The following is a 56388-nucleotide window of genomic DNA, read 5'->3' on the forward strand; positions in this document are numbered from 1 at the left end:
AGCACTGCACTCAGGTGACTGCGCGTTCCTAGATTGGCCAGCCGGTCCTCAGCAGACCCCATAAAGCAGCGGCCAAGCCCCGACTGCGAACAGAAGCAAGCACTCGGCGAGGGACTAAGCTCACAAGGGATTGACTCAAGGCCCGTTACAGAAGCAGCGGCCAAGCCCCGACTGCGAACAGAAGCAAGCACTCGGCGAGGGACTAAGCTCACAAGGGATTGACTCAAGGCCCGTTACAGAAGGCTTTCACTGGCTACCGCGATGTAAAAAGCGGATCACAACGTCGTGCCGTTGCCCGGACGAGCAGCCAAAGGCTGTGCCTGTCCAGTAGGCCGCACCTGGACTCGCCAAGGACACCGGGGCGTCAGCAGCCTGTTGTCTACGGCGTGTGTACATTTAGGATTTACCGGCGTCCGGAATGACAATGGTTGTATTCCTCATTCAGGAAGCTCAGGCCGTGCTCAAAGGTGGCGCATCAACGGATGACCTATGTTAGAAGGTGAGATAGGACATCCGGGAACAGTTCTCACGTTTCGTCCGGAGGACCAATGGACGCTGCTATACTCATGACCGTAGATCATTGTTATCAATCGATCGCCGGGCGCCTGCCGGTTTAATCCACACCCTCAGGCCATGTGCAGCGCCCTACATAAAGTTCGTCCACTCCGGGCGGATTTCTGGATATATTTGAGATAGCGATTTCGATTTGGTGCGAGCGACGGGGATCGAACCCGTATACCTTGCGGTGAGGGATTTTAAGTCCCTTGCGTCTACCAGTTTCGCCACGCTCGCGCAGGCATTCTCCTTCAACGACTGAGGCGATTCAGTCAAGAGCGAGACGGCTCCTCATGTTTGCGCTGGACGCGCTGCAATACGGACCGGATTCAAAAGGCAACCGGCAACCACGCCGACGGATGCGCCGACAATCTTGACCGCGGCGTCGTGGAAGCGCGCATGGCGCGTCGGCGACAGGCATTGCAGATACTCAACTGCCAAGGCGCCGGCGGCCAGGAGAAGCGCGACCGCGATCCAATGCCGCGGATAGGCGAGCGCGAACATGAAGCCGGCCAACGAATAAGCCAGAGCGCGGTCGAGATTGACTGACGTGACCGTATGCGGGCGCAACCCGATCGGCGACAGGGTGACGAAAATAATGGCCGCGAAAAGCAGCCAGGCAATCGGTCTTGCAAATTTGCTTGAGATCATCCGGGCGATGTAGCCGCATTGCGAGCGAATTGATAGCGCACAATCGCGTTATTGCGCGAACGGCGGCAGCCGATACAAAAGATGACTTCGCAAGTGGACAATATTGGCGGATATGGGCTTTTTCCCGTTGCGCGCTTATGCCATAGCGGTGGTCGGTAACAGCAATGGACGAACGATTGTGACCAGGCAGGATGTCGAGAGCGCCGAAGCGGCCATGCGCAGCCTATTTCCAGCAACGCCACTGCAGCTGAACGAGCACCTGTCGGCGCGCTATGGCGCCGACATCTGGCTGAAGCGCGAAGACCTTTCACCCGTGCGTTCCTACAAGATTCGCGGCGCCTTCAATTTCTTCCGCAAGGCGATCGCCGAGGGTGCTGGCGGCAAGACCTTCGTCTGCGCCTCGGCCGGCAATCATGCCCAGGGCTTTGCCTTCGTCTGCCGCTATTTCGGCGTGCATGGCGTTGTCTTCATGCCGGTGACAACGCCGCAGCAGAAGATCGACAAGACGCGCATCTTTGGCGCGGAGTTCATCACCATCAAGCTGACGGGCGACTTCTTCGATCAATGCTACAAGGCCGCCCGCGATCACGTCGAGGCGATCGACGGCGTCATGGTGCCGCCGTTCGACCATCCGGATATCATCGAAGGCCAGGCGACGGTTGCCGCGGAAATCCTGCAGCAACTGCCCGAAGGGACCACACCTGATATGGTCGTCATGCCGGTCGGTGGCGGCGGACTGGCGGCTGGCATCACTAGTTATCTCGATGATTTTGTGCCAAAATCCGGCTTCATCTTCACGGAGCCGGCCGGCGCGCCGAGCCTGAAGCGAAGCATCGAAGCAAGGCAGGTGGTGACGCTCGCCAAGGTTGACAATTTCGTCGACGGTGCGGCCGTTGCGCGGATCGGGGATCTGAACTTCGCCGCCCTGGAAGGCTTTCCCACCGAGCAGGTCATGCTGATGCCGGAAAACGCCATTTGCGTGACCATCGGCGAGATGCTGAACGTCGAGGGAGTCGTCCTCGAACCGGCGGGAGCACTATCGCTGACCGCAATTGCCGCGATGGATCCGGAAGTGCTGAGAGGCAAGACCGTCATCGCCGTTGTCTCCGGGGGCAACTTCGATTTCGAACGCCTTCCCGATGTCAAGGAGCGCGCAATGCGCTATGCCGGATTGAAGAAGTACTTCATCCTGCGGATGCCTCAGCGACCCGGCGCCTTGCGCGACTTTCTGAACCTGCTTGGCCCCGACGACGACATCGCCCGTTTCGAGTATCTCAAGAAGACGGCTCGCAATTTCGGCTCGGTGTTGATCGGTATTGAGACCAAGGCGCCCGAGAATTTCGCGCAGCTCATCGCGAACTTCGAGAATGCGGCCATCGGCTTCGAGGACATCACCGAAAACGAGATCCTCGCAAACCTCATCATTTAACTTTTCCGGCACGCGCTGCCATGATAAGGCGAAATATGGCTTCGATCTTCTCCAGTATTTTCTCAATGTTTTCAGGCGGCGGCAAATCGCCTGAAGCGCCGGCTGGCGTCTCTTCCGAGCCGCAGCTCTATGGGGACTGCTCGATCTATGCCGAGCCGCAAAAGGAAGGCGGCCAGTACCGCCTTGCCGGCCGGATCGAGAAAACTGTCGGGGGCGAGGTCCTCGTACGCAATTTCATTCGCGCCGACATGTTCGGATCTTGGGATGATGCGATCGAGTGCACGGTGCGCAAGGCGCAGCAGATCATCGACCAGAACGGGCCGTCATTGTTCAACGACGGCGCGAAAGTTCGCCAGGTCTGATCCGCTTTCCTCGGAATCGGTAGGACGATACTGATACTCACGCAATCTTAAAGCATTACGAGGAATCTTGGTGTCCGCAGCCTTGCAGGACAGCCACGTGCCTTACGACAAACACAGACCATCGCTCATGTTCGCCGCCATTAAGGTGTGGTGGACTGCCTCTGGATGCGCGCTGGCTGGTGAGAGGGGCAGCTGATGGAAGCCTTTAACCTGCTGCTGTTTGCCATTGCCGCCGTTGGCTATTTCACGCTCATGGTGACGTTACTGCACTTCCGCCAGCGCCTCGGCCTGGGCATGTTTCTCACTGCCCTCGGTGTCATGCACTTCATGGAAACCTACCTGGCGGCAGTCTTTTATGTCGCGCTACCGTTCGGCATTGCGTCGCCTGGTTCGTCGGTATTCTTCACTGGCAAGCTGATGATGATTCTCATGCTTTATCGGCAAGAGGACGCTGCTACCGTTCGCCAACCGATCTACGGCCTGTTTGTCGGCAATATCCTGACGGTCGCCGTAGCATGGCTGCTGCAACTGCATACGCCGATCGAGCTCCCTCGGGGCGATGGCGCGAACTTCGATTTCCTCAAGGAAATGGGATGGCTCATGGTTTGGGGGACGACGCTCCTCTATCTCGATTCCATCGGCATTATCCTGCTGTACGAGCGCCTCGGCCGCTTCCTGAAGCACTGGATCATCGTGCGCTTTATGATCTGCGGCTTCGTCATCCTCACATTCGATCAGATCGGGTTCTTCGGTGCGCTCCACTACTTCCTCGAGATTCCTGCCTCTGCCTTCTGGGACGGATGGAAGGCCAAGATGTTTGCCGTCTGCATCTATGCGTTGCTCTTCGCCGTCTACGAAGTTTGGATACGGCGCGAAGGCATTCCCGCGAGCGTGCGGCCGATCAGTGATGTCTTCAGTGACCTGACCTTCCGGGAGCGTTACAACGATCTGCTTGATCGTACCGGCAGGGACGTGCTGACGGGGGTCTACGATCGCGCGCGAATGGAGATGGAAGCGCCGGTCATGGTTCGCGAAGCACTGCGGCAGGGACACTCCGCCACGGTCATCATTCTGGACGCGGACCATTTCAAGGAGGTCAACGACCGCTTCGGGCATCTGCAGGGAGATGAGGTGTTGAAGGCGATCACGCTTCGCCTCGGCAGCATTTTGCGATCGGCCGACCGTGTCTTCCGTTTTGGCGGCGAGGAATTCGTCGCGGTCTGCCCGGCAACCGACCATGCCGAGGGAATGGGGCTGGCCGAACGCTTGCGCTGGACGATCGCGAATAGCGTCAAGACGCCGGATGGCGAGCCCGTGACCATCAGTATCGGCGTGGCGACAGCCGATACCGACGGCGTGAGCTTCACAACGGTTCTTTCGGCCGCCGACCAGAGGCTCTACCAGGCGAAGAAAAGCGGTCGCAATTGCGTGGTCGGCAAGCCCGGGCTCGAGAAGATCGATTAGCCGATCACGATGCGCGGAATATTTTGGCGCCGGACGGGGCGCTCGTCGCGCCGCCATCGACCACAATTTCAATCCCTGTGACGTTGGTCGAATCGCTTGACGCGAAATAGAGCGCGGCCTTGGCAATTTCCTCCGCTTCGCTCATTCGGCCGAGCGGGCTCATTGCGCCCAGCCGGGCTTCAAGCGCCGACATTGCATCCGCCGTCGACGCCACCGGTTGCCAGATCGGTGTCTTGGTGCCGCCTGGCGTGACCTGGTTGACGCGGATGCCGCGCGGCGCAAGCTCGGAAGCCATATTGCGGGTCATGGCACGTACCGCACCCTTCGTCGCTGCATAGGCTGAATAGCCGGGCGCACCAAGCACCGCATGAACCGAGCCGTTTAGGATGACCGAGCTGCCGTCGTTCAGATGCGGCAATGCCGACTGGACCGTAAAGAAGACGGAGGTCAGGTTCGTGCTGATGATCGTGTTAAATTGCTCCAGCGACGTTCCACCAAGGGGAGTCGCACCGCCAATCCCGGCATTTGCAAAGAGCACGTCAAATTTGCCGAACTTGGCGGCGGCTTCCGCAAAGGCCCGCTCCGTGGCCGCGACGTCCGTTACATCAAGTCTCAGCGCAAGCACGTTGCTGCCGAACGCCTTCTCGGCGGCGGCGAGGGTCTYGGTATTCCGGCCGGTGATGATCACCTTCGCCCCTTCGTCGAGGAAGACCTTGGCAGTTGCAAGACCGATGCCGCTATTTCCGCCCGTGATGAGGGCGACCTTGTTCTGCAGACGCATTGCATGACTCCTCTTGGAAAATTGCGCCATCTGGATTAGGATATACATCCAGAAGGATTATGATCGTAATCTAAATCTGTCAACCGGTGTGGGGAGAGATTTTTATGGGCCACTCACAGCAGGACAAGCGCAAGACACACGAGCGGATCGTCGAAATTGCATCGAAGCGTCTGCGTGAGAAGGGGCTGGATGGCGTCGGCGTCGCGGATCTGATGAAGGAGGCGGGGCTGACCGTCGGTGGCTTCTACAAGCATTTTGCGTCCCGAGACGAACTGGTGGCAGAGGCAATGCAATCGGCCTTCGGCGCCTGGTCGGCGAAGGTTCGGTCGGAGGGGCGGACTCCAGAGGACATTCCGTTGCAGGAGTATGCGGCGATCTACCTGAGCGGAAAACACCGGGACGATACAGCCGGCGGGTGTCCGTTTGCGGCCCTGACGGCCGATCTGGCCCGCAGTGGCGAGAGGTGCCGATCGCTTGCGACTGATCAGCTGAAGACGAGCGTAAACAGCATGCAGGCGCGCATTGACGCCACCGATGAGGCAGAGGCTCGCCGCAAGGCGATCATCATGTCCTGTCTCATGAGTGGAGCGCTTGGCCTTGCACGGATATCCAACGATGAAGCCTTTGGCGGCGAGATCCTCGACACTGTGAAGGCCTTCGTGAACGAGTTCGGCACAAAATGAAAACGGCCGGTGAGAACCGGCCGTTTCAACATCGATTTCGACACCGATTAGGCGGCGAGGGCGATTTCCTCAGCGCGGGCCTTGGCAGCGCCAATTGCCTTCTCGGCAGCTTCCGGGCCAAAGGCGAGGCCTTCGACGTAGATCGTTTCGACGTCGGTGATACCGAGGAAGCCGAGGACCGACTTCAGGTACGGTACAGCGTGGTTCATGCCTGCCGCCGGGCCCTGCGAATAGACGCCACCGGAAGCAAGAACGACGTAGACCTTCTTGCCGGTGGCAAGGCCAACCGGGCCGCTTTCGGTGTACTTGAAGGTAAGGCCGGCGCGGGCGACGTTGTCGATCCAAGTCTTCAGCGACGAGTAGATGTTGAAGTTGATGAGACCCGTACCGATGACAACCGTATCGGCTGCGAGCAGTTCGGCGACGAGTTCGTCCGACGTCTTCACGGCGGCGGCTTCCTCAACGGTGCGATCATCGGCAGGCTTGCGGATGGCTGCGGTGAAGAGATCATCGATGTGCGGCAGCGGATTTACACCTAGGTCGCGACGAACGACGGCGCTGCCCGGCTGCTGAGCCTTGATCTTTTCGGCAAGGTCAGCGGCGATCGTGGTCGAAAGAGAGTCTACACGCGGGCTGGAAGTCAAAAGCAGAATGGAAGACATGATTGAATTTCCTCTCGAATTTGCGTTCGCGGCCGTTCTTGGGAGCTTCGAGCCGCTGTTTCGAAGCAGAAAATAGGACTGGCCGACTATCGAAAAAACTGTGATAATGTCGATCAAAATCATCGATAGATTGGATGGAAGATGCTTCCGAACCCCACACTCGACCAGTTGCAAGTGTTCCTTACCGTTGCGGAAATGGGCAGCTTTTCGGCTGCTTCGCGCACGCTAAATCGCGCTCAATCGGTCATAAGCTACACGATCGCCAACCTCGAGGCGCAGCTGGAGGTGCCCCTTTTCGAGCGTTCGGGTGCGAGGCAACCGAAGCTGACGGAGGCGGGCAGGGCACTCCTCGAAGACGCACGGCGACTCGTCTCGGATCTCGAGGTGATGCGCGCCCGCGTAAAGGGGCTGAAGGAAGGGTTGGAGGCCGAGGTCTCCGTCGCGATCAGTGTCATGGTGCCGTCAAAGGCGATGGTTGAGGTCCTGCGCGAGTTTCGCAACGAGTTCCCGTCCGTCGGGCTCAATCTGGCGGTCGGTGAACTCGGCGTGGTGATGGATCTCGTCTCAAACGGCAAGGCGACGATCGGGATCGGCGGTGCCATCCTGCAGCAGCATGATTCGCTTGTGACCGAGCGCATCGGCCATTCCTTCATGGTGCCGGTTGCGTCGAGCGCTCATCCTTTGGCGCGGTTGGGCCGGCCGTTGACGCTGGCCGATGTCCGCGACGAGACGCAGCTTGTTGTCACCGACCCTTCCGGATTGACCAAAGGTCGCGACTTCAATGTGCTTTCCTACAAGACGTGGCGCGTTAGCGATATCGCGACGAAGCACTCTCTTATTCGCGGGGGTCTCGGCTGGGGTGGTCTTCCGGCGTCGCTTATTCGAGACGAGTTGAGAAGCGGAGCGCTTGTACACCTGGATCTCCAGGCCTACGAGCAAGGCGAGTATCCAATTTATGCGATGCGACGAATCTCAACCCCGCCCGGACCGGCTGCCACCTGGATGGTTGACGCCTTTCGATCCAGGCTTTCGCAATGCCCAAGCCATGCCGACTTCACCGCCGAGGTGGCGGAGTATGCAGCGCGCGACCTTTCCCTAGCGGCGGAATAGGCGAGGCGCAAGGGCCTCCCCGGGAGCTGAACGCCTAGAGAACCAGACGGAATTTGGCGAATCCATCGGTGCCTTCACCTGCGTCCTCGATCTTCACGCTTTTCACGTCCGCGAGGAACTGCTTGGCCTTCGGACCGCTCTGGAAGACGGCCGTCGTTCCCGGCAACGGTTTGAAGGTCCAGTTGCCGTCGGCCGACGGATTGATCGTGCGCTCTTCGTGGACGAAGCGGACGATAACGTCACGATTGGTGTCCGGCGCCTGGAAGACGACCTTGTCGGCGGCGATTTCCGGGAACTTGCCGCCGCCGCCGGCGCGGTAGTTGTTGGTGACGACGACAAATTTCTGCTTGAGATCAATAGGCTTGCCGTCGAACTGCAGATTCTGGATGCGGTTCGCATCGGCATTGATCAACTTGCCGTCATCATCGAACCTGCGCGGTTGCGACAGGTCTATCTGGTAGGTGACGCCATCGATCACATCGAAGTTGTAGGATGGGAAGGCACTGTTCAGCAGGTCCGTGTCCTTCGATCCCGGTTTCACCTCGTTGAACATGGCGGCTGACATTTCCAGCCAGTTCTTCACCTGTTCGCCAGTGATGGCGACCGCCTGAACCGTGTTGGGGTACAGGTAGAGATCAGCGACGTTCTTGATCGCGATATCGCCGGCGGGCACGTCGGTATAGTAGTCCGCGCCGCCGCGACCGCCGGCCTTGAACGGCGCTGCGGCCGACAGCACGGGCAGGTCCTTGTATTCGGTGTCGGCAAGCATCTGCTTGATGTACCAGGTCTGTGCCTGGCTAACGATCTGGACGGATGGGTCGTCGGCAACGAGCGCGAAATAGGAATAGAGCGGGGCCGATGTCCTGCCGACCGGAGTGCGCACGTAGGCAAGGGTGGCCTCATGCTCAGCCTTCGCAGCTTCGATGACGTCCTTTTTGTCGGCGACGTCGGCGATGACTTTCTTCTTATCGTCGCGGTGGTAGATCGGCCGCGCTTCCGAGGTGAAGTCGACAATTCTCCAACCTTTGCCGTCCTTTTCCAGCAGGAGGTCAATGAGGCCGAGATGGGAGCCCCAGAAGCCCGCCATCACAGCAGGCTTGCCATGCAACGTGCCTTTCACCGGATCGGCATTCTGGATGCCATCCCAGGTCTTGGGACCGGGGAAGACGAGGTGCTGATGCCCGGTAAAGATCGCGTCGATTCCATCGACCGCGGCAAGATGCAGCGATGCGTTCTCCATCTTCTCGGAGGGGGCCGCGCCGTCGATGCCGGAATGAGAGAGCGCGATCACGATATCCGCGCCTTCCTGCTTCATGACCGGCACCCAGGCCTTGGCCGCCTCGACGATGTCGCGCGTCTGCGCCTTGCCTTCGAGGTTCTTGATATCCCACAGCATGATTTGCGGCGGCACAAAACCGATGAAGCCGATCTTGATAGGGGTCTCGCTGCCGGCGCCGTCCTTGATTGTCTTCTCGACGATGAGATAGGGCTTGAAAAACAGCTCGTCCTTGGTCGGATCGGACACGAGCTGGCCTTTGGTCAGGTTTGCGCAGACGAACGGGAAATTTGCCCCGTTCAGCACCTTGAACATGAAATCGAGGCCGTAGTTGAATTCATGGTTCCCGAGCGTGCCGACCGTGTAGCCGAGCGTGTTCATCGCCTTGATGACGGGATGTAGGTCACCGTCCTTCATCCCGCGTTGGTAGGCCATGTAGTCGCCCATCGGGTTGCCCTGCAGCACGTCGCCATTGTCGATCAGCAGCGAGTTGGCAGCTTCGGCCCGGATGTTATCGATGATCGTCGCGGTGCGCGCCAGGCCCATCGTGTCGTTCGGCTTGTCGGAATAGTAGTCGTAGGGAAAGACGTTGACGTGAATGTCGGTCGTTTCCATCAGGCGAAGATGCGCCTGATTGGCGGCTGCGTGCGCGCTGAAGGGATGAAGAAGGATGAGCGCTGACGTGGCGGCCAGGCCGCCAAGCAACGAGCGGCGGGTCACTGGTGGCAGATCCAGAATGGAAGACATGAAAACTCCTTCGAAAATCACGCGTCGCCCGGCCCATGGCGAGACTAGGGTGATTTGCGAAGGAGTAAACCCTGAAAATGACAGGGAATTATCGCGAGAGGACTGGCTTTACTTCCTTGTGGAAGAACCGGAAGTATGAGGCCACCTGCGCACGGGCATTGGAGTTCGGGTCGAACTGAATTCCGAGGCGGCCATTATGGCTCCAGCGGATGATGCCGTGAAGCGTGCCGAGGTCTTCGGCGATGATTTGCACGCGGCTGCCGGCCGCGGCGTGGATCGGCGACCGGATCTCGACGGCAACGCCGGTAACCGACATATCGAGGATGCGAGCATCAACTTCTTTGGTGAGATAGCGGACCTTGCCGAATACACGGCAGGACCGCCGCTCGGCCTTTCGGGCAATGATATTCAGATTACGCTGCATGTTACGCTCCACCAGAACATGTAGGTGAAATCTACTGGAGGAACATTAAGAATGCTCTAATTGATCGATCTAGAATTGCGGAGAGCCCCGCTGCAAACGTGTTCTGCGCGCAACGACGTGTTCGCGCCACACGGTGAAAATGCCTGCCGCCACGACGATGGCGGAGCCAACGATCATCGTGAGGCTCAGCTTCTCGCTGTAGATCACCACGCCGATGATCGATGCATAGACGAGTTGCAGATATGTCAGCGGCTGCACGGCGGCAGCATCCAGCATATCGTAGGCCCGGATGAGAAAATAATGACTCGAGATGCTGGTCAGACAGACAAGCGTCATCCAGCCCCAGTCCCACCCCGACATCCAGGTCCAATAGAAAGGTCCGACAAGCGTCATGGCGATGCCGCCGACGACACCCGTGTAGAAGAAGCTCGTCATCGCCGAGTCGTCCCGACTGACAAGCCGCGTAGCGATGACGTAAAATGCAAACAGGAAGCATGAGAAGACAGCAAGCAGCAGCTTGACGTCGAAAAACTCGCCTTCCGGCTTCAGGATCAACAGCACCCCGACCAGACCCGCACCAATTGCCGTCCAGCGGCGCCAGCCCACCCGTTCGCCAAGGATCGGCATCGAGAGCAGCGCAATCAGAATCGGGGTTGCGGAAAAGATTGCCTGCGAGTGGGCTAGGCCGATCAGGGCGAAGCAATTGATGACAAGGACAACCTGAGAGGCCAGCAAAACGCCCCTGAAGACCTGCAGGAGCGGCCTCTTTGTCTTAGCCGTCTGCTTGAGGCCACCCCTCATCTTGCAAGCAAGCGCAATGGTGAATGCGGCAAAGGCCCAGTAGCGGATCATGGTGATGAAGACGGGCGGATAGGCGGAGGCCAGGTGCTTCGAGATGCCGTCCTGCAGCGAGAAGATGGTGATCGCCAGCAGGACGAAAATATATCCTTGGGTTTTGGATTTCATGCGTACGGGGTCTTATTGTGGGGGGATCAGGCAGAGGACGACGAAGCCGCTGCTCCGATTCTGCGACATTCTGCCGATTTCAGCTCTCTGTCAAAGCCCGACATTTGGCCTGTCGATGACTTCACGCAGGGCGAAGCTGGAGTTGATCTTTACGACATGCGGGAGTGCTGAGAGCCAGTCGCGATGGATGCGCTCGTAGTCCTCGAGGTCGCGCGCGGCGACACGGAGAATGTAATCGTATTCGCCCGACATCAGATAACAAACCAAGACGTTCGGACAGCGTTTCACCGCGGCTTCGAATTCGGAGAGCGTCTTCGCAAATTGGCCCGACAGGGAGATGTGCACGATCGCGATCATCTTGTAGTCGAGCGCCTTGTGAGAGACGTGGGCGTGGTAGCCGCGGATGACGCCTCGCTTCTCCAGTATATCAAGCCGCCGAGAGCAAGCCGATGGCGACAGTCCAACCTTGGCTGCAAGGTCGGCATTGGTAATGCGGGCGTCGGACTGAAGCGTCTTCAGAATCGCAAGATCGATGGCGTCGGGTTCTGACATTCGAAGAACTTTCGATTGTTTGCTCTAATTCGCAATATTCTTCGAAAATCACCCGCTGCGCAAACCTTCTTTGCAAGGACATTTCGCGGGTGTGGTGATTGGATTTCCCGGTCAAAAACACTCCGCGAAGCGGACATAATGAGAGAGGAACGCTCAATGCGTGTCGGTTGCCCGAAGGAAATCAAGAATCATGAATATCGTGTCGGACTGACACCTGCATCCGTTCGTGAATATGTCGCCCATGGCCACGAGGTCTGGGTTGAGACCAAGGCGGGCGCCGGCATCGGTGCTGATGACGCGGCCTATGCGGCCGCTGGCGCAAAGATTGCCGCCTCGGCCAAGGAAATCTTCGAGAAGTGCGATATGATCGTCAAGGTCAAGGAGCCGCAACCCTCCGAGTGGGCGCAGCTTCGCGATGGCCAGATTCTCTACACCTATCTTCACCTCGCGCCCGACCCGGAACAGACCAAGGGTCTCCTTGCGTCCGGCGTCACCGCTGTTGCCTATGAGACGGTAACGGACGATCGGGGCGGTCTGCCCCTCCTTGCGCCGATGTCCGAGGTGGCCGGACGCCTGTCTATACAGGCTGGTGCGACCGCCCTGCAGAAGGCCAATGGCGGGCTGGGTATCTTGCTCGGCGGCGTTCCCGGCGTGCTGCCGGCGAAGGTCGCTATTATTGGTGGCGGCGTCGTCGGCCTGCATGCCGCCAGGATGGCCGCGGGCCTCGGCGCCGATGTCAGCATCCTCGACAAGTCACTGCCCCGTCTCCGCCAGCTTGACGATATCTTCGGCGGTCGCGTCCATACGCGCTATTCCAGCATTCAGGCTCTGGAAGAAGAAGTTTTCGCGGCGGACCTCGTCATTGGGGCCGTGCTCATTCCGGGCGCCGCCGCGCCGAAGCTTGTGACCCGCGAAATGCTGTCGGGGATGAAGCGAGGCTCTGTCATCGTCGACGTTGCCATCGACCAGGGCGGCTGCTTCGAGACGTCGCATGCAACGACCCATTCCGAACCGACCTACGTTGTCGATGACGTGGTGCACTACTGCGTCGCCAACATGCCAGGCGCCGTGCCGGTCACCTCGGCACATGCCTTGAACAATGCAACGCTGGTTTACGGTCTGGCGCTGGCCGATCGCGGCCTGCGTGCGATTGCGGAAGATCGTCACCTCAGGAACGGTCTCAATATCCACAAGGGACGCGTCACCAATAAGCCGGTGGCCGAAGCGCTGGGCTACGAAGCCTATGCTCCGGAAAGCGTACTAACCGTAGCGTAATTCCCATCACGTTACGTGAGGCAGGCTGGTCGCATTCTCCTGCGACCAGCCTTTTTCCATCATCTGTCTATACGGCATTGATAGCAGTTGTTGCGTGCCGACCGCACATGCACGTAGGCAATCTCCGGCCGCTCGAGGAGCTGGGTGGCATAGGAGCGGATATCGGGTGTCAGAGTTACCGCGCCTGTGCCGTACACGATCCGGTTATCGGCATTGTAACCGCGCACGATGAAATCCGGGCTGGTCAGAACCGGCGGCAGGACCTCTTCTGCGGCATAGCGCTCGCAGGGCTCCTTGTGAAGAAAGACCGGACCGGTCTCCGCATAGGGCTGAAGCTCCGGAAACGGCCGGTAGGCGAAGACCAGCAATTCCTCGCCGGCATCGATATTCTTCAGGCAATGACGGCAGGGATGGCCAGGCCCGTCGGAAACCATCGTCTCGGGCAAGAAACCGTAGGCGTCTGTACCGCCGTTCCAGAGATTCTCGGCGTCGGCGGTGGGCATGGCGGAAAAGCGGATGTCGGTCATGGCGGATCTCCTTGCTGATTGCCAAGAGATGCGCCTTTATCGGGGTCGAAACCACCCGATTCCTGCCAGAGCCCTCGAGGGCTCCAGCTCCTGGCCGACTCACCAGTCCTTCTTGCTCAACTCCAGAAGTTCCTTGTCGCTGAGCGGCCGGACGATGCCCGAACCGGTGGAGACCGGTGAAAAGCCGAACATCTGGTAGAGCTGCAAAGCGCGCGGGTGATCAAGATCGTTGGTCGTCGTCGTCACCCGCTTCGGATTGAGCGTCCAGATTGCGTAGAGCGCCTGCAGCAGGAACCACTTTCCGATCCCCAGGCCAAGCGCATGCTCGAACAGCCCGAAGTGGCTGAGCTCGATCGTGTCCTCATCCTCGACGAAGTACTCGTAGAAGCCAGCAGGCGCGCCGTTGACGTAGAGCACGCTGATATTGTTGCGTTTGTCGTGCAGCGACCTGGCCAAATCCTCGTCAAGCATCCGCAGCCGGTCCACCCACTGCCACCTAGCACCGACCTGACGGTAGAGATAGCGATAGAATGGCAGCGGAATGTCGGGAGCTCGCATGATCGCCGTCTGGATGTTGATCGGCACCGGAAGGCTTGCCTTCGGCGGTGCCGTCATTTCCAGGCGCGTAATATGGGCTTTTAGGGAAGAGGGGGGCTTCACCATCGTGTCAGGCTTTGACCGGTTCCGGCGGACCGGTGACAACAGGCGTGTCGTCCCGGCCACCCCATTCGCTCCAGGAACCGTCGTAGAGCTTGTTGTCGGTATGGCCGAGGGATTCCAGCGCCAGCGTGATGATGGCCGCGGTGATGCCCGAACCGCAGGACGTGACCACGGGCTTCGACAGGTCTACGCCCGCCTCCTCGATCGTCTGCTTGAGTTCCGGCAGGGATTTGAAGCGGCCCTGGGTGGCGAAGACACCCGATGGCAGGTTTCGCGCGCCCGGCATGTGACCGGAGCGCATGCCAGCGCGCGGCTCAGGCTCGACCGCTGCAAAGCGGCCCGCGCTCCTGGCATCCGCTATCTGCAGCGCGCCGCTTGCAACGATATCCCGCATGGCGTCGAGATTGACGACCCGCGAGGCGTCATAGGTGGGCTTGAAAACCTTTGGCTCGTGGCGCGGAACGGTGGCCTCAAGCGGCCGACCCTCCGCTTTCCATCCGTCCAGTCCACCATCGAGTACGTACACATTCCGTGCGCCCATCACGCGAAACAGCCACCACACACGCGGCGATGCGAACATCCCGATGCCATCATAGACGACAATATGATCGTTTTCCCCGATGCCGAGCTTGCCGACTTCGGTTGCGAAAAACTCTGGCGAGGGGATCGTGTGCGGCAGCAGTACGGAATGATCCGCGATCTTGTCCTGATCGAAGCGGATGGCGCCCGGGATATGGCCGGCGGCGTATTCGGCGTCGGCATCGCGCTTCTGCGCCGGCAGATAGAAGGACGCATCCAGGACGCGTAAATCCGGCTTGCCCAATTCCGCCTGCAGCAAATCGGCCGAAACGACGAAACGGCTCTTTTCTTCGCTCATTCTACTCTCCCTGGGGCTTCAGGCTTCGTCGCCGGGAGCGCCGAAGCGAATACGGAAGCGACGGTTTTCCTTGCCCTTCTTTTCGATCTTGGCAATATGAATCTGACCGACTTCCTGAGTTTCGGACACATGTGTGCCGCCGCAGGGCTGGCTGTCAATCGCAGAGTTTTCGCCGATGCAGACAAGGCTGACCCGACCGAGCCCGATCGGCGGACGGACGTTCTTAGATTTGACGATACCAGGGTTGGCAGCAAGCTCCTCGTCGGTGATCCACTGCAGGTAGACCGGATAGTTCTGCCGCACCAGTTCCATGAGTTTTTCGGTGACGTCGTCCTTGTCGATCGTCTCGGTCATATCGAAGTCGACACGGCTCTCATCCTCGCCGACAGCTGCACCCGTGATCGGATAGGAGCAGACGACGGAGAGCAGGTGACAGGCGGTGTGCATCCGCATAAGCTTGTAGCGGCGCGGCCAGTCGACATGCAGTACCAGCTTCTCGCCGACGGCCGGCTGTTCCTGGCCCTCGAGCGGCACATGCACGACGATGTCCTTGGTCGCTCCATGCTTCGTCTGCCCAAGCGTGATCTTGCTGCCATCGGCGCGCTCGAGGAATCCCGTATCGCCCGGCTGGCCTCCCGATGTCGCATAGAAGCAGGTTTGATCCAGCTCAATGCCCCTGTCGTCGTGAACGGCGGTTACCACCGCCTCGCATGTCGAAAGATAGAAATCGTCACGATAGAGGGCATTGACGGGCATGGGGTCTCACGCTGCTGGTTCGTATGGGATCTGTATGTCTTGCGTCTTGGCGAGCCACGCCGGAACCGGCAGGCCCTTCGACGTCAGGAAATCGGGGTTGAAAAGCTTGGACTGGTAGCGGTTGCCGTAGTCGGCGAGGATTGTCACGATGGTATGGCCGGGACCGAGCTCCTTGGCAAGGCGTACTGCGCCGGCGATGTTGATTGCCGTCGATCCGCCCAGGCACAAGCCTTCATGCTCGACGAGATCGAAGACGTAGGGTAGGGCTTCCGCATCCGAAATGCTACAGGCGAAATCGGGCGTGAAGCCTTCCAGGTTCGCTGTGATCCGTCCCTGACCGATCCCTTCAGTGATCGAGGAACCCGACGCTTTCAATTCGCGGTTCTTGTAGAATTCGTAGAGCGCGGCTCCGTCGGGGTCGGCCAGGCCGATCTTGATGTCCTTGTTGAATGCCTTGAGGCCGGCGGCCACACCCGCAAGCGTCCCGCCAGAGCCGACGGAGCAGATAAAGCCGTCGACTTTGCCGTTGGTATCGTTCCAGATCTCGCTGGCCGTCGTTTCGATGTGCGCCTGCCGGTTGGCGACGTTGTCGAACTGGTTCGCCCAGATCGCGCCGTTGGGATCCGTCTTCGCCAGCTGTTCGGCAAGCCTTCCTGAGACCTTCACATAATTGTTCGGGTTCTTGTAGGGAACGGCGGGCACCTCGACGAGTTCGGCGCCGAGCAACTTCAGCGCATCCTTCTTTTCCTGGCTCTGCGTCTCCGGGATGACGATTACGGTCCGGTAGCCGAGCGCCTTTGCAACGACCGTCAGGCCGATGCCGGTATTGCCGGCGGTCCCCTCGACAATGACGCCGCCCGGCCGCAGCAGGCCCTTCTTCTCTGCGTCGCGAATGATGTAGAGCGCCGCGCGATCCTTGACCGACTGGCCGGGATTGAGGAATTCCGCCTTGCCGAGAATAGTGCAGCCGGTCGCTTCCGACGCACCCTTGAGCTTGATCAACGGGGTGTTGCCGATTGCCTCTAGAACGGAGGGATGGACGGTCATGGACTCTGCCTCTTTTGAACGCTTAGTTTAGGAACGGTCTTTTCCCTTCACAAGGCTAGGTTGGCAAGAAATGCTATTCCATCCCTTTGAGCGCAGCGACAAAATTAGACTTCGCCGCCGTCCAGGCACTCGAGCCAGAGCCGTTCGCCGGCCTTGTGATCCGGAGATTGACTTTCAGCGTAGGGATGACGACAAAGCAGTCTCCAGAAGCAAAAACAACCGAAACCGTCATGGTTCATGAGCATATCGACACGGTCGATGCGTTGATGGCGCATTACGTCGCCGGATCCCTTCCTGAGCCGGCACGCGTGCTGGTCGAATCGCATCTTGAAATGAAGCCCGATCATCGCTTGCTGGTGAGAGATCTGGAATCCCTTGCTGGGGAGGCCCTCGAGGAGACACCCGAAGCTGCAATGGGCGATCGCGACGTGCGCCTCGCCGCGGTCTTCGCCTCTGCGCTGCCAGCTGAAAGGCCAGCCGATCTGCCGACAAAACAGGGGTTCTTCCCGAAGGCGATTCGCAACCTGGTCGGCTATGATGTGGATACGGTCCCCTGGAAGACGAAGCTTCCCGGCTTCAAGGAGTACTCGACCGATATCGATGGATGCGAAGTCAGCCTGATGTGGATCAAGGCTGGCCGGGCTTTGCCTGCACACACCCACAAGGGCATGGAGCTCACCTTGATCCTGGACGGCGCGTTCAACGACCGTCGCGGCCATTTCGGGCCTGGCGACATCTCAGTAGCGGACGAGAGCGTCGACCACCGACCTGTTGCCGAAAAAGATCGTCCCTGCATCGCGTTTTCGGTTTTTGACGCGCCGATCAAGCTCACCGGCTCCTTCCCCCAGTTCATCCGAGACCTGATCGGCTGAAAGCAGCCACAATGGCGTGATATTCCCTTGAAACCGGGAGATGGCGAGGAACTCCCGGACCTGTTTTGACGTTTGGAAAACAGCCCGGAGGAGATGTGCCATGCCAGATTTCGTCGCCCGTCCCGAACATGGAATAGCCTGGATATCGGGCGCGAGTTCCGGAATCGGGCGAGCGTTGGCATTGAAGCTCGCCGGAGACGGATACAAGGTCGCCGTCACCGCTCGCGACCACGAGAAGCTTGCGGAATTGCAGGCCGAAGCTGCGGACCTACCCGGCAGCATCATCGTGCTCGACGGCGATGTCACCAACGCCGAAGACATGGAGCACGTGCTTGCGTCAATCGAATATGAACATGGCGCACTTGCGCTGGCGGTTTTCAATGCGGGGGTCTATTTCCCGGTCCACGCGGAAGAACTGAATCTCAGCGATTTCGAGCAGAGCTTCGCGGTCAATCTGCAGGGTGTCGTGAATTGCCTCATCCCGGCCGTGCGGCACATGAAGGCCAAAGGGCAGGGGCAGATCGCCGTCGTTTCATCGGTATCAGGCTATGGCGGCCTGCCGACAAGCGCGGCCTACGGTGCGACCAAAGCCGCCTTGATCAACATGGCCGAGAGCTTGAAATTCGATCTCGACAAGATGGGCATCCGCATTCAGCTCATCAATCCGGGCTTCGTCGATACGCCTGCGATTAAGAAGAACAAATTCTCGATGCCCTCGCTGGTCTCGGTCGAGGAGGCCGCCGAACAGATTTCGGCAGGACTCAAGTCTCAACGCTTCGAGATTACCTTCCCGAAGCGCTTCACCTACATGATGAAGCTCGTCAATCTTCTTCCCTACGGGCTCTATTTCTGGCTGGTCAATCGCTCGACGGGATGGCGGGAGCGACCGCTTGAAAAGCACGCCCGTCCGGCGATGCCGCATCCTGCGGAGTGATGTTCAGTTTCCAGGCAAGGACGAGGCGGATGACGGCCAGACAGGAGGTCATCTGCCTAAAAGGGCCGCCATCCGCTCTCGTCAGCTCCGCGAATAGACGTCCTGGCGAACGTCTATGTTCTAGTGCGGAAGTCTGCTCACAATCGAAATAACTCGAACTCCCAACGGCCGTTTGAAGCGCTCATCAAAACCAAATAGGCGAATGCGCTCCAATGTCGACCAAAAACGCTCGCGCCTTTCCGCAGGAGGCGCAGTCTAACCAGAAACAAAAGTCTCTGACCAGTGACAATTCAGCTTCTGGGAGCGGTATTGCCACCGTGGCTTCCTCCGCCGAGCGGGTCGGCTACGGCGCAGGCATTGGTTGCAACGCTCGTGAGAGCCCATGGCGAGGGACGCCTGGAAGAGCGGCTCGCGTTTCTTGCCAAGCCCAAGCTGCTTATCATCGACGAGCTTGGCTATCTTCCGTTCGACCCCAACGCCGCCCATCTGTTCTTCCAGCTCGTGTCCAGGCGCTACGAGCGGGGTGCAATGCTCATCACGTCCAACCGCAGTGTCGGAGAATGGGGAACAGTGTTCGGCGATCCCGTGGTGGCAACCGCTATCCTCGATCGATTGCTGCACCATAGCCACGTGATAACAATCCGTGGTGACAGCTATAGACTGCGAGAGAAACGTCGTAGTGGACTCCTACAGAAGCCCGCAACGACACTCGGCATGGAGAGCAACTAGCAATCCTTGGCGGACCAGATTTGTGTGTCGCCAGAGGACCAGTTCACGATGACGCTTGATACGTGGGGCATCGCAGCTTTTACAGTTCTGCTCGAGACGGTCTCCCTGAACCCGGTCGGCAGCRAAAGTTTCATTAGAAAGTTTCCGGCTCCTTCATCCGACTCCAGGGGGCCATCATGCTCCACGCCCCACGATCCCACCCAAATATTTGGGCGGTCCGTTGGGATCGATGCAAATGTATTCCCGACATAAGCGAATCCGATTGAATACGGGCGACCGGTTTCCGACCAATCGTCAATATCCATCGTTGGGATGTGGAAATCCTGCAATATGTTCATTGCACGGTGGTCATCGCCTGCGGAAACACGAAATCAAAACTCCCCTCCACCAACGCTGGATGGGTCGCCATCATTGAGAATGCGCATCTGGGAGAATTGCACCGTCACCCTCCGCCCGAGCGTCGCGAAATTGCTTCGTCAGCACGTCCCAGTTTCCGCCGGGATCGACGACCATGATCGTGAAATGAAAGGCGTTTCCGGGCACCAATGACTCCAATGTGACGTGATGCGTTCTGCCAGAACTGGGAGTGATTTTTATCCTACCGACCGGGTCTGGGAGGACTGGGATTCCGCTGTCAAAACTTGGCGGCTCCATGGTTGCTCCAAACGGTTGTCTCGATGTGTGTACATGGAAGGTGCCCCCTGATCCGTTCTCACCGTCGGTTATGAGATCGGTTGTTTTCGGCGCGCCTGGCACCGCTGACCTCCCAGGGGAATGCATCTGTCCGCTTCGCTACTACGACGCCAGTTCCGAAGTCTATTGCTGATTCCATGCTGCAGATCCCCCAGTTTCAATACACCGATCTCGCAACGCCGTTTGAGGGCGCGCATTGGATTCAAGAATGCGGAAATTGAAGAGGGCCGGGCCTGGCGGTCACGATAATCGAGACAAGCGCAAATGCTATTATAGCGCGCATTTGGGTGGGAGAATTGTGAAAGATCGGACCGGACACACAAGCACTAGCCCGGCGGTTAGGGAGCCGGCGCCGGGCCTAACGCGGACCTGGATGTTGGGCGATGCATAGTCCCACAGCGTGTTGGAAGCGCTGCGTGAGGGAAACCGCTAGGCGAGGAAAAATTCCCGGCCTATGGTCGAACGCTGAGCAGCGGACGCAAATTTTCTGATTCCACCACAGCGTGGCGTGGACGTCGTAGAAGATTATCCACAGGAACCAATCGGCCAAACGCGATTTCAAAAGTGGGGAGGGAAAGTGGGAAAAAAACGCCTGCTTTTGGAATATCAACAAAAGCAGGCGTTTATCTCTGAAACTGGCTCCCCGGGCCGGATTCGAACCGGCGACCTGTCGATTAACAGTCGAATGCTCTACCGCTGAGCTACCAGGGATCACCGCTCGCCGCGGTGTGAGTGGCCTAATACAAATGCTTGCCCGATTTGCCAAGCGGTTTTTTCAAAAAAATGACATCCGCTTGTATTCGTTCTGTATAACCCCATCTCCTGTGGATGACTGAAGCACATGATACCACTGGAAAACCGGCCGCCAAGCGATTTGGCATCGACCACACCACGGGCCGTCTCATTCTGGGGTCCGTAAGTTTCCCATTTCCGCGGTCGCGCCTTGCCCGGATGTCGATCGGCGTTGTGCTGATCCTGGGCGGCTTTTTGGGATTCCTGCCCGTGCTCGGCTTCTGGATGCTTCCGCTGGGGTTCCTTATTCTATCGCACGACCTGCCTCTCGTCCGGCGGATGCGGCGGCGATTGTCCGTCTGGTGGAAGAAGGGGAGGAAACCCGCCCCTTGATCAGCTGAACAGGCCTGCAGCCCAGTAGAAGAATGCGGAAATGAGTGCCGCTGCCGGAAGCGTAATGACCCAGGCGACGACGATGTTGCCCGCCAGGCCCCAGCGGACGGCTGAAAGGCGCCGTGCCGCGCCAACGCCGATGATGGCGCCGGTGATCGTGTGCGTCGTGGAAACAGGGATGCCGAGCCACGTGGCCGCAAAGAGCGTCAGCGCGCCGCCGGTCTCCGCGCAGAATCCCTGCATCGGGTTAAGGCGGGTTATCTTCGATCCCATCGTGTGAACGATCCGCCAGCCGCCGAAGAGCGTTCCCATAGCCATGGCTGTCTGACAGGACAGGACCACCCAGAGCGGTACGTGGAAGGTTCCGCCGAGATAACCCTGCGAATAGAGGAGCACCGCTATGATGCCCATTGTCTTCTGCGCATCATTGCCGCCATGGCCCAGCGAGTAGAGAGAGGCGGAAACGAACTGCATGAGGCGGAACGTCCGATCGACGGCGAACGGCGTTTGCCGAACGAAGATCCAGGAAACGGCAAGAACGAGGAAGAGCGCCAGGATGAAGCCGATCAGCGGCGACATGACGATCGCGCCGGCTGTTTTTAGCAATCCGCCCCATACGATCGAGCTGAAGCCGACCTTTGCGAGGCCAGCGCCTACCAGCCCGCCGACCAGCGCATGGGAGGAACTGGAAGGGATACCGAAGATCCAGGTGACGATATTCCAGATGATTGCGCCCATCAGCGCCGAGAAGATCACCAGCGGCGTCACGATGTTGGGATCGATGATGCCCGTCCCCAAGGTCTCAGCCACGTGCAGGCCGAAGAACAGGAACGCGATGAAATTGAAGAAAGCGGCCCAGACGACCGCGTGGTGCGGCCTGAGCACACGCGTCGAAACGATCGTCGCGATCGAGTTCGCGGTATCGTGCAGGCCGTTCAGAAAGTCGAAGAAGAGAGCGACCGCGATGAGAGCCGCCAGCAATGGAAAGGCGAGGGTGGCGTCCATCTAGACGTTCTCGATCACGATGCCGCTGATTTCATTGGCAACGTCCTCGAAGCGATCGACGACCTTCTCGAGTTCGCCGTAGATTTCGCTGCCAATGATATAGGCCATCGCATTCGACGCGCCATGCCGTACGAAGAGTCCCTTCAAACCATTGTCGTGCAGTTCGTCGGAGCGTCCCTCGACGCGGGTGACTTCCTCGGTGATCGCCATCAGGCGCGGGGCATTGGCGTTGATGCGGCTGAGCAGGGGGACCGCCTCGGCTATGAGGTGTGCTGCCTGGACGATCGCCGCTCCCATTTCCTGCATGCGCGGATCGAATTCGGTTTGCTCGAAGAGACGGATCGTCTTGACTGTCTTATGCATCATGTCGATCGCATCATCCATCGACTGGATCAGATCCTTGATATCAACACGGTCGAAAGGCGTGATGAAGCTCCGGCGGACCGCAAGCAGCACCTCGCGCGTGATGTTGTCGGCATCGTTTTCGAGCGCGACGATCCGGTCGCAATGGTGTTCGATATCCTTGCCTGCAAGCAATTCGTTGAGCGCTTCCGCCGCGCCGACGATTGTTCGGGAGTGCTGTGCAAAGAGATCAAAGAACTGATCCTCGCGAGGAAGAAGTTTACGAAACCAGCTGAGCATTCCATCCATCCATAGCTATTTTTGAAGGTCGTCATAAAATAGCGGGACTTGCAATAAAAGTGTCACAATTGCACCAGCCGCGATTCTTTTCGCCCGGAGATGGAAGGCGTAAGGCGGAACTTGGAAGCTTTTTGGACGTTATTATCCTGAGCGTTCTTCACGCGAAGTGCGTACGAAATTAGAAGGTGCCGGAATGAAAAAACTTGCGGTATTGATGTTGGCAATTGCGACGAGCCTCGCTGGCGTCGGTCCGTCTTTTGCCGAAAACTCAGGCGATGAGCATTCGGCTCAGAGTCGCGGTGGGTTTGGAGATTCCGGCGTCAGAAACAGCCGCGGCTTCGACCGCTGCAACATCTATCGTTGTGGCGGCTACCGCCATGGCCATTACGGGAATCGCGACTACGGAAATCGGTACTACGGAAATCGCTATTATCGCGACGGCTACTACCGCAACGATTACAACGATGCTGGCGCGCTGATCGGCGGTCTTGCTGCCGGCGCACTCATCGGCGGTCTGATCGCTTCGCAGCCGCAGGCCAGACCGGTGGGCAATTCACACGTCGACTGGTGTTACAGCCGCTACCGGTCCTATCGGGCCTATGACAACACCTATCAGCCTTATTACGGTCCGCGGCGGCAGTGCTATTCGCCGTACTAGTGGTTGACTACGGAACCGGCGGCATGACGATCCAAAATACCGCCGGTTTTTCAACTACCCCCTTGCACTCGATTTCTATTCATTCTAAATGCCCGCCAACGCTTCGGTCATGAAGCGTCGTGAGGCCTCGTGGCGGAGTGGTGACGCAGAGGACTGCAAATCCTTGTACCCCGGTTCAATTCCGGGCGAGGCCTCCAAACCTTCCCATACATTCTGCAGTCATTGATTTTGCGGCTGTGTTTCCCACAGTGCCGCGGTGTTGTGGTCGCGTCTTCAGGCCGCCATTCGGTCGACAACAGCGGCGAATTCAACGTGCTGGTTCCATCCGACGAAACTTCGAGCCTAACCTCGGCAACCGCCTACTCCAATCGGATTAGGACCTAGGTCCGTCTAGGATAGCCCCTGCTACGGGGCTATTGTGTCTCTTGCAAGTCTGCGGAGGACGGTGGGGCTTTGAGGCACCGGACCCACTTGCTGAACAGGTCCATTGCCCGTGGCAGACTCGGCGGGGGTATGTTCACTGTCCCGAAATGCTGGAGGGGCTAGCCAAGTAGGCTGGCCCTCCCGGCTTCTGGGTTGCCGCCTCGACGTAAGAGCCTTCAGTGTCGACAGCACTCTCTTTGTTGCGTCCGTTCCCGCGCCGCCAAGTTCACCTGCTTTGGCAATTGCTCCATCGGCATAGTGAGAATCCACACAACACTAGCGCTGGCGCATGTCTTCCATACCCAAATCGTCGGATTGCCGAATTTTCGATAGGCCCTAAGCTTTGTGTTGAGTTGTTAGGAGCGCCTCCCATGCCGGCGACCCAAATGCCGCAATTGATCTTTGCCCTGAGCGTGGCGCGGGAAATGGCGAAGCGCGAGCGGCACGCCGACGTGCTGGTGATACTGATCGACGAGGCCCTGAAGGAGGCAAAGGAAGAAGCGCTGCGCTACGGCATTCTCGTCGACATAGAAGAGGAAACGGAACTGCAATAGGCCCGCCGGGGCGGCCCCGGCCGCGGCTATCAAGGGCCCCGGCCGGGTTGTCGACCGGGGAGGGGCTGGGGAGGCTCCGAGGTCGGCGCCGATACGCTACAGCTCCCGTTTGACGACCGCTATTGGTGCTTAGAGCTATGTTTCGTCGTTTGTTCTTGCCTAAAAAGAACTTTGCAGTGGCGGTCCATTTGTCACCCAGCGAAAACGCCGCCGTTGGCGTTCAGTTCACTCGCTGCAGTGACGGCACTGGCGACACGCCCGACGTCGCGACATTCGGAGCGCCGACACGCACAAAGGGAATCAGGAGAATGATCGCGAGCAGCACGCAGATGAAAAGGCTGCCCAGCAAGATTGGTTTGATTGCCATGTCCCGTCCGTCGAATCCCAAGGAAACGACACTATTGGGGCAGAACCTGACAACGGCCTGAAGGCAGGCAGTCAGCTCGTTTCACGATCGAAAAGACCGCAGCAAAAGATGCCGACCAGTGTTGCGATGATGAAGAAGTCGAACAACGAGAGATATTCGATGATATTAGGCATGGCCTACTCCTCCTCTGTTCCTCCGGTTGCAATAATATCACGGCGCCCGCGTTTGTTCCATGAAGGATTGCGGTCGGGTCACTTCCGCGACACTCGTACTGGAATTCTTGGCGCAGGCATTCGCGAAGCCTTGAAAGGCCGGTGTGCTGAGATTAAGAGACGTGCAGACAAAGCCGCTTCTACGGGCGAGAGGACATGATGAATTTCGAATCAGCACGCGCAAACATGGTCGACAACCAGCTTCGCACGACGGACGTCACCTCGCATTCAGTGCTGACGGCCTTCCTCACGGTGCCGCGCGAGGCTTTCGTTCCTGAGAAGGCCAAGCCGCTCGCCTATATCGATCGTGATGTTGAAATCTGTCCTGCAGCGGCCGGCAAGCCGGCGCGCTACCTCATGCAGCCGTCGCCGCTTGCAAAGCTGCTCCAGCTTGCGGCTGTCACGAAGGATGACGTCGTCCTCGAGATCGGCGCTGGCAGTGGCTATGTATCGGCTCTTTTCTCGCAGCTTGCCGGTACGGTGATCGCCGTTGAAGAGGAGGAAACGCTGGCGGCGGAAGCCAAGACCAACCTTGCCGCCTACACAAATGTGTCGGTCGTCACGGGGCCGCTCAATGCGGGCAACGCGTCAGGCGCTCCCTATGATCTCATTTTCGTCAGCGGCTCGGTCGAGGAGGTTCCTTCCTCCTTGCTGTCGCAGCTTCGTGATGGTGGCCGTCTGGTCACCGTACAGGGCTACGGCGGTTCGGCGCGTGCGAAGGTTTTCGTGAGCGAGCGCGGCACAATTTCCGAAAACGTCTATTTCAACGCCTCCGTGAAGCCGCTTCCCGGCTTTGCCAAGGCGCGTGAATTCGTATTCTGAGCCAAAGCTCCGATGACCGATTCTCGACGGGCGCCTCTGGCGCCCGTTTTCTTTCCCGCCATGGAATCGGAGCGCCAGGCAGCGTGGCAGAAAAGCTGTGCATGGCATCATTCATTTGATTCGCGATGATTTTTTTAGATCCTCGGCTATCCTAAGGTATGGGTGATTCGGATGCCCACTCCACGCAATCCGGTCGTTTTTCGGAGTAACGGGGATAGATATGGCTCAGCCAAGCGTAGCGCGTGAACCGTCCATGGAAGAGATTCTGGCGTCGATCCGCCAGATCATCGAGAGCAATGACCCCGGTGCGGGCAGGGCACTCTCCGCGTCACTGCCGGCGGTTTATGGTGCTGACGAGGACGATCGCGACTCGGACATTCATTTGACGGTGGACGAGACCTACGCTGGCGTGGAATTCCCTGAAACGGTCGCTGAGCCCGATCCGCGTTTTGTCGCTGCCAACTCGGCAGGCTCGGCTCCCGTGCCGGAGGCACAGCCGCGCGCCATGTCTCTTGCCGATGTCGCTGCGCGCGTCCGTGCCGCCTCGGAGAGGAACGCTGCGCAGTTGCAGCGCGAAGTGCCGCCGGCATTTCGGCCGCCGGAAGCAAGAGCCACCGAGATGAGGACCGAAACGCCGGACGCTGTCGGCGAGGCACCGCTGTCCCCGCGCCCTACGGAAGCCGTTACCGCACCCCTTTCAGTTCCCGCGGCGAAAATTGTTGCTGTTCGCCCGCCGGTAGAGGTTCCATTCGAGCTACCTCCGGTCGTTGCCATGGAGCCGCGACCAGCTGTCGTTCCCGCGGCCGAGGTAGCAGTTGCCGCTGTCGCCGAGGCTGCGAAAGAAACAATGCCAAGCGTTGTTGAGCACGAGCAGCAGCCAGCGCTGCTCTCGCACGACGCCGGACTGCAGATCGCCCGTTCCTTTGAGGAGCTTGCCGCCGCAATCGATGGTGCCGAGCGCCGGTCGCTTGATGAGATCGCCGAAGACATGCTGCGCCCCATGCTGCGCGAATGGCTGGACGACAATCTGCCGACGCTGGTCGAACGTCTCGTGCGCGAAGAGATCGAACGCGTGGCGCGTGGCCCGCGCCGCTGATCGGAAACGCCTTTGCTCAAAAGCCGCTCCCGTCTCCGGGGCGGCTTTTTTATTGACTTGCCCGTAGCCATCCTATTTACAACCCGCATCTAAGAACCTCCAGATTTTGGTCCCCAAATGCTCGACAAGACCTACGATTCCGCTGCCGTTGAACCGAAAATCGCTGCGAAATGGGATGAGGCGGACGCCTTCCGCGCGGGCGCCAACGCCAAGCCGGGCGCCGAGACTTTTACCATCGTCATCCCGCCGCCGAACGTGACCGGCTCGCTGCACATGGGGCACGCGCTGAACAACACGCTGCAGGACATCATGGTCCGCTTCGAGCGCATGCGTGGCAAGGATGTGCTCTGGCAGCCGGGCATGGACCATGCTGGTATCGCCACCCAGATGGTTGTCGAGCGCAAGCTGATGGAACAGCAGCTGCCAGGTCGCCGCGACATGGGGCGCGAAGCCTTCATCGATAAGGTCTGGGAGTGGAAGGCGGAATCGGGCGGCCTTATCTTCAACCAGTTGAAGCGCCTCGGCGCCTCCTGCGATTGGTCGCGTGAGCGCTTCACGATGGACGAGGGGCTTTCGGCCGCCGTTCTTGAAGTCTTTGTAACGCTTTACAAGGAAGGCCTAATCTATCGGGGCAAGCGCCTTGTCAACTGGGATCCGAAACTCCTGACGGCGATCTCCGACATCGAGGTGGAGCAGCACGAGGTCAACGGAAATCTCTGGTACTTCCGCTATCCGTTGGAGCCCGGCGTCACCTATCAGCATCCCATCGCCTTCGATGACGACGGCAAGGCAACGGAATGGGAAACGCGTGACTATATCGTCGTCGCGACCACTCGCCCGGAAACGATGCTTGGCGACACGGGCGTCGCGGTGAACCCGAAGGATGAGCGCTACAAGCCGCTCGTCGGCAAGCATGTCATCCTGCCGATCGTTGGTCGGCGAATTCCGATTGTCGCCGATGATTATCCGGACCCGACGGCCGGAACCGGCGCTGTCAAGATGACGCCGGCACATGATTTCAACGACTTCGATGTTGGCAAGCGTGCCGGTCTGCGCGTCGTCAACGTGCTCACTGCCGACGCGCGGATCACGCTCAAGGATAATGAGGATTTCCTGGAGGGGATTCCGGATGCCGCCGCATTGCACGGCGCCTGGGACGAACTTGAGGGCAAGGATCGTTTCGAGGCCCGCAAGATCATCGTTCGTATCTTTGAAGAAGGCGGCCTGCTCGACAAGGTCGAGCCGCACAAACACATGGTTCCCCACGGTGACCGTGGTGGCGTCCCGATCGAGCCGCGCCTGACGGAGCAATGGTACGTCGACGCCAAGACGCTCGCGGCACCGGCGATCGCCTCGGTCCGTGAAGGCCGGACCAAGCTCGTTCCGCGCAGTTGGGACAAGACGTATTACGAGTGGATGGAGAACATCCAGCCGTGGTGCGTTTCCCGTCAGCTCTGGTGGGGCCATCAGATCCCGGCCTGGTACGGTCCGGATGGTCAGGTCTTCGTTGAAAAGACCGAAGAAGAAGCGCTGCAGGCGGCGATCCAGCACTATCTCTCGCACGAAGGCCCGATGAAGGCCTACGTCGAAGACCTGCTCGAGAACTTCAAGCCCGGCGAAATCCTGACGCGCGATGAAGACGTTCTCGACACCTGGTTCTCCTCCGCGCTGTGGCCGTTCTCGACGCTCGGCTGGCCGGAACAGACGCCGGAGCTGGACCGCTACTATCCGACCAACGTTCTGGTCACCGGCTTCGACATCATCTTCTTCTGGGTTGCCCGCATGATGATGATGGGCCTGCATTTCATGAAGGATGATGATGGCGTTCCGGTCGAACCGTTCCACACGGTTTATGTCCACGCGCTGGTCCGCGACAAGAACGGCCAGAAGATGTCGAAGTCCAAGGGCAACGTCATCGATCCGCTGGAACTGATCGATGAATACGGCGCCGACGCGCTACGCTTCACGCTGGCGATCATGGCAGCCCAGGGTCGTGACGTGAAGCTCGATCCAGCCCGCATTGCCGGCTACCGCAACTTCGGCACAAAGCTTTGGAATGCAACGCGGTTTGCCGAGATGAATGGCGCCAAGAGCGATCCGCATTTCGTGCCAGAAGCAGCTGAACTGACGATCAACCGCTGGATCCTGACGGAGCTTGCCCGTACGGAACGTGACGTAACGGAAGCCCTGGAATCCTACCGCTTCAACGATGCAGCAGGGGCGCTCTATCGCTTCGTCTGGAATCAGGTCTGCGACTGGTATCTCGAGCTGCTGAAGCCAGTCTTCAACGGCACGGACGAGGGTGCTAAGAAGGAAGCGCAGGCCTGCGCGGCCTACATCCTGGAAGAAATTTACAAGCTCCTGCATCCCTTCATGCCGTTCATGACGGAAGAACTCTGGGCGCATACCGCAGGCGAGGGCATCGAACGCGACACGCTGGTTTGCCATGCCGAATGGCCGGCGCCGTCCTACGCCGACGATGCCGCGGCCGATGAGATCAACTGGCTGATCGATCTGGTTTCCGGCATTCGCTCGGTTCGCGCCGAAATGAACGTTCCGCCGTCTGCCGTTGCTCCGTTGGTCGTTGTCGACGCCAACAGCCTGACGCGCGAGCGGCTCGTTCGGCACGACGCCGCGATCAAGCGCCTTGCCCGGGTCGACGCCATCTCGCTGGGCAGCGAGGCGCCGAAGGGAGCCGCGCAGATCATCGTTGCCGAGGCAACTGTCTGCCTGCCGCTCGGCACCCTGATCGACCTTGCCGCGGAGAAAGCTCGCCTCGAGAAGGCGATCGCCAAGGCCGACGGTGAGATCGCCCGCATCAACGGCAAACTCTCGAACGAGAAGTTCGTCGCGAATGCCAATCCTGAGGTGGTCGCCGCTGAACGTGATCGCCTCGAGGAATTGCAAGGCCAGATCGCCAGCCTGCGGGTTGCACTATCGCGTGTGTCTGAGGCGGCGTAAAATCAACGCTTGGTAGTAATATATTCTAAGGCGTCCGATTGCGAATCGGGCGCCTTTTTTCAGGCTCGGTCGAGATTGATGGATTTCAAGGCCAGGCTTGYCGGGATCGCTGACGGGAATCCTTGATTTCACACGTTTTCTTGAGCCGTTTGGCGAAAAATATGACTGTTGTTTCTCTGTTACAGGGCGGCGTTATCGTGGAATGGTCGACCTCAATTGCGTGGGTAGTTTTACCTTTCGTGGAATTTTCTTCTAAATTGTTGGAATATTGACGTGCCCGTCAAATTTTTACGTAAAGCATCTGTTGGTGCAGTTTCTAATCACGCCCGATCACAAAGTTGCCATTTATCGGCATCGTCGGCACAGTCCCGCCATTGCAATTGCCCGAGTGGGGGAGACACCTTGGCATCTCGTATGATTTCGGCCAGCATTGTGTCGCTGGTTCTATTTTCAACGCTGGCGCAGCCGTCCTTCGCGGGCGGTCTTGACCGCAGCGGCTATAATATCGATCTGCTGTTTGATCAGTCGCGGTTTTCAGCGCAGTCGGCCGTGATCTACGTCATGCCGCAGCGCGAATTGAAGAATGTGAGGGACACTGATCCTTCCATTCGGCCCGGCGGCGGAAACCTGAACAATCGGTCCCACTCGGCGGACGACACAGAGAATTATGCAGTCCCCTACATCGGTTTCAAGGCCGGGTATGAAGATGTGGACTGCCTCTTCGACTACTCCGAGCCATTTGGCGCACACACGAATCCCGGCATCAATTGGGCAGGTGCCAACAACAACATCGAAACGAAGATCAAGACGCATAACTATGCCACGACGTGCTCGTACAAGTTTGATGTGGGCCCTGGCCAGCTTCGCTTGATTGGCGGCGCCTTCTATCAGGAAGTGGAAGGCTTCAAGGAGCGCCTAGTTAGCACGGTTCCAATCGCATTCGGCACCGGAACGGGCGTAGGTCGGTTGGACCTTGAAGACAATGCTTGGGGATGGCGGACTGGCATCGCATATGAAATTCCAGAATACGCGATGCGCGCGAGCTTGGTCTATAACAGCCGTGTGAAGTATGACAGCCTGAGTGGTACGGTTGACCTGACGCAGGTCCGGGCGCCAGTCGCACCGCTGAATGCCGCGCCCTATGGCGCAGTCACGAATGTCTTCGGCGAGGCGGAAGCTCCCGACTCACTGGAGCTAAAGCTTCAGAGTGGTATTGCGCCAGATTGGCTGGCATTTGGTTCTGTGAAATGGACCAACTGGAGTGTCCTCCAGTCGATCTCACTCTGCCCTACATACACGAAGGGCAGGGCTTGCACCGCCACGAGCGGAACTCAGCTCACGTCTCTTGATCTGCTCTATCAAGATGGCTGGACCATTACCGGCGGCATTGGTCACAAGTTCAATGAGCAGTGGACCGGCGCTGTCAGCCTGACTTGGGACCGCGGTACGAGCCACGGCTATGGCTCTCAGACGGACAGCTGGACGGTTGGGGTCGGCGCTGCTTATAACCCGACCGACAACATTGAATGGCGCCTTGCCGGTGCCCTCGGCGTTCTGACGAGCGGTTCCTCCGGAGTGCTGGTGGAGAATGGTGTTCCCTACGGAACCGACGTCTCTTACGACTTCGGCAATGATCTCGTGGCCGCTGTCTCGACCAGCATCAAGGTGAAATTCTAGGTTTCAAAGATGAACCGCAGATCAGCCCGGCAAAACTGCCGGGCTTTTCTTTGTGTACGGGTCGTTAAGCATGCCGATTCCGTGTCTCGTTTTGTGACGATTCAGCAACAGTTTTTTACCAGCATTTGCGTAAGATGATGCCAAGCTGAAATTGTCCATTTCCCGCCACAAACTAGGCGCAGCGCTATATGCGGGCGAGGGAATGACAGGCGTAAGGTGCGCGTAAAAGAGTACGATGAGCGAATTCCTAGCGGATACAGTCAGGGTGGGTGAGGCCCACGGCAACGATGCCGCGGCTAGCGCCATTTCCCTTTTCCCGCAAGGCTATTCCGTCTCAGAACTTCGCTCTGACGTTGCGCTTCCGAACCTCTCTTTCTCCTCGCATTCAGACCGATCGGTGTCGTCGGAATCGGCTTCCGGTAACAACGACACAGGTTTGGTCACAATTGGTGATTACCTTTTTCTCGACAGCGGAAAGGCGCAGAGCCGGGCCGCGGGAGTGAGGCGAATGGCATCGCGGGGGAGCCGCGCCGGGCAGCGGGTGGACAGTGTCGATGCACTTGGAATTGAAGCTCTCGCAGGAGGGCGGAAGGCTGGATGCGACGCGGGCAAAGGGGCCTTTGAGCCCACCGCGGGATCGCTCGCCGGGAGGAATGCATCCGCGGATCGAAAGTCCGCATGGGTGGAAGCGAAAGAAACCGAGTGAAATGCTGACGTCCGAGTTCAGACCTTTCAGAATGATGCTCATGGGGATTTCCATTGCCTGTTGCGCGGCAATTGTCTCCCCAGCGGGTGCATTCGACATAAAGTCGGGTGTATCGAAGGAGTCTGGCCCGTTCGACCTCTTCAAGTTCGGTTTCAAAGCCTACAAGAACGGCCAGAAGGAAGAGGCGGTCGAAGCCTATAAATACGCGGCGGAAAAGGGACACACGGGCTCACGCTGGGCGCTCGCCAACATGTATGCCGACGGCGATGGCGTCGCGCAGGATGATTTCGAAGCTTTCAAGATCTACAGCGAGATTGCGCAGCAGGGCGTCGAGCCTGGCTCTGAAGATACAGGCTTCTTCGTCAACGCCCTTCTGTCGCTTGCCAACTATTACAAGCACGGAATTCCCGGTAGCCCTGTAAAGACCGATCTCAACCAGGCGCGTCAACTCTACTTCCAGGTCGCGTCTACCTTCGGGGTGCCCGAGGCGCAGTTCCAGCTGGCACAGATGATGCTGGCGGGCGAAGGCGGCAGCACCAGCTCGCAGCAGGCAAAGAAGTGGCTCAACCAGGCCCGCAAGAGCGGCCATCCCGGTGCCATGGCCGTCTTCGGCAATATCCTCTTCCAGGAAGGGCAGGCAGCCAACGGGCTCGCGCTAATGACCGCGGCGCTCGACCGCTGCAAGCCCACGGACTGCGGTTGGATGGAGACCCTGCAGGAGCAGGCTTTCTCCGTCGCAACGGAAAGCGATCGCCGCTCGGCCGTGGCGCTTTCTCACAAGATCGCTGTCAACGGCGCCGATTAAAGCGCGCTGAGCGCTGTCGCCAATCTGAACGAAAAAGCTCAGGCCGCGAAATCGAAGTATGCTACGACTGGCACGTGGTCTGACGGCTTCTCCCAGGCACGAACGTGCTTTTCGATCGCTGATGATGTCATGCGATCGGCAGCCTCAGGCGAAAGCAACAGGTGGTCGATGCGAATGCCGTTGTTCTTCTGCCAGGCACCCGCCTGATAATCCCAGAACGAGTAGAGTTGAACGGCATCGGTCGTCGCGCGCACGGCATCCGTCAGTCCAAGGCCTCCTAGTTTGCGGAATGCCTGGCGCGTCTGCGGCAGGAACAACGCGTCGTTCTCCCAGGCGTTCGGGTCGAAGCAGTCATGCGGCTCCGGGATGACGTTGTAGTCCCCTGCGAGGATCAGGATTTCCTCGTAGGCCAGACGGTCGGCCGCGAATGAGCGCAGCCGTTCCATCCAGGCGAGCTTGTAGCTGTATTTCTCGGTTTCAACAGGATTGCCGTTCGGCAGGTACAGGCAGCACACGCGGGCGACGCGGTTGCCCGGCAGCGAAAAGACGGCTTCCAGGAAGCGAGCCTGCTCATCGAGCGGATCGCCCGGCAGCCCGCGGCTCACTTCGTCAGGTTTGGTCTTGGAAAGGATCGCGACGCCATTGAAGCCCTTCTGGCCGTGTGTCTCGACATGATAGCCCATCGCTTCGATTTCGAGCCTCGGGAAGCCCTCGTCGATCGTCTTGATTTCCTGCAGGCAGACGATATCGGGGTCGGAGTCCTTCAGCCATTGCGTAAGATTGTCGATGCGCGCCTTGACGCCATTGATGTTCCAGGTCGCGATCTTCATGGGGTGTCCTATTCCGCTTCGTCGGCTTCTTGTATCGCGCTCTTTCGATCGCGGACAAGACGATAAAACCGGCCGCAAGGGAATCTTTCGGCCGGTTCGATGTGGATACCAGGGAAAGGGATTAGATCGAGAAGCTTGTGCCGCAGCCGCAACTTGCAACTGCGTTCGGGTTCTTGATCTGGAAGGATTGGCCAAGGAGATTGTCGACGAAGTCAATCTCGGATCCGGCCATGTAGACCAACGAGAGGCTGTCGATCAGCACCTTGGCGTCGTTCTTTTCGACGATCGTGTCGTCGTCCTGCGGGTCATCTGCAAGGTCGAACTTGTAGGAAAAGCCTGAGCAGCCGCCGCCTTCTACGGAAACGCGCAGGGCGCTCTTCCCGGGTTCGGTGCCGACGATCGCCGCGATTCGTTTTGCCGCGGCATCGGAAAGGGTTACACTTGTGTCCGTCATGTTTGCTCCTGCCGGGGTCAAGATCCGGAGAGAATATCTGTTAGCCGCTCGTTTCAAGCGGCTGATTTCATAGCCACTTGCGCTCTATACCACGAAAGCGCCAGTTCGAGCAAAGTGACTGCCAAAGCATCACTTTGCCGTTTATGCTCTTATAGGTATGAAGAGTGCAGGGCGGCGTCAATGGGCGGGCTGCCGCATATAAGTAATGGTGACGAATGACGATCGACAGGCATGCTTTGGGTTATGGCGACAGCGAGAGGGCCGTCTATGCAGCGGACCCTTGGAAGACTCGCGGCAGGCTTTATCCCGAGGATTTCAGCCCGACACGGTCGGATTTTCAGCGTGACCGGGATCGTATTGTTCACACGACCGCATTTCGCCGGCTGAAGCACAAGACGCAGGTCTTCATCGCCCAGGACGGCGATCATTATCGCACCCGTTTGACGCACACGATCGAGGTCGCGCAAGTTGCCCGCGCGCTGGCCCGGGCATTGAAGCTGGACGAAGATCTCGCTGAGGGCGTGGCGCTCGTCCATGATTTCGGCCACACGCCCTTCGGTCACACCGGCGAAGATGCGCTGCACGAGGTTCTGCTGCCCTACGGCGGGTTCGATCACAACGCCCAATCGCTGCGCATCGTCACTAAGCTGGAGCGCCGCTATGCCGATTTCGATGGCATCAATCTGACATGGGAAAGCCTTGAAGGGCTGGTCAAGCACAACGGCCCGCTTCTGACGAAGGACGGTGCCGGCACGCGCGGGCCAGTTCCACAGCCGATCCTGGATTATTGCGAAATCCACGACCTGGAACTGGATACCTATGCCAGCCTTGAGGCACAGGTGGCCGCCATCGCTGACGATATTGCCTACAACACGCATGACATCGACGACGGGCTTCGCTCCGGCTACCTGAGCTTTGAGATGCTGGAGGAGATCCCGTTTCTGGCCGGTCTGATGGCCGAGGTACGGGAACGCTATCCGAACCTTGAGCCCAGCCGCTTTACCCACGAGATCATGCGCCGCCAGATCACGCGGATGGTCGAAGACGTCATTTCCGTTGCCCAACGGGGTCTTGCGGAGATCAAGCCGAAAAGCGCAACGGATGTTCGCCTGGCCAATCGGGTAATCGCGACATTCTCCGACGAGATGTCCGAGACTGACCGGCAGATCAAGGCGATGCTGTTCAAGCGCATCTACCGGCACCCCGAGATCATGCGTATTCGTGCCGGTGCTGCGCAGATCGTGACCGATCTCTTCGCGGCCTATATGGCCAATCCAAAGGAGATGCAGAGCCACTATTGGGTGGATCACATCGCAGGGCTTGCCGAAGCGGCGAGGGCGCGCCATGTCGGCGACTATCTGGCGGGGATGACCGACACCTACGCGATCAGTGCCCACAGGCGATTGTTTGACCACACTCCAGATTTGCGATAGGCAGCGGTCGCCCGGCTAGGACCGGACAAATGCCTTGTGGCAAAGCCTATGCATGGAAGAGTGCGATGAACCTTTTTACCGATTTCGACGCCCGGATTAAAACCGCCCTTGAACAGATCGATCTTGTCAAGGAGAAGCGATCCGAGGTGGATTTCGGCCGCATCGCGATCGAACCGCCACGCGACCCGAGCCACGGCGATGTTGCAACCAACGCCGCGATGGTGCTCGCAAAGCCGCTCGGCACCAATCCGCGCGCCTTGGCTGAGATCATCACGGAGAAGTTGAAGGAAGACGCCGACGTCGCTGACGTCTCGGTAGCTGGACCCGGCTTCATCAACCTCAGGCTCTCCGTCGGTTACTGGCAGCGCCTGCTTGCCTCGATGATTGAGGCCGGTACAGACTACGGCCGCTCGACGATTGGCGCTGGCAAGCGGGTCAACGTCGAGTATGTGTCGGCAAACCCGACTGGTCCTATGCATGTCGGCCATTGCCGCGGCGCCGTTGTCGGCGACGCCCTAGCCAACCTGCTTTCTTTTGCCGGCTTTGATGTCGTCAAGGAGTACTACATCAACGATGCCGGCTCGCAGATCGACGTGCTGGCGCGCTCCGTGTTCCTGCGTTACCGCGAAGCGCTCGGCGAGAAGATCGGAGAGATTCCGCCCGGCCTTTATCCTGGCGACTATCTCATCCCGGTCGGTCAGTCGCTCGCGAATGATTACGGCGTCAAGCTGCACAACATGCCGGAAGAGCAGTGGATGCCGCTCGTCAAGGATCGCACCATTGATGCGATGATGGCGATGATCCGCGATGATCTGGATGCTCTGAACGTGCATCACGACGTCTTCTTCTCGGAGCGCACGCTGCATGCCAATGGCGCCGCCGCGATCCGCACGGCGATCAACGACCTGACTTTCAAGGGACACGTCTACAAGGGCACACTGCCGCCGCCGAAGGGCCAGTTGCCCGAGGATTGGGAAGATCGCGAGCAGACGCTGTTTCGCTCGACGGAAGTCGGCGACGACATGGATCGCCCGCTGATCAAGTCGGACGGTTCCTACACCTATTTTGCTGCCGACGTTGCTTACTTCAAGAACAAATTCGACCGCGATTTCAACGAGATGATCTATGTTCTCGGTGCTGATCACGGCGGCTACGTCAAGCGCCTGGAAGCGGTCGCTCGCGGCGTTTCCGAAGGTAAGGCAAAGCTGACCGTCCTTCTTTGCCAGCTCGTGAAGCTGTTCCGCAATGGCGAGCCGGTCAAGATGTCGAAGCGCTCGGGCGACTTCGTCACGCTCCGCGACGTCGTCGAGGAGGTCGGTCGCGATTCGGTTCGTTTCATGATGCTCTACCGGAAGAGTTCGGAACCGCTGGACTTCGATTTCGCCAAAGTAACGGAGCAATCGAAGGATAATCCGGTGTTCTACGTGCAGTATGCACATGCGCGCTGCATGTCTGTTTTCCGGCAGGCGAAGGAGGCGTTTCCTGACCTCGACGTGACCCCGGCCAACCTTGCTAATGCTGTTGCGGGCATCTCGGATCCCGCGGAATTGCAGCTGGTTGCGAAGGCCGCGGAGTTTCCACGCTTGGTCGAGTCTGCGGCGCAGTCACAGGAGCCTCACCGCGTCGTATTTTACCTCTATGATCTGGCGAGTTCTTTCCATGCGCACTGGAATAAAGGTAAGGATCAAGTAGACTTACGATTTATTAACGATAAGAACCGAGAATCGAGTATAGCCAGATTAGGGCTGGTGTACGCCGTTGCGTCGGTTTTGAAGTCGGGACTTGCCATTGCGGGTACCGCTGCGCCGGATGAGATGCGGTAGCGTCACCATTTACCCACAATGCTCTGGCATAAACCTTAGCAGTTGCGAGTGGGATGAGTATGGCAGACAAACAGCGGGCGTATGACACGCGTAAGAATACGGACCTCTTTGCTGACGATGATCCTTTGGCGGAACTTGCCCGCATCGTCGGCTTCGAGCCGCGGGTAGCAGCAAATACCGTCGAAGATGCCCCCCGACAGGAGCCGGCCTTCAATCTCGAGGATGAATTGTTGCGCGAATTCGAGCGCTACGATGCGCCTCAGTCTGAGGCTTCCTTCGATCTGCCCGAACCCCCTTTCGAGCAACCAGCTGCCTTTGAGGCTCTTGTCGAAGCCGATCTTTCGCCGGTCGCCCAGGCCGAGCCGGAATTTGCTGTCGAGCCTGAAGTCGCGAGCGAGCCGGTGGCCCATCAGTCTTTGGACGCGGCTTCCAACCTCACCCCTGCCGCTTGGGCGTCGAATGCCGTCCGTGAGGGCGAGCAGATTTCAGGTGGCGCACGGGATCTGATCGAAGAACTCGAGATGTCAATCGGCGCGTCGCCGGCTCCCGCTCCTTCGGTGGCCCCCGCCAAGGCGCCCCAGTGGTCTGCGGCCAGCATTCGGTTGCCGATCGCCAACTTTCATCCGGCACGTCGCGATGAGCCTTCACCCGCGCCGATTATTCCTGTTGTAGCGCCGGAGCCAGTCGCCGCTGCGTCGGAGAGCGCTGCTGTTTTCGAAGTGCCCGTTGCCGCAGGCTTTCCTGCTGAAATCGACCGGCACGAAGAAGCCGAGGCGGTTTACGATGCGTCTGAGGTGCCTCAAGGGGCGCCGTTCGCTGAACCTATCATCGATCACAGCGCCTTCGATCTGGCTGCTGCAGCGAAGGATGACGGTGCCCTTCAGGCCGATGCCGCGCTGACCGAAGCCGCGCCGACGGAGAGCGACGATATTGCCTTCGATATCGACGAACTCCTCGCCGACGTATCGCATTACCCTGTTCCTGAGCGTCAGAACACGCCTGCGGCCGATGTCGCAGAGATTCCGCACTCGCCGGAGCCCCCCCGCGTAGTGGCGTCGTTGCCGAAGCCGGTCGAGCCGCCTCTGGCCGCTCCCACGGCCAAGGCCGAACCGGAAGGTGACGATCCTTTCGCTGGACATGACTTTGAACTCGATCTTGAAGGTATCGAGCTGGAGCTTGCCGACTTTGACTTTGCTGAGCCCGTGAAGGTGCAACCGCAAGCGGTCGAGCCGGCGCGAGTTCAGGCACAGCATGTCGAGGTGGTCAGACCTCAGCCGGTTGCCCCGGTGCCCGCTTTCCAGCCGGCGCCCGCTCCGGTCGTTGCTGCCGCCCCGATCCACCAGGCCACGGCCGAGGCAGCGTTCGTCGTGAAGGCGCCTGTTACACCCGCATTCACGGCCGATGCCGGAGACGATCTCCCGTTCGATCCCTCGATGATCTCGGATGCGGAATATCATCCGGAAGCCGTCGAAGAGATGCACGTGCCCGTGCTGCCGCCTATTGAGCAGCCGGAGCCGGTCGTAGCGACCTCCGATTTCGATTTCGACGTCGACGCCGAGATCGCCAACCTTCTTGCACCCGCAAATCCGGTGGAAATGCCCGCGAAACCGGTCGTCGAGGAATGGCGGACCCTTGCGCCCGTCTCAGTCGCGCCGACTGCAACACCGGCAGCGTCCGTCGCCAAGCAGGCACCATTGCAGGGCTTGGACGAGTTCGAGCGCGCTTTGGAAGAAGACTTCCGCCGGAGCGTCAACGAGCCGGTACAGCGCCGCGAGAACGTTTCTCAGGTACAGATCCAGTCGGCGAGTGAAGCCGAGGACATGAGCCGCGCACGCTCGATGAAGCGTATGCTGGCTGCCGCTGCGGCAATCGTCGTGTTCGGCGGTGTCGCCTATGCAGGTTACACGTTCCTGGCCCGCGATGGTGGCCTCGGCATCGCCTCCGGCGAGCCGCGCGTGATCACGGCGGACAACGAGCCGGTTAAGGTCGTACCGGAAAACCCCGGTGGCAAGACCGTGCCGAACCAGGACAAGGCTGTTTACGACAGCGTTGGTGGGGCCGCTGCTGAGGCGCCGAAGCAGAAGGCGCTTGTATCCAGTGACGAGCAGCCGGTGGACGTCGTGCAGCGCACGCTGACACCGGAAACGCTGCCTGAGGACAACGACAGCGATATCGCGACGCCGCCCATGGCGACACCTGTCGGAGACACCGAGGATCCGCGCCTGCTGCCGAGCGAGGATACGGCCGCTGCCGACGAGGCAGACAATGCCAATCAGGCTCCATCGGTTTCCGCCCGCAAGGTCCGCACCATGATCGTCCGACCGGACGGCACTCTGGTTGCCCGCGACGAGCCGGCCCCTCAAGCGGCCCCGACGCTGCCGAAGGCAACGGCGGTTCAGACGCAGAAGATCACGGCTGGCTCAAAGCCGGCTGGCGGCACAGCTGCTAATTTCCCGGCGTCGGGACAGGTTGCTGCCGCTGACATCCGTTCGACTCCGGTTGAAGCAACCAAGCCGACGGCGGCTCAGGCTCCCTCTGAAAACGCGCTGGCCAAGGCGGCTGCCGCCACTCCGGCGAATGTCGATCCGCCGGTTCGCGCCGTGAAGAGCTCGACGGTGAGCGACACTGCACCGGCTCCCGCAGCGCGCCCCGTGACCGATGCGGCGAAGGCACCGGTTGAAGCGCCGGCAGCCCAGAAGCCGAAGGACGTTGCCGCTGTTTCGCCGGCTGCGACCCAGGCTCAGCCGACTGCATCAGCTAGCGGTTATGGCGTCCAGATCGCATCGCTTCCCTCCGAGGAAGAGGCGAAGAAGACCTTCGCTAGCCTTTCGAAGAAGTTCGCGAGCGTGCTTGCCGGTCGCAGCTACGAGATCCGCAAGGCGGATATTGCGGGCAAGGGCACGTTCTACCGCCTTCGTATCCCGGCAGGCTCCAAGGACGAAGCCGCGGCCATTTGCGAAAAGTACCGTGCTGCAGGCGGTAGCTGCCTTATCTCGAAGTAAGTTTCTGCAAGCATTCAATGAAAGCGGCGGGCCTCTGGTCCGCGGCGGGCCTCTGGTCCGCCGCTTTTTTTGTGAATGCCGATTGACGCGGCTCGTAATTCCGCAAGGCACCTCTATGATTCGGGTATGACCGAATCAAAAGCAATGATCCTTGGCTGTAGCGGCCTATCCCTCACTTCCGATGAAAAGGCGTTTTTCAACGCCGAGCGCCCCTGGGGCTTCATTCTGTTCGGGCGCAATATTTCCGAGCCGCAACAGATCAGTGACCTCGTCGCGGAAATGCGAGTCGCCGTCGGTTGGCACGCGCCGGTCCTGATCGACCAGGAAGGTGGACGCGTCCAGCGTATCCGGCCGCCAATCTTCCAGCATTATCCGTCGGGGCAACAGCTTGGTGATATCTATCGGCAGGACAGTGAAAAGGGCCTGCGAGCCGCATGGCTGATGTCGCGGCTGCACGCCTTCGATCTTTCGGGCCTCGGGATCAACGTTGATTGCCTGCCGGTTCTGGATGTGCCGGTGGAAGGCAGCAGCAACGTGATCGGCAATCGCGCCTATGGCGGTGATCCAGCAACTGTGACGGCCATGGGGCGTGCCGCTGCCGATGGTTTGAAGGCGGGTGGCCTTCTACCTGTGATGAAGCACATGCCTGGCCACGGGCGCGGCTTTGGGGATTCACATCACGAACTGCCGGTTGTCACCGTCTCGCGCACGGAACTCGAGGCGCACGATTTCCCGCCGTTCATTGCCATGAAGAACGAATTGATGGCGATGACGTGTCATGTTGTCTTTGCGGCCATCGACTCGGAGCGTCCGGCAACGACCTCACGCAAGGTCATTGACGGCGTCATCCGCGACCATATCGGCTTCAAAGGACTGTTGCTTTCCGATGATACGTCGATGAACGCGCTTGCTGGTACGATCGGTGAGCGCGCCGCCAACATCATCGGCGGTGGATGTGATATCGTGTTGCATTGCAATGGCCACATGGACGAAATGCAGCAGGTGGTCGCAAACGTACCGGTCTTGCAAGGCCAGTCGCTTTTGCGGGCAGAAGCGGTGCTGAATGGCTTCCCGACAGCTGACAAGGCCGACGAGGCCTCGCTTCGGGCCGAATTCGATGCGATGTTTGCAACGGTCTGATTGCGAAAGGAACAGGGCAGGGTGACGACGACCAAGGGCACGGAACGGCCACAGACGGCGGCTACGCCGATGGACAAGCTGTGGCAGGAGAGCGGTGCTGAGCGCGCGACCTCCGATCCGGCCCTGCTGATCGACGTTGCCGGCTTCGAAGGTCCCCTCGACCTCTTGCTCTATCTCGCCCGCAATCAGAAGGTCGATCTGTCCCGCATCTCCGTTCTTGCGCTGGCGGAGCAATATCTGCAGTTCATCGAAAGCGCGCGGCGGATACGGATAGAGCTTGCTGCCGACTATCTCGTGATGGCCGCTTGGCTTGCCTACCTGAAATCGCGTCTGCTGATCCCGCAGCAGGCCAAGGACGACGGGCCCTCCGGCGAGGAGATGGCGGCGACGCTCGCCTTCCGCCTGAAACGCCTCGAAGCGATGCGCGAGGCCGCGAGCGGTCTTGTCAATCGCAACCGCCTCGGACGGGATATCTTCGCTCGCGGCGCCCCAGAGCACATCCCGGACAGGCATCAGTCCGCATATGATGCAAGCCTCTATGATCTGCTGACGGCCTACGCGTCGCTCAGGCAGCGTCAGGCCGTGACGCAGGTCACCATCGCGCGCCGCAACGTCTGGTCGCTGACGGACGCCCGCGAGCTTCTGACCCGCATTTTCGGCGAGGTCAGCGAGTGGACTGCACTCGAATCCTATCTGTTGCGTTACATGTCGTCTCCGGAAGACAGGGTCACGGCGATTGCCAGTGCGTTCGCGGCTTCGCTGGAGCTGGTCCGCGAAGGCAAACTCGAAATCCGGCAGGATGGAGCCTTCCGGCCCCTCTACATGCGGCGGGGCCCCAAGCATGCGACGCTGCAGGTCGTCGAACAGGAGCGACCGGCGTGACCGATCTGGAAGACGAACACATCGATAGCGCAATGGTGGAAGATTCAGACGACGAGGTTCGTGCGGAGACCGAGGCAGAGCGCATCGCCGAGGCACTGGTCTTTGCGTCCGCCCAGCCCGTTTCCGAAAGCTTCATCGCAGATCGCTTGCCTCGCACGTTCAACGTCCGCGCCATCATGTTGCGCCTGAAGGAGCAATATGCCCATCGCGGCGTCAACCTCGTCCAGGTAGACGATGCGTGGGCGTTTCGAACGGCCGCTGATCTCTCTTTCGTCATCCGGCGCGACGAGAACGAAACGAAGAAGCTCTCGCGCGCGGCCCTGGAAGTATTGGCGATCATTGCCTATCATCAGCCGGTGACACGCGCCGAAATCGAGGACATCAGGGGCGTGCAGACCTCTCGCGGCACAATCGACGTGCTGATGGAGGCGGGTTGGGTTCGGTTTCGCGGCCGCAGGCGCACGCCGGGCCGGCCTGTCACCCTCGGCACCACCCGCGATTTCCTCGATCACTTCGGCCTGGAAGAACTCCGCGACCTGCCGGGGCTTGAAGAGTTGAAGGGGGCAGGGCTGCTCTCCGGTCGCATACCGGCCAATTTCAATGTACCATCGCCTATGATGAGCGACGAGTTGACCGAGGACGAAGATCCAATAACGCAACTCGATCTTGAGGAACTCGGCCTGCTTGCACCGGGCGGCGGGTCCGAAGACTAATCGGATTTGTCTTGGTTCCGCCACGCATCGCGAAAACAATGCCGATCATAGTTTTTCGGATGTGTATTCTCTTGTCACAGAGGGCGATCCCGTGACATTAAGCGACAATCCAAGGGGAACTTTGATGTTGGAATTGGTGTAGGAAGCTCTTACATCTGGAAACATCGCAACAGGGAGTTAGCGTAATGGGTTCTTTTAGCATGTGGCACTGGCTGATCGTTCTGGTCATCGTGCTTTTGTTGTTCGGTCGCGGCAAGATTCCGGAGCTGATGGGTGATGTCGCCAAGGGTATCAAGAGCTTCAAGAAGGGCATGAACGACGAAGACGCGCCTGAGTCCACGACTGCCAAGACCGTCGATCACAAGGCCGACGAGACGAAGTAATCCACTTCCGGGCAACGTAGCCCCCACGTTTCCCGTTCAGGAGCCTTGAATGTTCGATATTGGCTGGACCGAGCTGCTTGTCATCGCGGTCGTATTGATCGTGGTGGTTGGTCCCAAGGACTTGCCGCCGATGCTTCGTGCGTTCGGCAAGATGACGCAGCGCGCTCGTAAGGTCGCCGGTGAGTTTCGTGCCCAGTTCGACGAGGCCCTGCGTGAAGCGGATCTGGACGAAGTTCGCCAGACGCTGACTGATGCGCAGAAGCTGAACCCCGTCAACACCTTGCGCGAAGCAATGAACCCGCTTCGCCAGATGGGCAACGAAATCAAGGCTGACCTGCAGAAGGCGACGACGGTCGATAACAAGACCGAAGTTCCGCCGGCTGCCGTATCGGTTCCTGAGCCGTTGATGAGCCTGCCAGAGACGCCGCCGGTCGTAGCACCGGCGCCTGTTGCAGCAGGCGTGGAAAATGCGGCAGCCCAGGAAAAGCCGAAGGCGGCCCATAAACCGCGCGCCAAGGCGGAGCCTGCGCCTGCCGCGGTTGCTGCTCCGGTCGGAAAGCCCAAGCGGACTTCGACGAAGACAGCGGCCGCCAAGAAGCCTGCGGCAGTTGCCGCCACAGCCGCTCCGAAGAAGACGGCAGCAAAGAAGAAGAAGGACGACGCATGAGCGGTGAAATCGAAGACAAGCCGCAGCCACTGATCGAACACCTGATGGAGTTGCGTACGCGGCTGATCTGGTCGATCGGTGCGTTTTTCGTCGCGTTCATCGCCTGCTTCATATTCGCCAAGCATCTCTTCAATGTGCTCGTCTATCCATACAAGTGGGCGGTGACCTGGGCGCATCTAGACGTGTCCAAGGCGCAGCTCATATACACCGCGCCGCAGGAGTTCTTCTTCACGCAGGTAAAGGTCGCCATGTTCGGCGGCCTGGTCATCGCCTTTCCGATTATCGCGGCGCAGATCTACAAGTTCGTCGCCCCTGGCCTCTACAAGAACGAGCGCGCGGCCTTCCTGCCGTTTCTGATTGCGTCGCCGGTCCTGTTTCTGATGGGTGCTTCGCTCGTCTATTTCTTCTTCACGCCGATGGTCATGTGGTTCTTCCTGACCATGCAGCAGGCGCCGGGTGAGGGCGATGTCGCGATCTCGCTGCTTCCGAAGGTCTCTGAGTACCTCAGCCTGATCATGACGCTGGTGTTTTCGTTCGGCCTGGTCTTCCAGCTTCCTGTCATCACCACGCTGCTCGCCCGTGTTGGGCTGCTGACTTCCGATTGGCTGGCCGAGAAGCGCAAGTTCGCGATCGTGCTCGCTTTTATCGTGGCAGCGGTGCTGACGCCGCCCGATCCGATGTCCCAGATCGGCCTTGCACTGCCGACCATCCTTCTCTACGAGATTTCCATCTACGCGGCGCGACTCGTGGAGCGCCAGCGTGCCCGCGAGGCGGTCGAAGAGGCTGAAGGAAACACGGACGTTGCCAAGACGGACAACGTCTGACGATTTCCCTCAATGAGCGCTTCCAAGCATCCGGTCGAGGCCTAGCCGGGCTTTGGCCGGGTTATCTTTTTACAACGACCTGGAACGACGATGCTCGATATAAAATGGATCCGTGAGAATCCCGAAGCCCTCGATGCGGCACTTGCCAAGCGTGGTGCCGAGCCTTTGTCCGAAAACCTGATTGCGATCGACGAAAAGCGCCGTTCGGCCATCCAAAGCGTCCAGGACATGCTGTCCCGCCGCAATGCCGCCTCCAAGGAGATCGGCGCTGCGATGGCCCAGAAAAACAATGAACTTGCTGAAAAGCTGAAGGCCGAAGTAGCCGACTTGAAGTCGCTGCTTCCGGCCGCGGAAGAGGGCGAGCGGCAGGCGACGGACGAACTGAACGATGCGCTGTCGCGCATTCCGAACATCCCGCACGATGACGTGCCGGTTGGCAAGGACGAGCACGACAATTCCGTTGCCCGAGTCGTCGGCGAAAAGCCCCGCTGGAATCATACGCCGAAGGAACACTTCGAAATCGGCGAAGCGCTCGGCTACATGGACTTCGAACGGGCTGCGAAGCTCTCGGGATCGCGCTTTACCGTGCTGACCGGCCCGCTGGCGCGGCTGGAGCGTGCGCTCGGTCAGTTCATGATCGACCTGCATACGCGCGAGCACGGCTATACCGAAGTCAGCTCGCCGCTGATGGTTCGTGACGATGCCATGTTCGGCACCGGCCAGCTGCCAAAGTTTGCGGAGGACCTGTTCAAGACAACGGATGGCCGCTGGTTGATCCCAACCGCCGAGGTGACGCTCACCAATCTCGTCTCGGGGGAAATCCTCGACCAGGAGAAACTGCCGCTTCGCTTCACCGCGCTGACCCCGTCCTTCCGATCGGAGGCAGGCTCTGCCGGACGCGACACGCGTGGTATGCTGCGCCAGCATCAGTTCTGGAAGTGCGAGCTCGTCTCGATCACCGATGCCGAGAGTTCGCTTGCCGAGCACGAGCGTATGACCGCTTGCGCCGAAGAGGTGCTGAAGCGCCTCGGCTTGCATTTCCGCACGATGACGCTCTGCACCGGCGACATGGGCTTCGGTTCGCGCAAGACCTACGACCTCGAGGTTTGGCTGCCCGGCCAGAACACCTATCGTGAAATCTCGTCCTGCTCGGTCTGCGGCGATTTCCAGGCGCGTCGTATGAATGCGCGCTATCGCGGCAAGGAAGACAAGGCGACGAAGTTCGTCCACACGCTGAACGGTTCCGGCACGGCGGTCGGCCGCTGCCTGATTGCGGTTCTGGAGAACTACCTGAACGAGGATGGTTCCGTGACCGTTCCCGATGCTCTGCTGCCATACATGGGCGGTTTGACGAAGATCGAACGGGCGGCCTGAGCCGATGCGCATTCTGCTCACCAACGACGACGGCATTCACGCGGAAGGCCTCGCGGCGCTGGAGCGGATTGCGCGGACGCTGTCCGATGATGTCTGGATTGTCGCGCCGGAGACGGACCAGAGCGGCCTTGCGCATTCGCTGAGTCTTTCCGAGCCGTTGCGGCTTCGGAAGATTTCCGACAAGCATTTCGCGCTGCGCGGAACTCCGACCGATTGCGTCATCATGGGCGTCAAGCAGGTTATGGACGTCAAGCCCGACCTGGTGCTCTCGGGCGTCAATTCAGGCTCTAACGTCGCCGATGATGTGACCTATTCGGGCACCGTCGCCGGGGCGATCGAGGGCACGCTGCAGGGTGTCCGCTCCTTTGCGTTGAGCCAAGCCTATCTGCACCAAGACGGGGCAAGGGTGGTCCCCTGGGAGGTCTGCGAGGCGCATGCGCCGGCACTTCTCGACAAGCTCATATCGCTCGACCTGCCTGACGGCACCTTCCTGAACCTGAACTTTCCGAATTGCCGGCCGGAAGAGGTCGAGGGCGTGGAAGTGACGGCACAAGGGCGGCTTGCCTTCAACCTGCAGGTCGATGCCCGTTCCGACGGGCGCGGCCTGCCCTATTACTGGCTCCGGTTTGGAGAACGCGCCGGCGCCTTCGTCGCAGGCACGGATATTCACGCCCTGAGAAGCCGCAAGATTTCGGTAACGCCTTTGAAACTGGATCTGACTGATTATTCCGTACAGGACCGCGTCGCGCGGGCGCTTTCGGGTACGGAGTAGACTATTTTGACGGCACGGTTGGTGGAGAAGGAAGGTTTTGCGGCGCTCGTCTTGAGGCTGCGAGCCGAAGGCGTGTCCGATCTGGACCTGCTGACAGCAGTCGAGCAGACGCCACGGTCGCTGTTCGTGCCGGCACAGTTTGCCGAGCAGGCCTATTCGAGCCGCACGATCCCGATCGAATGCGGCTCCTTCATCGAGGGCGTCGATCTCGCGGTCAGGATCCTTCATCACCTGAAAATCAAACCCGGGCAACGCGTGCTCGAGGTCGGCACCGGCAGCGGCTTCATGACCGCCGTCATGGCTCGCATGGCCGAGCGCGTGCTGACGATCGACCGCTACAAGACACTGACGACGAATGCGCAGCGCCGCATAGACTCGCTCGGACTGCGAAACGTCATCATCCGCCAGGCTGACGGCAGTGCCGGTCTGCAGGGAGAGGGGACCTTCGACCGTATCGTCGTAACCGCTGCGTTCAATTCGATGCCACGGTTCTACACCGACCAACTCGTTTCCGGCGGTTCGATGATCGCTCCATTGATGATTTCCGACAACGAGTGTCGCCTCGTGCGGCTCACGAAAACGGGCAGCCGCTTCGAGCGCGAGGAGCTGTTCGACACACCCTATCTTCCGATCGTCCCTCGTCTCGCATCTCAACTCTAGGGCGACTGGCTCGCAAGCGCTGCTATGGTTAGCAATCCCTCAAAAAAATCTCGCGGATTCCGGCACCTTAACCGCGTGGTAATACTAACGCGCTTTAATAAACCCACAAATGGTTGCGTTAATCAGTGGGTCGAGTCATGCGTTTCAGTCTTTCGCCAAGAGTGGGCAAGTCTGCCGGTAATGTCCTGATAGCGGCTTTGCTGGCGAGTGCGGCAACGGGTTGCAGTTCCGATGTGACACGTTTCGGTGGTCTCTTCTCGTCATCCGGTCAGGACCAGATGACGACCAACTCAATCCCTCGCAGAGGTATGCAGGCCGATCCGGTGCCGCAGGCGGATTTGGCACAGGGCGGCTACGCGCCAAGTAGCCAGGCAACGAGCCAGCCTTATCCCGCGCAGCCCGCTTATGGCGCCTCCAGCGCCCGCATGGCCTCGGCACCTGTTTCCGTCCAGCGCTCCGAACTCGCGGCTCCCTCCGCCGTTGCACCGGCAGCGCCATCCCGTGAAAGGCAAGTCGCACTCGCCCAGCCATTCCCTGCCGCCACTGCTCCGAAGAAGTCGGCGCCCATTCTCGTTCCACCGAAGGCAGACGCGATCGTCACCGGCACGAACCCCAAGGTTTCCGGCTGGTCGGCAACCAATGCGCCGTCCGTCACACTTCGCCCGGGTGAAAGCATCACGACACTCGCCAACCGCTACGGTGTGCCGGAGAAGGAGATCCTTCGCGTCAACGGCTTCAAGGCTGCCGCTGCCGCCAAGCCGGGCCAGATCATCCTGATCCCGACATTCAATGGAGGCAATGCAGCAAAGGCAGCCGCCCAAAGCGCCGACCTCTCCAAAGGTGGGCATCTGCCGCAACCGAACAAGCAGCAGGAACAGAACGTTGCGGTCGTTCCGGGTGCGAACTCCGCCCGTGACAAGTCAGTCGCAAATGCCGATCTGTCCAACAAACTTGCGGCCGGTGCAGGCAAGGGGCCAAAGGGCGCCGGCGGCACCTACGTCGTCAAGCCGGGTGACTCGCTCGCCAAGATCGCCAAGGCGACGGGCACCAGCATCGACGATCTGAAGGCCGCCAATAACCTGTCGGCCGGTTCTATTCGCATCGGTCAGGAGCTTAGTCTTCCGGGTGGTTCTAAGGATGGCATGAAGACGGCTTCCATTCCGGCAAAGGCAGAGCCGAAGCCAGTCGCCGAGCCCGCCTCCGCAACGTCGACTGCTGCCGCGCAGCCGGCAACCTACAAGGCTCCTGTCGCCACCGAGACGGTGGATGAGGCTGCCAAGAAGGAAGTGGCATCCGCCGCACCCGAGGCTACCGGCATCGGCAAGTATCGCTGGCCGGTTCGTGGAGCTGTCATTGCCGCCTACGGCGCCAACGTCAACGGCAGCCGCAACGACGGCATCGACATTTCCGTGCCCCAAGGTACGCCGATCAAGGCGGCCGAAAACGGCGTGGTCATCTATGCTGGCAACGGCCTGAAGGAACTCGGCAATACGGTCCTCGTCCGCCACGACGATGGTACGGTCACCGTCTACGGCAACGCCGATACCTTGAGTGTTGCCCGCGGCCAGAAGATCCAGCGCGGCCAGACGGTCGCCGTCTCCGGCATGAGCGGCAACGTCAAGCAGCCGCAGGTCCATTTCGAAGTTCGGAAGGACGCGACGCCGGTCAACCCGATTACCTTCCTCGAATAGGTATTGCGTCCGAGGATGCTCAAAAGCCCGGCCTCAAGCCGGGCTTTTGTCATTATGCACGGTCGAGTGCGATGCGCATCCGACCGGCGAGATCCTGAATGTACTGCCAGGCAACACGGCCCGAACGTGCGCCACGCGTCGTGGCCCATTCTAGCGCCTCCGCATGCATCTTCTCGCGATCGATTGGCAGCCTGAAGTGGTCGGCATAGCCGTCGATCATCGTTAGATAGTCGTCCTGGCTGCATTTGTGAAAACCCAGCCAAAGGCCGAACCGGTCGGACAGCGAAACCTTTTCCTCGACCGCCTCCGAAGGATTGATCGCCGTCGACTGCTCGTTCTCCATCATGTGGCGCGGAAGCAGGTGGCGCCGGTTCGAGGTCGCATAGAACAGGACGTTGTCCGGTCGACCTTCCACGCCGCCATCAAGGGCTGCCTTGAGCGATTTGTAGGCCGTGTCATCATGGTCGAACGAAAGGTCGTCGCAGAAGACGATGACACGGTGCGGCGTGTCCTTGAGAAGATCGAGCAGCGTCGGGAGGCTCGCAATATCCTCGCGATGCACTTCCACCAGCTTTAGCGACACGCCGCTCTCGCGCCGCACATCCTCGTGAACAGCCTTGACCAGCGACGACTTCCCCATGCCGCGCGCACCCCAGAGAAGAACGTTGTTGGCCGGAAAGCCTTCGGCGAAGCGCACCGTATTCTCGTGCAGGATATCGCGCACGTGGTCGACACCGCGGATGAGCTTCAGCGCCACGCGGTTCGGCCGTGCAACCGGCTGAAGATGCTGACGGGCAGGGGACCAGACGAAGCAGTCGGCCGCGTTCCAGTCGTTCAATGCGGGCGGCGGCCCCGCCAACCGATCGATCGCATCTGTGAGCCGGCGCAGCTCCGTCAGAATGGCGTTGTTGACGTCTCCGGCCATGGGCCTTCCTCCTGAATTCTGCTTGCAACCAGTGTACTGTGTCTTTTGCCTGCGGCGTAGCATGGCCTTTTACGAGCGGAAAGGTTATGAGGCAGCGGAATCGGTACGGTTTCCAGCTGTTTCTGTTGCATTCGCAAAGACCGCAATTATAGTCCGGCCACCCGAGAAAGGCGGAGTTCCGCCTCCGGAAAGTTTGAGGAGTTTAGCATGTTCATCACCCCGGCATTTGCCCAGGCTGCCACCGATACCGCGGCGTCGCCGTTCGGTTCCGGCTTCGAAATGATCATTCTTTTCGTGCCGTTGATGGTTGTATGGTATTTCCTGCTGATCCGTCCGCAGCGCGCCCAGGCCAAAAAGCGGGAAGAAACGCTGAAGGCGATCCGCCGTGGCGATCAGGTTGTGACCGGCGGTGGCCTCGTCGGCAAGGTCACCAAGGTTGTTGACGACAAAGAACTCGAAGTGGAGATTGCAGACGGCGTTCGCGTTCGCATCGTCCGCACCGGCATTTCGGAAGTTCGCGTCAAGGGTGAGCCAGTCAAGGCGGACGCAGCATAGTATTGCAAACCAAGATGTGAACCGGATTAGGCCGGGTCGGAAATAGTCGAGAGAAAATGCACCGTTTTTCCCGCTTGAAGGCCGTCCTGATCTGGGTTTTGGTGGTGGTGGCCGTGATACTCGCGGCCCCAAATCTGTTGTCTGAAGGGCAGCGTTCGAGGCTGCCCCTATGGCTGGCTCATAGCCACATTGTTCCTGGCCCCGATGTGCAGGGCGGTTCCCATCTGCTTTTCCAGATAGAACGCGCTGATATCGTAAAGCACCAGCTCGAACGCACAGTCGCGGATGTGCGCGGTAAGTTGCGCGAAGCCAATATTCGCTACACTGGCCTGACCGGCAACGATCAGGAGATCACCGTCAAGATTACCGCTGCCAGCCAGGTGGATGCTGCCGTCAATGCGTTGAGCGCGCTGACCGTGAGCACGAAAAGTGGCTGGTTCGGTGGCTCGGTTCAGAATGTTTCCCTGCAGAAGGGCAATGACGGACAGCTTACGCTACGAATTTCGAACGCTAGCATCGACCAAGGTATCGCGGCCGCTCGGACGCAGTCCGTCGAGGTTGTGGAGCGTCGCATCGCCGGCATTGGGATTAGCAGTTTTTCAGTCCGCGGAGACGGGCGCGATCGTATCGACGTCAAGGCACTGGGCTCGGTCGACGTCGAGCGCCTGAAGAATATTCTGAGCGAGCCGGCCCAGCTCTCCGTCCGGCTGATCGATGAAAGCATGTCGGGGCAGGAGGCCCTTGCCGGTCGCTGGCCCGCGACGTCAGAGGTTCTCTACTCGCTCGACGATCCGCCCGTTCCCTATCTCGTGGACCGCACTGATTTCGTGACGGGCAACAATCTCGTTGACGTTCAGGCCGTCGCCGATGCGAACACGGATTCAGTCGCAATCAGTTACAAGCTGGATGCTGAAGGGACCGAACGCCTCGCGCAGAAGACTCGCCAGAACATCGGTCGGCACCTTGCCATACTTTTCGATGATCAGGTCATGGCGGCGCCTCTGATCAATGCGCCGATCCTGGACGGCACCGGGAAGGTGCCGGTCAGCTTCAGTGAGGACGGAGCCCGCGATCTTGCGCTGATCTTGCGAAGCGGCGCTCTGCCGGCGACGTTGACGACCGTAGAGGAGCGCACCGTCAGCCCCATCCTCGGGGCTGAATCAAAGCGCGCCGGTCTGATCGCCGGCTTCGTCGCTGCGATCCTTGTCACCGGATTGATGTTTGCCTTCTATCGCAAGCTGGGCATCATTGCCGGCATTTCGCTGGTCCTGAATCTGCTTTTGATTCTTGCTGTGCTGAGCGTGATCGGCGCGACACTCACGCTGCCCGGCCTCGCAGGTATCGTCTTGATCATCGGCATGGCCGTCGACGCCAATGTGCTTGTCTACGAGCGCATTCGCGAGGAGGCGAAAGCCGGTCACTCCTTCGCGGATGCGATCGACAACGGCTTCTCCCGGGCATTTATGACGATCCTTGATGCCAACGTCACGATCGTCATTGCGGCCGTCATTCTCTATTATCTCGGCAGCGATACCGTCCGCGGTTTTGCAGTGACGCTGGCCGCGGGAATCCTGACGACGGTCTTCACTACCTTCACGCTGACGCGCTGGATTGTCGTTACCTGGCTGCATCGCAAGCACCCGCGGCATCTGCCAAGGGATGTTCAGACGGGCATTTTCGACCGCGCGAACATCCGTTTCATGGGCATCAGGCGCTACACCTTCACGGTGTCGGCCGTGCTTTCCATTCTCGCCATGGTCGGCTTCGCGACAGTCGGTGCAAATCTTGGTGTCGACTTTGCGGGCGGGTCGCTGGTGGAAGTCAAGGCGAAGCAAGGAGCTGCCGATCGTGATGATATCCGCGCTCGCCTCGGTGATCTGAACATCGGGGCCATTGAGGCTCGCCGCCTTTCGGACCCGTCGACGGCATTGGTCCGCATCCAGGCGCAAGGCGGCGGCGAGAATGCCGAACAGTCTGCCATGACGTTGCTGCGTGATGAATTGAGCGACGACTATGAGATCCGGCGTGTCGAGGTTGTCGGCCCCGCCGTATCAGGCGAACTGACCAGGGCCGCGACGTTGGGCATACTCGGTTCGCTCGCTATCATCCTGCTTTACATCTGGCTCCGCTTCGAATGGCAATTCGCGATCGGCGCGATTATCGCGACGCTCCACGATATCATCCTGACGCTAGGCCTTTTCGTACTGACCGGCATGGAATTCAATCTCACAAGCGTTGCGGCCCTCCTGACGATCGTCGGCTATTCGCTCAACGATACAGTCGTCGTCTACGACAGGATGCGCGAGAATCTGAAGCGCTATCGCAAGATGCCTATGCCGATCCTGATCGATGCTTCCATCAACCAGACGCTGTCGCGCACCGTTTTGACGGCGGCAACGACGTTGCTGGCGCTCCTGGCGCTCTGCCTTTTCGGTGGCGACGTGATCCGCCCGTTCGCCTTTGTGATGCTGTTCGGCGTTGCCATTGGCACCTTTTCCTCCATCTATATAGCCGCGCCCGTGCTGATAGCCTTCAAGCTCCGCCCTGACGCGATTGACAACGATCAGAACAAGAAAGTGGCCGAGCCGGATACGAACCCCGGCAATCCGGCAGTGTGAGAATATGGCAAGAGGCATAGAAATCCGCGAGGCGCATTTTCCTGGACGTGCGCCCATCGATACCTACGGCAATGGCGGCTTCCGTTTCGCTGACATGTCTCATCGCGGGTCGATCCTTTGCCTGCCGTCCGGCATCTATGGCTGGGACATGGACATGTCGAAGTCTCTGTCGATCAAGAATTTTCAAAAGGTGCTCGATGAAGCAGCCGGGATCGAGGTTCTGCTGATCGGGACGGGAGACGACATGCGTCCGATCCCGCCTGATCTGAAGGCCGCGCTCAAGGCTGCAGGTATTTCCTCGGATCCCATGAACACAGGCGCGGCCGTCCGCACCTTCAATATCATGCTCATGGAATCCCGCGCTGTCGCCGCGGCACTGATCGCGGTTTGACAATGGCGGAGCAGTCTTTGACGAACCAGGACATTTGCCTGGCGATGCTGCGTGACAACGACCGCGACCGCTATCTGGCTTGCCTGCTGGCGCCGGAAGTAAGGCGGGGCGCTCTGGCAGCTCTCTACGCTTTCAACGCCGAGCTCGCGCGCATTCGCGATCTGGTGCACGATCCCCTTCCAGGGGAGGTTCGCATGCAGTACTGGCGCGATCTGCTGGAGGGCAGCGCGCACGGCTCCACCCAGGCAAACCCGATTGCCGCCGCCTTGTTGTCGTCGATTGAAACCCACCGCCTGCCATCGCAGACCCTCGTCAACATGATCGATGCCCGCATCTTCGATCTCTACGACGATCCGATGGAGACGCGGGTCTCACTTGAGGGGTATGCCGGCGAGACGGCGTCTGCGCTGATCCAACTGGCAAGTCTCGTGCTTGCGCCGGAGGCGGCCACCGCATCTGCCGAGGCTGCTGGGCATGCGGGCGTTGCGCAGGCCATCGCCGGTCTTCTGCTCCTGATGCCGTTGCATCGCCACCGCGGCCAGCTCTACCTTCCCCTTGAAATCCTGTCCGCTACCGGGCTCGATCGTGATGCGTTTCTCGCCGGCGAGGACAAGCCGCGAATCTCTGCCGCGATCGAAGCCTTTGCGGGACTTGGACGCGACCATCTTGCCAAGGCGAGACGTGTCGCAATACCGCAGTCGGTGTTTCCCGCCTTTTTGCCTGTCACCATGGCGGAGCCGATTCTTTCCAACGCCCAGAAGGTAGGCGCGGGACTGTTCGATCGGCAGATCCAGCGATCGCAGTTTCGGCGCCAGGCCGGCATGCTGCTTGCGCTGATGCGCAAGAAAATCTGACCCTGTTTAAACTCGCGCAAGGCTCGTGCGTTATAAAGACGCCGTTGTCGATTTGATCGGAGAGGGATGTGAGCATAATCGTCTGGTGCGTTATATTCGCGATCGTCGTCTTCATCGCCTTCATTTCGACGCGCATGGCGGCGCAGAACAAGGAAGATGGCCTGCACGATACCGGGCTCGCGATCATCGAGTTCAACCGGGCTTTCCCCAACGAAGCAATCCGCCAGTTGCAGGCGACTGCCGATGGGCAGGCGGTGTTCGTGCGTTTGCATGACAACAAGGCCGGCATCATGCGGAATATGCAGCGGCACTATTCGTGCCATGTTCTTGAGCCGGGAAGGGTGCGTGTGCTCAGCTCCGAAACCGGGCGAGGCCTCAACATAGAGTTCCTCGACGCACCACATTACAGCGGCACCTTTGAATTCGCGTCCGCCAGGGTGGCGTCGGAGGTCGCACTTTGGCTGCTCGGCAACTACGTGGCCGAGCCTGACAAGGCATTGCCGTCGCACAATCCCACGGTCGCAAACGGCCAGTAGCAAAGGTCCTGGCGAACCGGGATATCCCTTCGCTGCGGCCGTCCCGCATTTACAATCATCCTCGTCGGCGCGGCCCGCGCGACGCGTCGCCGCGGCCGTTTTGCCGTTGCCTACGGTCCGAAATAGGCGCAAGATTTACGCTATCCGGCATTAGTTTGAGTTTGTATTCACAAACGCGATGGAGGTGCGTGATGCTTGCAATCAATGATACCGCTCCGGATTTCGAAGCTCAGACGACCGAAGGCGTGATCAGTTTTCACCAGTGGATCGGCAACTCCTGGGCAGTGCTGTTTTCGCATCCGAAGGACTTTACCCCCGTATGCACGACCGAACTCGGCTACATGGCGCGGATCAAACCCGAATTCGACAAGCGCGGTGTGAAGATTATCGGTCTTTCCGTTGATCCGCTCGAACGCCACACCAGCTGGATGATAGACATCGAGGAAACGCAGGGCTATCGTCCAAACTATCCGATGATCGCGGACGTCGATTACGCGGTATCGAAGCGTTACAACATGCTGCCCGCGCTCGTATCCGGCGATCCGACCGAGCGCACTCCAGCCGACAATCAGACCGTCCGCAACGTCTTCGTGATAGGGCCTGACAAGAAGATCAAACTGGTCATGGTCTATCCGATGACCACGGGGCGCAACTTTGATGAGGTGCTGCGGGTCATCGATTCCCTGCAGCTTACTGCAAAGCACAAGGTCGCAACGCCAGTGAACTGGAAGAACGGCGAGGACGTGATCATCGCCGGTTCAGTCTCCGACGACGAC

53 protein-coding genes, 3 tRNA genes and 2 pseudogenes (1 of these 58 only partly in view) are annotated in these 56388 nt (G+C 59.5%); 37 read left to right on the top strand and 21 right to left on the bottom strand.

Going from position 1 to position 56388, the window contains the following annotated elements; genetic code table 11:
- Nucleotides 1–707 precede the first annotated feature (707 nt).
- A tRNA-Leu gene (locus AC1DE4_RS20265) sits at nt 708–792 on the bottom strand.
- Nucleotides 793–846: 54 nt separating this feature from the next.
- Nucleotides 847–1206: a hypothetical protein gene (locus tag AC1DE4_RS20270; RefSeq protein WP_025659121.1), complete on the bottom strand. Its 360-nt coding sequence runs from the start codon at nt 1204–1206 to the stop codon at nt 847–849.
- Nucleotides 1207–1384: 178 nt separating this feature from the next.
- Between AC1DE4_RS20270 and ilvA the strand changes: the two genes are divergently transcribed.
- The 3 genes from ilvA (at nt 1385) to AC1DE4_RS20285 (ending at nt 4461) form a co-directional block, all read left to right on the top strand.
- The gene (ilvA, locus tag AC1DE4_RS20275; RefSeq protein ID WP_025659120.1) at nt 1385–2635 is read left to right on the top strand and encodes a threonine ammonia-lyase; all 1251 of its coding nucleotides are present in this window, start codon (nt 1385–1387) and stop codon (nt 2633–2635) included.
- A gap of 35 nt (nt 2636–2670) precedes the next feature.
- On the top strand, nt 2671–2997 hold the full coding sequence (locus AC1DE4_RS20280) for an HlyU family transcriptional regulator (protein ID WP_025659119.1): 327 nt from the start codon (nt 2671–2673) through the stop codon (nt 2995–2997).
- Between the two features lie 192 nt (nt 2998–3189).
- Entirely contained in the window at nt 3190–4461 is a 1272-nt protein-coding gene (locus tag AC1DE4_RS20285; RefSeq protein ID WP_025659118.1) for a GGDEF domain-containing protein, read from the top strand.
- 4 nt (nt 4462–4465) lie between these two features.
- On the opposite strand, the gene AC1DE4_RS20290 is transcribed toward AC1DE4_RS20285, so the two are convergent.
- On the bottom strand, nt 4466–5242 hold the full coding sequence (locus AC1DE4_RS20290) for an SDR family NAD(P)-dependent oxidoreductase (RefSeq protein WP_477882690.1): 777 nt from the start codon (nt 5240–5242) through the stop codon (nt 4466–4468).
- A 104-nt stretch (nt 5243–5346) separates the two neighbouring features.
- Between AC1DE4_RS20290 and AC1DE4_RS20295 the strand changes: the two genes are divergently transcribed.
- A complete protein-coding gene (locus AC1DE4_RS20295) occupies nt 5347–5925 on the top strand; it encodes a TetR/AcrR family transcriptional regulator (protein WP_025659116.1) in 579 nt (192 codons plus the stop codon).
- Between the two features lie 47 nt (nt 5926–5972).
- Here AC1DE4_RS20295 and AC1DE4_RS20300 read toward each other — a convergent pair whose 3' ends face one another.
- Complete coding sequence (locus tag AC1DE4_RS20300; protein WP_025659115.1) at nt 5973–6587, bottom strand: FMN-dependent NADH-azoreductase; 615 nt, start codon at nt 6585–6587, stop codon at nt 5973–5975.
- A gap of 141 nt (nt 6588–6728) precedes the next feature.
- On the opposite strand from AC1DE4_RS20300, the gene AC1DE4_RS20305 reads away from it, so the two are divergent.
- A complete protein-coding gene (locus AC1DE4_RS20305) occupies nt 6729–7697 on the top strand; it encodes a LysR family transcriptional regulator (protein ID WP_018856962.1) in 969 nt (322 codons plus the stop codon).
- 34 nt (nt 7698–7731) lie between these two features.
- Here AC1DE4_RS20305 and AC1DE4_RS20310 read toward each other — a convergent pair whose 3' ends face one another.
- The 4 genes from AC1DE4_RS20310 to AC1DE4_RS20325 all read right to left on the bottom strand — a co-directional run bounded on the left by AC1DE4_RS20310 (nt 7732) and on the right by AC1DE4_RS20325 (nt 11662).
- Nucleotides 7732–9720, bottom strand: coding sequence for a bifunctional 2',3'-cyclic-nucleotide 2'-phosphodiesterase/3'-nucleotidase (locus AC1DE4_RS20310; protein ID WP_025659114.1), 1989 nt, complete (start codon nt 9718–9720; stop codon nt 7732–7734).
- Between the two features lie 88 nt (nt 9721–9808).
- The gene (locus AC1DE4_RS20315; RefSeq protein WP_018856960.1) at nt 9809–10144 is read right to left on the bottom strand and encodes a PilZ domain-containing protein; all 336 of its coding nucleotides are present in this window, start codon (nt 10142–10144) and stop codon (nt 9809–9811) included.
- Between the two features lie 69 nt (nt 10145–10213).
- Nucleotides 10214–11110, bottom strand: coding sequence for a DMT family transporter (locus AC1DE4_RS20320; RefSeq protein ID WP_025659113.1), 897 nt, complete (start codon nt 11108–11110; stop codon nt 10214–10216).
- A gap of 90 nt (nt 11111–11200) precedes the next feature.
- Nucleotides 11201–11662, bottom strand: coding sequence for an Lrp/AsnC family transcriptional regulator (locus AC1DE4_RS20325; RefSeq protein ID WP_018856958.1), 462 nt, complete (start codon nt 11660–11662; stop codon nt 11201–11203).
- A 156-nt stretch (nt 11663–11818) separates the two neighbouring features.
- Here AC1DE4_RS20325 and ald point away from each other — a divergent pair, with 156 nt between their 5' ends.
- Nucleotides 11819–12937, top strand: a complete 1119-nt coding sequence (ald, locus tag AC1DE4_RS20330) for an alanine dehydrogenase (protein ID WP_477882693.1) — start codon at nt 11819–11821, stop codon at nt 12935–12937.
- Between the two features lie 59 nt (nt 12938–12996).
- Here ald and AC1DE4_RS20335 read toward each other — a convergent pair whose 3' ends face one another.
- The 5 genes from AC1DE4_RS20335 to AC1DE4_RS20355 form a co-directional block, all read right to left on the bottom strand.
- A complete protein-coding gene (locus tag AC1DE4_RS20335) occupies nt 12997–13464 on the bottom strand; it encodes a DUF1203 domain-containing protein (protein ID WP_025659111.1) in 468 nt (155 codons plus the stop codon).
- A 99-nt stretch (nt 13465–13563) separates the two neighbouring features.
- A complete protein-coding gene (locus AC1DE4_RS20340; protein WP_025659110.1) occupies nt 13564–14127 on the bottom strand; it encodes a GNAT family N-acetyltransferase in 564 nt (187 codons plus the stop codon).
- Nucleotides 14128–14131: 4 nt separating this feature from the next.
- Nucleotides 14132–15001, bottom strand: a complete 870-nt coding sequence (gene sseA, locus AC1DE4_RS20345; RefSeq protein WP_025659109.1) for a 3-mercaptopyruvate sulfurtransferase — start codon at nt 14999–15001, stop codon at nt 14132–14134.
- Nucleotides 15002–15019: 18 nt separating this feature from the next.
- Complete coding sequence (locus AC1DE4_RS20350; RefSeq protein ID WP_025659108.1) at nt 15020–15757, bottom strand: alanyl-tRNA editing protein; 738 nt, start codon at nt 15755–15757, stop codon at nt 15020–15022.
- 6 nt (nt 15758–15763) lie between these two features.
- Entirely contained in the window at nt 15764–16804 is a 1041-nt protein-coding gene (locus AC1DE4_RS20355) for a cysteine synthase A (protein ID WP_025659107.1), read from the bottom strand.
- Nucleotides 16805–16989: 185 nt separating this feature from the next.
- On the opposite strand from AC1DE4_RS20355, the gene AC1DE4_RS20360 reads away from it, so the two are divergent.
- Both AC1DE4_RS20360 and AC1DE4_RS20365 read left to right on the top strand, forming a co-directional pair.
- A complete protein-coding gene (locus AC1DE4_RS20360; RefSeq protein ID WP_025659106.1) occupies nt 16990–17676 on the top strand; it encodes a ChrR family anti-sigma-E factor in 687 nt (228 codons plus the stop codon).
- Between the two features lie 100 nt (nt 17677–17776).
- Nucleotides 17777–18610 carry an SDR family NAD(P)-dependent oxidoreductase gene (locus AC1DE4_RS20365; protein ID WP_477882697.1) on the top strand — a complete coding sequence of 278 codons (834 nt, stop codon included), beginning with the start codon at nt 17777–17779 and terminating at the stop codon, nt 18608–18610.
- Nucleotides 18611–18747: 137 nt separating this feature from the next.
- Here the strand turns inward: AC1DE4_RS20365 and AC1DE4_RS20370 are convergent.
- Nucleotides 18748–18908: pseudogene (locus AC1DE4_RS20370) on the bottom strand (SAM-dependent methyltransferase); the annotation flags it as partial.
- A gap of 47 nt (nt 18909–18955) precedes the next feature.
- On the opposite strand from AC1DE4_RS20370, the pseudogene AC1DE4_RS20375 reads away from it, so the two are divergent.
- Nucleotides 18956–19339 (top strand): annotated as a pseudogene (locus AC1DE4_RS20375) (ATP-binding protein); the annotation flags it as partial.
- A 1329-nt stretch (nt 19340–20668) separates the two neighbouring features.
- On the opposite strand, the gene AC1DE4_RS20380 reads toward AC1DE4_RS20375, so the two are convergent.
- A tRNA-Asn gene (locus AC1DE4_RS20380) sits at nt 20669–20743 on the bottom strand.
- Nucleotides 20744–20860: 117 nt separating this feature from the next.
- Here AC1DE4_RS20380 and AC1DE4_RS20385 point away from each other — a divergent pair.
- Nucleotides 20861–21157 carry a hypothetical protein gene (locus tag AC1DE4_RS20385; protein WP_025659101.1) on the top strand — a complete coding sequence of 99 codons (297 nt, stop codon included), beginning with the start codon at nt 20861–20863 and terminating at the stop codon, nt 21155–21157.
- Here AC1DE4_RS20385 and AC1DE4_RS20390 read toward each other — a convergent pair whose 3' ends face one another.
- The gene (locus AC1DE4_RS20390; protein ID WP_025659100.1) at nt 21158–22162 is read right to left on the bottom strand and encodes an inorganic phosphate transporter; all 1005 of its coding nucleotides are present in this window, start codon (nt 22160–22162) and stop codon (nt 21158–21160) included.
- Complete coding sequence (locus AC1DE4_RS20395; protein WP_025659099.1) at nt 22163–22804, bottom strand: DUF47 family protein; 642 nt, start codon at nt 22802–22804, stop codon at nt 22163–22165.
- Nucleotides 22805–22997: 193 nt separating this feature from the next.
- Between AC1DE4_RS20395 and AC1DE4_RS20400 the strand changes: the two genes are divergently transcribed.
- The 3 genes from AC1DE4_RS20400 (at nt 22998) to AC1DE4_RS20410 (ending at nt 24439) form a co-directional block, all read left to right on the top strand.
- Nucleotides 22998–23462, top strand: coding sequence for a BA14K family protein (locus AC1DE4_RS20400; RefSeq protein WP_025659098.1), 465 nt, complete (start codon nt 22998–23000; stop codon nt 23460–23462).
- A gap of 123 nt (nt 23463–23585) precedes the next feature.
- A tRNA-Cys gene (locus AC1DE4_RS20405) sits at nt 23586–23659 on the top strand.
- Between the two features lie 597 nt (nt 23660–24256).
- Nucleotides 24257–24439, top strand: a complete 183-nt coding sequence (locus AC1DE4_RS20410; RefSeq protein WP_018859401.1) for a hypothetical protein — start codon at nt 24257–24259, stop codon at nt 24437–24439.
- 220 nt (nt 24440–24659) lie between these two features.
- Here the strand turns inward: AC1DE4_RS20410 and AC1DE4_RS20415 are convergent, their stop codons facing one another.
- The gene (locus tag AC1DE4_RS20415; RefSeq protein WP_018859400.1) at nt 24660–24806 is read right to left on the bottom strand and encodes a hypothetical protein; all 147 of its coding nucleotides are present in this window, start codon (nt 24804–24806) and stop codon (nt 24660–24662) included.
- 368 nt (nt 24807–25174) lie between these two features.
- Here AC1DE4_RS20415 and AC1DE4_RS20420 point away from each other — a divergent pair, with 368 nt between their 5' ends.
- The 5 genes from AC1DE4_RS20420 (at nt 25175) to exoR (ending at nt 33085) form a co-directional block, all read left to right on the top strand.
- The gene (locus AC1DE4_RS20420; RefSeq protein ID WP_018859399.1) at nt 25175–25840 is read left to right on the top strand and encodes a protein-L-isoaspartate O-methyltransferase family protein; all 666 of its coding nucleotides are present in this window, start codon (nt 25175–25177) and stop codon (nt 25838–25840) included.
- Between the two features lie 220 nt (nt 25841–26060).
- Complete coding sequence (locus AC1DE4_RS20425; RefSeq protein WP_025659097.1) at nt 26061–26936, top strand: PopZ family protein; 876 nt, start codon at nt 26061–26063, stop codon at nt 26934–26936.
- 117 nt (nt 26937–27053) lie between these two features.
- Nucleotides 27054–29897, top strand: a complete 2844-nt coding sequence (locus AC1DE4_RS20430) for a valine--tRNA ligase (RefSeq protein WP_477882700.1) — start codon at nt 27054–27056, stop codon at nt 29895–29897.
- 402 nt (nt 29898–30299) lie between these two features.
- Nucleotides 30300–31574 (top strand): OmpP1/FadL family transporter, encoded by a 1275-nt coding sequence (locus AC1DE4_RS20435; RefSeq protein WP_025659095.1) that lies wholly within the window; start codon nt 30300–30302, stop codon nt 31572–31574.
- Nucleotides 31575–32281: 707 nt separating this feature from the next.
- A complete protein-coding gene (gene exoR, locus AC1DE4_RS20440) occupies nt 32282–33085 on the top strand; it encodes an exopolysaccharide production regulator ExoR (protein WP_025659093.1) in 804 nt (267 codons plus the stop codon).
- 38 nt (nt 33086–33123) lie between these two features.
- On the opposite strand, the gene xth is transcribed toward exoR, so the two are convergent.
- Both xth and erpA read right to left on the bottom strand, forming a co-directional pair.
- The gene (gene xth / locus AC1DE4_RS20445) at nt 33124–33915 is read right to left on the bottom strand and encodes an exodeoxyribonuclease III (RefSeq protein ID WP_025659092.1); all 792 of its coding nucleotides are present in this window, start codon (nt 33913–33915) and stop codon (nt 33124–33126) included.
- Between the two features lie 121 nt (nt 33916–34036).
- Nucleotides 34037–34369, bottom strand: coding sequence for an iron-sulfur cluster insertion protein ErpA (erpA, locus tag AC1DE4_RS20450; protein WP_018859392.1), 333 nt, complete (start codon nt 34367–34369; stop codon nt 34037–34039).
- A 215-nt stretch (nt 34370–34584) separates the two neighbouring features.
- On the opposite strand from erpA, the gene AC1DE4_RS20455 reads away from it, so the two are divergent.
- The 13 genes from AC1DE4_RS20455 to AC1DE4_RS20515 all read left to right on the top strand — a co-directional run bounded on the left by AC1DE4_RS20455 (nt 34585) and on the right by AC1DE4_RS20515 (nt 49733).
- Nucleotides 34585–35802, top strand: a complete 1218-nt coding sequence (locus AC1DE4_RS20455) for a deoxyguanosinetriphosphate triphosphohydrolase (protein ID WP_025659091.1) — start codon at nt 34585–34587, stop codon at nt 35800–35802.
- A 65-nt stretch (nt 35803–35867) separates the two neighbouring features.
- A complete protein-coding gene (gene argS / locus AC1DE4_RS20460; protein ID WP_025659090.1) occupies nt 35868–37625 on the top strand; it encodes an arginine--tRNA ligase in 1758 nt (585 codons plus the stop codon).
- Nucleotides 37626–37684: 59 nt separating this feature from the next.
- On the top strand, nt 37685–40627 hold the full coding sequence (locus AC1DE4_RS20465) for an SPOR domain-containing protein (RefSeq protein WP_025659089.1): 2943 nt from the start codon (nt 37685–37687) through the stop codon (nt 40625–40627).
- Between the two features lie 126 nt (nt 40628–40753).
- Nucleotides 40754–41767 (top strand): beta-N-acetylhexosaminidase, encoded by a 1014-nt coding sequence (nagZ, locus tag AC1DE4_RS20470; protein ID WP_025659088.1) that lies wholly within the window; start codon nt 40754–40756, stop codon nt 41765–41767.
- A gap of 21 nt (nt 41768–41788) precedes the next feature.
- Nucleotides 41789–42649 (top strand): segregation and condensation protein A, encoded by an 861-nt coding sequence (locus AC1DE4_RS20475; protein WP_477882705.1) that lies wholly within the window; start codon nt 41789–41791, stop codon nt 42647–42649.
- Between the two features lie 32 nt (nt 42650–42681).
- Nucleotides 42682–43362, top strand: a complete 681-nt coding sequence (gene scpB, locus AC1DE4_RS20480) for an SMC-Scp complex subunit ScpB (protein ID WP_051420040.1) — start codon at nt 42682–42684, stop codon at nt 43360–43362.
- A gap of 185 nt (nt 43363–43547) precedes the next feature.
- Nucleotides 43548–43745 carry a twin-arginine translocase TatA/TatE family subunit gene (locus AC1DE4_RS20485; protein WP_007532194.1) on the top strand — a complete coding sequence of 66 codons (198 nt, stop codon included), beginning with the start codon at nt 43548–43550 and terminating at the stop codon, nt 43743–43745.
- A gap of 49 nt (nt 43746–43794) precedes the next feature.
- Nucleotides 43795–44412, top strand: coding sequence for a Sec-independent protein translocase protein TatB (tatB, locus tag AC1DE4_RS20490; RefSeq protein ID WP_025659085.1), 618 nt, complete (start codon nt 43795–43797; stop codon nt 44410–44412).
- Nucleotides 44409–45236, top strand: coding sequence for a twin-arginine translocase subunit TatC (gene tatC, locus AC1DE4_RS20495; RefSeq protein ID WP_018859384.1), 828 nt, complete (start codon nt 44409–44411; stop codon nt 45234–45236). The genes tatB and tatC overlap by 4 nt, the downstream gene beginning before the upstream one ends.
- A gap of 90 nt (nt 45237–45326) precedes the next feature.
- The gene (serS, locus tag AC1DE4_RS20500) at nt 45327–46610 is read left to right on the top strand and encodes a serine--tRNA ligase (protein WP_025659084.1); all 1284 of its coding nucleotides are present in this window, start codon (nt 45327–45329) and stop codon (nt 46608–46610) included.
- 4 nt (nt 46611–46614) lie between these two features.
- Nucleotides 46615–47382, top strand: coding sequence for a 5'/3'-nucleotidase SurE (gene surE, locus AC1DE4_RS20505; RefSeq protein WP_018859382.1), 768 nt, complete (start codon nt 46615–46617; stop codon nt 47380–47382).
- 6 nt (nt 47383–47388) lie between these two features.
- On the top strand, nt 47389–48042 hold the full coding sequence (locus tag AC1DE4_RS20510; RefSeq protein ID WP_025659083.1) for a protein-L-isoaspartate(D-aspartate) O-methyltransferase: 654 nt from the start codon (nt 47389–47391) through the stop codon (nt 48040–48042).
- Nucleotides 48043–48179: 137 nt separating this feature from the next.
- Nucleotides 48180–49733, top strand: a complete 1554-nt coding sequence (locus tag AC1DE4_RS20515; protein ID WP_025659082.1) for a peptidoglycan DD-metalloendopeptidase family protein — start codon at nt 48180–48182, stop codon at nt 49731–49733.
- A gap of 52 nt (nt 49734–49785) precedes the next feature.
- Here the strand turns inward: AC1DE4_RS20515 and AC1DE4_RS20520 are convergent, their stop codons facing one another.
- Nucleotides 49786–50658, bottom strand: a complete 873-nt coding sequence (locus tag AC1DE4_RS20520; protein ID WP_025659081.1) for an ATP-binding protein — start codon at nt 50656–50658, stop codon at nt 49786–49788.
- A 207-nt stretch (nt 50659–50865) separates the two neighbouring features.
- Between AC1DE4_RS20520 and yajC the strand changes: the two genes are divergently transcribed.
- From yajC to AC1DE4_RS20550, 6 genes are all read left to right on the top strand, one after another.
- Nucleotides 50866–51213 (top strand): preprotein translocase subunit YajC, encoded by a 348-nt coding sequence (gene yajC / locus AC1DE4_RS20525; RefSeq protein WP_018859378.1) that lies wholly within the window; start codon nt 50866–50868, stop codon nt 51211–51213.
- Nucleotides 51214–51269: 56 nt separating this feature from the next.
- A complete protein-coding gene (secDF, locus tag AC1DE4_RS20530; RefSeq protein WP_025659080.1) occupies nt 51270–53831 on the top strand; it encodes a protein translocase subunit SecDF in 2562 nt (853 codons plus the stop codon).
- A 4-nt stretch (nt 53832–53835) separates the two neighbouring features.
- Entirely contained in the window at nt 53836–54222 is a 387-nt protein-coding gene (locus AC1DE4_RS20535; RefSeq protein ID WP_025659079.1) for an Mth938-like domain-containing protein, read from the top strand.
- 2 nt (nt 54223–54224) lie between these two features.
- Entirely contained in the window at nt 54225–55076 is an 852-nt protein-coding gene (locus AC1DE4_RS20540) for a phytoene/squalene synthase family protein (RefSeq protein WP_025659078.1), read from the top strand.
- 68 nt (nt 55077–55144) lie between these two features.
- Nucleotides 55145–55612, top strand: coding sequence for a hypothetical protein (locus tag AC1DE4_RS20545; protein WP_025659077.1), 468 nt, complete (start codon nt 55145–55147; stop codon nt 55610–55612).
- A gap of 191 nt (nt 55613–55803) precedes the next feature.
- Nucleotides 55804–56388, top strand: the 5' portion of a protein-coding gene (locus tag AC1DE4_RS20550) for a peroxiredoxin (RefSeq protein WP_018859373.1). 75 nt of this gene lie beyond the right edge of the window; 585 of the gene's 660 nt are visible here — the first part of the coding sequence; it begins with the start codon at nt 55804–55806; its stop codon lies beyond the right edge, outside the window.

It is taken from the genome of Rhizobium sp. 10N414 (assembly GCF_056394785.1).

Bases quoted from the DNA above. Each gene is read 5' to 3' on its own strand.
- secDF (WP_025659080.1), top strand. From the start codon at position 51,270: ATGCACCGTTTTTCCCGCTTGAAGGCCGTCCTGATCTGGGTTTTGGTG.
- AC1DE4_RS20280 (WP_025659119.1), top strand. From the start codon at position 2,671: ATGGCTTCGATCTTCTCCAGTATTTTCTCAATGTTTTCAGGCGGCGGC.
- xth (WP_025659092.1), bottom strand. From the start codon at position 33,915: ATGAAGATCGCGACCTGGAACATCAATGGCGTCAAGGCGCGCATCGAC.
- AC1DE4_RS20360 (WP_025659106.1), top strand. From the start codon at position 16,990: ATGACGACAAAGCAGTCTCCAGAAGCAAAAACAACCGAAACCGTCATG.
- AC1DE4_RS20385 (WP_025659101.1), top strand. From the start codon at position 20,861: ATGACTGAAGCACATGATACCACTGGAAAACCGGCCGCCAAGCGATTT.
- AC1DE4_RS20310 (WP_025659114.1), bottom strand. From the start codon at position 9,720: ATGTCTTCCATTCTGGATCTGCCACCAGTGACCCGCCGCTCGTTGCTT.
- AC1DE4_RS20390 (WP_025659100.1), bottom strand. From the start codon at position 22,162: ATGGACGCCACCCTCGCCTTTCCATTGCTGGCGGCTCTCATCGCGGTC.
- AC1DE4_RS20535 (WP_025659079.1), top strand. From the start codon at position 53,836: ATGGCAAGAGGCATAGAAATCCGCGAGGCGCATTTTCCTGGACGTGCG.
- yajC (WP_018859378.1), top strand. From the start codon at position 50,866: ATGTTCATCACCCCGGCATTTGCCCAGGCTGCCACCGATACCGCGGCG.
- AC1DE4_RS20420 (WP_018859399.1), top strand. From the start codon at position 25,175: ATGATGAATTTCGAATCAGCACGCGCAAACATGGTCGACAACCAGCTT.
- scpB (WP_051420040.1), top strand. From the start codon at position 42,682: ATGGTGGAAGATTCAGACGACGAGGTTCGTGCGGAGACCGAGGCAGAG.
- AC1DE4_RS20365 (WP_477882697.1), top strand. From the start codon at position 17,777: ATGCCAGATTTCGTCGCCCGTCCCGAACATGGAATAGCCTGGATATCG.
- AC1DE4_RS20430 (WP_477882700.1), top strand. From the start codon at position 27,054: ATGCTCGACAAGACCTACGATTCCGCTGCCGTTGAACCGAAAATCGCT.
- surE (WP_018859382.1), top strand. From the start codon at position 46,615: ATGCGCATTCTGCTCACCAACGACGACGGCATTCACGCGGAAGGCCTC.
- AC1DE4_RS20465 (WP_025659089.1), top strand. From the start codon at position 37,685: ATGGCAGACAAACAGCGGGCGTATGACACGCGTAAGAATACGGACCTC.
- AC1DE4_RS20350 (WP_025659108.1), bottom strand. From the start codon at position 15,757: ATGCCCGTCAATGCCCTCTATCGTGACGATTTCTATCTTTCGACATGC.
- argS (WP_025659090.1), top strand. From the start codon at position 35,868: ATGAACCTTTTTACCGATTTCGACGCCCGGATTAAAACCGCCCTTGAA.
- AC1DE4_RS20270 (WP_025659121.1), bottom strand. From the start codon at position 1,206: ATGATCTCAAGCAAATTTGCAAGACCGATTGCCTGGCTGCTTTTCGCG.
- AC1DE4_RS20485 (WP_007532194.1), top strand. From the start codon at position 43,548: ATGGGTTCTTTTAGCATGTGGCACTGGCTGATCGTTCTGGTCATCGTG.
- AC1DE4_RS20425 (WP_025659097.1), top strand. From the start codon at position 26,061: ATGGCTCAGCCAAGCGTAGCGCGTGAACCGTCCATGGAAGAGATTCTG.
- AC1DE4_RS20410 (WP_018859401.1), top strand. From the start codon at position 24,257: ATGCCGGCGACCCAAATGCCGCAATTGATCTTTGCCCTGAGCGTGGCG.
- AC1DE4_RS20540 (WP_025659078.1), top strand. From the start codon at position 54,225: ATGGCGGAGCAGTCTTTGACGAACCAGGACATTTGCCTGGCGATGCTG.
- erpA (WP_018859392.1), bottom strand. From the start codon at position 34,369: ATGACGGACACAAGTGTAACCCTTTCCGATGCCGCGGCAAAACGAATC.
- AC1DE4_RS20320 (WP_025659113.1), bottom strand. From the start codon at position 11,110: ATGAAATCCAAAACCCAAGGATATATTTTCGTCCTGCTGGCGATCACC.
- AC1DE4_RS20300 (WP_025659115.1), bottom strand. From the start codon at position 6,587: ATGTCTTCCATTCTGCTTTTGACTTCCAGCCCGCGTGTAGACTCTCTT.
- AC1DE4_RS20355 (WP_025659107.1), bottom strand. From the start codon at position 16,804: ATGACCGTCCATCCCTCCGTTCTAGAGGCAATCGGCAACACCCCGTTG.
- AC1DE4_RS20325 (WP_018856958.1), bottom strand. From the start codon at position 11,662: ATGTCAGAACCCGACGCCATCGATCTTGCGATTCTGAAGACGCTTCAG.
- serS (WP_025659084.1), top strand. From the start codon at position 45,327: ATGCTCGATATAAAATGGATCCGTGAGAATCCCGAAGCCCTCGATGCG.
- AC1DE4_RS20520 (WP_025659081.1), bottom strand. From the start codon at position 50,658: ATGGCCGGAGACGTCAACAACGCCATTCTGACGGAGCTGCGCCGGCTC.
- ald (WP_477882693.1), top strand. From the start codon at position 11,819: ATGCGTGTCGGTTGCCCGAAGGAAATCAAGAATCATGAATATCGTGTC.
- AC1DE4_RS20305 (WP_018856962.1), top strand. From the start codon at position 6,729: ATGCTTCCGAACCCCACACTCGACCAGTTGCAAGTGTTCCTTACCGTT.
- AC1DE4_RS20295 (WP_025659116.1), top strand. From the start codon at position 5,347: ATGGGCCACTCACAGCAGGACAAGCGCAAGACACACGAGCGGATCGTC.
- AC1DE4_RS20315 (WP_018856960.1), bottom strand. From the start codon at position 10,144: ATGCAGCGTAATCTGAATATCATTGCCCGAAAGGCCGAGCGGCGGTCC.
- AC1DE4_RS20340 (WP_025659110.1), bottom strand. From the start codon at position 14,127: ATGGTGAAGCCCCCCTCTTCCCTAAAAGCCCATATTACGCGCCTGGAA.
- nagZ (WP_025659088.1), top strand. From the start codon at position 40,754: ATGACCGAATCAAAAGCAATGATCCTTGGCTGTAGCGGCCTATCCCTC.
- AC1DE4_RS20415 (WP_018859400.1), bottom strand. From the start codon at position 24,806: ATGGCAATCAAACCAATCTTGCTGGGCAGCCTTTTCATCTGCGTGCTG.
- sseA (WP_025659109.1), bottom strand. From the start codon at position 15,001: ATGAGCGAAGAAAAGAGCCGTTTCGTCGTTTCGGCCGATTTGCTGCAG.
- AC1DE4_RS20515 (WP_025659082.1), top strand. From the start codon at position 48,180: ATGCGTTTCAGTCTTTCGCCAAGAGTGGGCAAGTCTGCCGGTAATGTC.
- AC1DE4_RS20400 (WP_025659098.1), top strand. From the start codon at position 22,998: ATGAAAAAACTTGCGGTATTGATGTTGGCAATTGCGACGAGCCTCGCT.
- tatB (WP_025659085.1), top strand. From the start codon at position 43,795: ATGTTCGATATTGGCTGGACCGAGCTGCTTGTCATCGCGGTCGTATTG.
- AC1DE4_RS20335 (WP_025659111.1), bottom strand. From the start codon at position 13,464: ATGACCGACATCCGCTTTTCCGCCATGCCCACCGCCGACGCCGAGAAT.
- AC1DE4_RS20395 (WP_025659099.1), bottom strand. From the start codon at position 22,804: ATGCTCAGCTGGTTTCGTAAACTTCTTCCTCGCGAGGATCAGTTCTTT.
- tatC (WP_018859384.1), top strand. From the start codon at position 44,409: ATGAGCGGTGAAATCGAAGACAAGCCGCAGCCACTGATCGAACACCTG.
- AC1DE4_RS20455 (WP_025659091.1), top strand. From the start codon at position 34,585: ATGACGATCGACAGGCATGCTTTGGGTTATGGCGACAGCGAGAGGGCC.
- exoR (WP_025659093.1), top strand. From the start codon at position 32,282: ATGCTGACGTCCGAGTTCAGACCTTTCAGAATGATGCTCATGGGGATT.